This is a genomic window from Mycobacterium sp. (genome assembly GCF_035506235.1).
Classification (GTDB): domain Bacteria; phylum Actinomycetota; class Actinomycetes; order Mycobacteriales; family Mycobacteriaceae; genus Mycobacterium.
On the sequence record NZ_DATJPU010000216.1, the window covers coordinates 57525 to 108500 of the forward strand.

The 50976-nt window shown below is 68.8% G+C and carries 46 protein-coding genes (1 of these 46 cut by a window edge); 18 read left to right on the top strand and 28 right to left on the bottom strand.

Annotated elements, in window-relative coordinates; translation table 11 throughout:
* The 5 genes from VMD50_RS20075 to VMD50_RS20095 form a co-directional block, all read left to right on the top strand.
* Positions 1–275 carry the end of an HNH endonuclease signature motif containing protein gene (locus VMD50_RS20075; RefSeq protein WP_325429979.1) on the top strand. 1255 nt of this gene lie to the left of the window's left edge, so the window shows 275 of its 1530 coding nt (coding positions 1256–1530); its start codon lies beyond the left edge, outside the window; the stop codon is at positions 273–275.
* Between the two features lie 548 nt (positions 276–823).
* Positions 824–3466 carry a LuxR C-terminal-related transcriptional regulator gene (locus VMD50_RS20080; RefSeq protein WP_325429981.1) on the top strand — a complete coding sequence of 881 codons (2643 nt, stop codon included), beginning with the start codon at positions 824–826 and terminating at the stop codon, positions 3464–3466.
* A gap of 884 nt (positions 3467–4350) precedes the next feature.
* Complete coding sequence (gene stf0 / locus VMD50_RS20085) at positions 4351–5154, top strand: trehalose 2-sulfotransferase (protein ID WP_325429983.1); 804 nt, start codon at positions 4351–4353, stop codon at positions 5152–5154.
* A 166-nt stretch (positions 5155–5320) separates the two neighbouring features.
* On the top strand, positions 5321–6448 hold the full coding sequence (locus VMD50_RS20090) for a YeiH family protein (protein ID WP_325429985.1): 1128 nt from the start codon (positions 5321–5323) through the stop codon (positions 6446–6448).
* A gap of 33 nt (positions 6449–6481) precedes the next feature.
* Positions 6482–7132, top strand: a complete 651-nt coding sequence (locus tag VMD50_RS20095; RefSeq protein WP_325429987.1) for a GAP family protein — start codon at positions 6482–6484, stop codon at positions 7130–7132.
* Here VMD50_RS20095 and VMD50_RS20100 read toward each other — a convergent pair.
* The 4 genes from VMD50_RS20100 to fdxA are packed head-to-tail and all read right to left on the bottom strand — an operon-like array spanning position 7118 to position 12284.
* Positions 7118–8377 (bottom strand): alpha/beta hydrolase, encoded by a 1260-nt coding sequence (locus VMD50_RS20100; RefSeq protein ID WP_325429989.1) that lies wholly within the window; start codon positions 8375–8377, stop codon positions 7118–7120. The two genes, VMD50_RS20095 and VMD50_RS20100, sit on opposite strands and share 15 nt — an antisense overlap.
* Entirely contained in the window at positions 8374–10755 is a 2382-nt protein-coding gene (locus tag VMD50_RS20105) for an APC family permease (protein WP_325429990.1), read from the bottom strand. The genes VMD50_RS20100 and VMD50_RS20105 overlap by 4 nt, the downstream gene beginning before the upstream one ends.
* 57 nt (positions 10756–10812) lie before the next feature.
* Entirely contained in the window at positions 10813–11931 is a 1119-nt protein-coding gene (gene dapC, locus VMD50_RS20110; RefSeq protein ID WP_325430081.1) for a succinyldiaminopimelate transaminase, read from the bottom strand.
* A 26-nt stretch (positions 11932–11957) separates the two neighbouring features.
* Positions 11958–12284: a ferredoxin gene (fdxA, locus tag VMD50_RS20115; RefSeq protein WP_067315864.1), complete on the bottom strand. Its 327-nt coding sequence runs from the start codon at positions 12282–12284 to the stop codon at positions 11958–11960.
* Between the two features lie 436 nt (positions 12285–12720).
* On the opposite strand from fdxA, the gene VMD50_RS20120 reads away from it, so the two are divergent.
* Positions 12721–13053 carry a hemophore-related protein gene (locus VMD50_RS20120; RefSeq protein ID WP_067881329.1) on the top strand — a complete coding sequence of 111 codons (333 nt, stop codon included), beginning with the start codon at positions 12721–12723 and terminating at the stop codon, positions 13051–13053.
* A gap of 4 nt (positions 13054–13057) precedes the next feature.
* On the opposite strand, the gene VMD50_RS20125 is transcribed toward VMD50_RS20120, so the two are convergent.
* The gene (locus VMD50_RS20125) at positions 13058–13822 is read right to left on the bottom strand and encodes a maleylpyruvate isomerase N-terminal domain-containing protein (protein ID WP_325429994.1); all 765 of its coding nucleotides are present in this window, start codon (positions 13820–13822) and stop codon (positions 13058–13060) included.
* Between the two features lie 29 nt (positions 13823–13851).
* Entirely contained in the window at positions 13852–16440 is a 2589-nt protein-coding gene (locus tag VMD50_RS20130) for a bifunctional FO biosynthesis protein CofGH (protein ID WP_325430086.1), read from the bottom strand.
* Positions 16441–16672: 232 nt separating this feature from the next.
* Here VMD50_RS20130 and VMD50_RS20135 point away from each other — a divergent pair, with 232 nt between their 5' ends.
* On the top strand, positions 16673–17770 hold the full coding sequence (locus VMD50_RS20135) for a PE family protein (protein ID WP_325429996.1): 1098 nt from the start codon (positions 16673–16675) through the stop codon (positions 17768–17770).
* A gap of 9 nt (positions 17771–17779) precedes the next feature.
* On the opposite strand, the gene VMD50_RS20140 is transcribed toward VMD50_RS20135, so the two are convergent.
* Both VMD50_RS20140 and mshB read right to left on the bottom strand, forming a co-directional pair.
* Positions 17780–18241, bottom strand: coding sequence for a hypothetical protein (locus VMD50_RS20140; RefSeq protein WP_325429998.1), 462 nt, complete (start codon positions 18239–18241; stop codon positions 17780–17782).
* Between the two features lie 92 nt (positions 18242–18333).
* Positions 18334–19242 carry an N-acetyl-1-D-myo-inositol-2-amino-2-deoxy-alpha-D-glucopyranoside deacetylase gene (mshB, locus tag VMD50_RS20145; RefSeq protein ID WP_325430000.1) on the bottom strand — a complete coding sequence of 303 codons (909 nt, stop codon included), beginning with the start codon at positions 19240–19242 and terminating at the stop codon, positions 18334–18336.
* A 72-nt stretch (positions 19243–19314) separates the two neighbouring features.
* Between mshB and VMD50_RS20150 the strand changes: the two genes are divergently transcribed.
* A complete protein-coding gene (locus tag VMD50_RS20150) occupies positions 19315–19914 on the top strand; it encodes a TetR/AcrR family transcriptional regulator (protein ID WP_325430002.1) in 600 nt (199 codons plus the stop codon).
* 16 nt (positions 19915–19930) lie between these two features.
* On the opposite strand, the gene VMD50_RS20155 is transcribed toward VMD50_RS20150, so the two are convergent.
* The 8 genes from VMD50_RS20155 to VMD50_RS20190 form a co-directional block, all read right to left on the bottom strand.
* On the bottom strand, positions 19931–22180 hold the full coding sequence (locus VMD50_RS20155) for a PE family protein (RefSeq protein WP_325430004.1): 2250 nt from the start codon (positions 22178–22180) through the stop codon (positions 19931–19933).
* A gap of 241 nt (positions 22181–22421) precedes the next feature.
* Positions 22422–24320, bottom strand: a complete 1899-nt coding sequence (locus tag VMD50_RS20160) for an ABC transporter family substrate-binding protein (protein ID WP_325430006.1) — start codon at positions 24318–24320, stop codon at positions 22422–22424.
* 45 nt (positions 24321–24365) lie between these two features.
* Positions 24366–26255, bottom strand: a complete 1890-nt coding sequence (gene typA, locus VMD50_RS20165) for a translational GTPase TypA (protein ID WP_325430008.1) — start codon at positions 26253–26255, stop codon at positions 24366–24368.
* A gap of 157 nt (positions 26256–26412) precedes the next feature.
* Positions 26413–27153 (bottom strand): respiratory nitrate reductase subunit gamma, encoded by a 741-nt coding sequence (gene narI / locus VMD50_RS20170; protein ID WP_325430010.1) that lies wholly within the window; start codon positions 27151–27153, stop codon positions 26413–26415.
* A gap of 1 nt (position 27154) precedes the next feature.
* Entirely contained in the window at positions 27155–27820 is a 666-nt protein-coding gene (narJ, locus tag VMD50_RS20175; RefSeq protein WP_325430012.1) for a nitrate reductase molybdenum cofactor assembly chaperone, read from the bottom strand.
* The gene (narH, locus tag VMD50_RS20180; protein ID WP_325430014.1) at positions 27817–29469 is read right to left on the bottom strand and encodes a nitrate reductase subunit beta; all 1653 of its coding nucleotides are present in this window, start codon (positions 29467–29469) and stop codon (positions 27817–27819) included. The genes narJ and narH overlap by 4 nt, the downstream gene beginning before the upstream one ends.
* A complete protein-coding gene (locus tag VMD50_RS20185; RefSeq protein ID WP_325430016.1) occupies positions 29469–33158 on the bottom strand; it encodes a nitrate reductase subunit alpha in 3690 nt (1229 codons plus the stop codon). The genes narH and VMD50_RS20185 overlap by 1 nt, the downstream gene beginning before the upstream one ends.
* 319 nt (positions 33159–33477) lie before the next feature.
* Positions 33478–33870 (bottom strand): (deoxy)nucleoside triphosphate pyrophosphohydrolase, encoded by a 393-nt coding sequence (locus tag VMD50_RS20190; protein ID WP_325430018.1) that lies wholly within the window; start codon positions 33868–33870, stop codon positions 33478–33480.
* Between the two features lie 26 nt (positions 33871–33896).
* On the opposite strand from VMD50_RS20190, the gene VMD50_RS20195 reads away from it, so the two are divergent.
* Positions 33897–34181 (top strand): 4a-hydroxytetrahydrobiopterin dehydratase, encoded by a 285-nt coding sequence (locus VMD50_RS20195; protein WP_325430020.1) that lies wholly within the window; start codon positions 33897–33899, stop codon positions 34179–34181.
* Here the strand turns inward: VMD50_RS20195 and VMD50_RS20200 are convergent.
* The gene (locus tag VMD50_RS20200) at positions 34178–35485 is read right to left on the bottom strand and encodes a mannosyltransferase (protein ID WP_325430088.1); all 1308 of its coding nucleotides are present in this window, start codon (positions 35483–35485) and stop codon (positions 34178–34180) included. The two genes, VMD50_RS20195 and VMD50_RS20200, sit on opposite strands and share 4 nt — an antisense overlap.
* A gap of 158 nt (positions 35486–35643) precedes the next feature.
* Here VMD50_RS20200 and VMD50_RS20205 point away from each other — a divergent pair, with 158 nt between their 5' ends.
* Both VMD50_RS20205 and VMD50_RS20210 read left to right on the top strand, forming a co-directional pair.
* Positions 35644–36324, top strand: a complete 681-nt coding sequence (locus tag VMD50_RS20205) for a hypothetical protein (RefSeq protein ID WP_325430022.1) — start codon at positions 35644–35646, stop codon at positions 36322–36324.
* Between the two features lie 44 nt (positions 36325–36368).
* Entirely contained in the window at positions 36369–37343 is a 975-nt protein-coding gene (locus VMD50_RS20210) for an Rv1157c family protein (RefSeq protein WP_325430024.1), read from the top strand.
* Positions 37344–37360: 17 nt separating this feature from the next.
* Here the strand turns inward: VMD50_RS20210 and VMD50_RS20215 are convergent, their stop codons facing one another.
* Positions 37361–37975 carry a TIGR03086 family metal-binding protein gene (locus VMD50_RS20215; RefSeq protein ID WP_325430026.1) on the bottom strand — a complete coding sequence of 205 codons (615 nt, stop codon included), beginning with the start codon at positions 37973–37975 and terminating at the stop codon, positions 37361–37363.
* Between the two features lie 51 nt (positions 37976–38026).
* On the opposite strand from VMD50_RS20215, the gene VMD50_RS20220 reads away from it, so the two are divergent.
* A complete protein-coding gene (locus VMD50_RS20220) occupies positions 38027–38458 on the top strand; it encodes a MarR family winged helix-turn-helix transcriptional regulator (protein ID WP_325430028.1) in 432 nt (143 codons plus the stop codon).
* On the opposite strand, the gene VMD50_RS20225 is transcribed toward VMD50_RS20220, so the two are convergent.
* Both VMD50_RS20225 and VMD50_RS20230 read right to left on the bottom strand, forming a co-directional pair.
* On the bottom strand, positions 38455–38601 hold the full coding sequence (locus VMD50_RS20225) for a hypothetical protein (RefSeq protein ID WP_064952447.1): 147 nt from the start codon (positions 38599–38601) through the stop codon (positions 38455–38457). The two genes, VMD50_RS20220 and VMD50_RS20225, sit on opposite strands and share 4 nt — an antisense overlap.
* Entirely contained in the window at positions 38598–39176 is a 579-nt protein-coding gene (locus tag VMD50_RS20230) for an HhH-GPD-type base excision DNA repair protein (protein WP_325430043.1), read from the bottom strand. The genes VMD50_RS20225 and VMD50_RS20230 overlap by 4 nt, the downstream gene beginning before the upstream one ends.
* Positions 39177–39257: 81 nt before the next feature.
* On the opposite strand from VMD50_RS20230, the gene VMD50_RS20235 reads away from it, so the two are divergent.
* Positions 39258–39788: a nuclear transport factor 2 family protein gene (locus VMD50_RS20235; protein ID WP_325430045.1), complete on the top strand. Its 531-nt coding sequence runs from the start codon at positions 39258–39260 to the stop codon at positions 39786–39788.
* Between the two features lie 16 nt (positions 39789–39804).
* Here the strand turns inward: VMD50_RS20235 and VMD50_RS20240 are convergent, their stop codons facing one another.
* Complete coding sequence (locus VMD50_RS20240) at positions 39805–39981, bottom strand: DUF5302 domain-containing protein (RefSeq protein ID WP_325430047.1); 177 nt, start codon at positions 39979–39981, stop codon at positions 39805–39807.
* Positions 39982–40022: 41 nt separating this feature from the next.
* Positions 40023–40466 carry a PPOX class F420-dependent oxidoreductase gene (locus VMD50_RS20245; protein ID WP_325430049.1) on the bottom strand — a complete coding sequence of 148 codons (444 nt, stop codon included), beginning with the start codon at positions 40464–40466 and terminating at the stop codon, positions 40023–40025.
* A 32-nt stretch (positions 40467–40498) separates the two neighbouring features.
* Here VMD50_RS20245 and VMD50_RS20250 point away from each other — a divergent pair, with 32 nt between their 5' ends.
* Positions 40499–41014, top strand: coding sequence for a DUF1697 domain-containing protein (locus tag VMD50_RS20250; protein WP_325430051.1), 516 nt, complete (start codon positions 40499–40501; stop codon positions 41012–41014).
* A gap of 21 nt (positions 41015–41035) precedes the next feature.
* Here the strand turns inward: VMD50_RS20250 and VMD50_RS20255 are convergent, their stop codons facing one another.
* Entirely contained in the window at positions 41036–41401 is a 366-nt protein-coding gene (locus tag VMD50_RS20255; RefSeq protein ID WP_325430052.1) for an Rv1152 family transcriptional regulator, read from the bottom strand.
* A gap of 37 nt (positions 41402–41438) precedes the next feature.
* Between VMD50_RS20255 and VMD50_RS20260 the strand changes: the two genes are divergently transcribed.
* Positions 41439–42152, top strand: a complete 714-nt coding sequence (locus tag VMD50_RS20260) for an NAD-dependent deacylase (RefSeq protein ID WP_325430054.1) — start codon at positions 41439–41441, stop codon at positions 42150–42152.
* Between the two features lie 117 nt (positions 42153–42269).
* On the opposite strand, the gene VMD50_RS20265 is transcribed toward VMD50_RS20260, so the two are convergent.
* Together VMD50_RS20265 and VMD50_RS20270 are read right to left on the bottom strand one after the other, a co-directional pair.
* Positions 42270–42911: a class I SAM-dependent methyltransferase gene (locus VMD50_RS20265; protein ID WP_325430056.1), complete on the bottom strand. Its 642-nt coding sequence runs from the start codon at positions 42909–42911 to the stop codon at positions 42270–42272.
* 174 nt (positions 42912–43085) lie between these two features.
* Complete coding sequence (locus VMD50_RS20270; protein ID WP_325430058.1) at positions 43086–45410, bottom strand: MMPL family transporter; 2325 nt, start codon at positions 45408–45410, stop codon at positions 43086–43088.
* Positions 45411–45740: 330 nt separating this feature from the next.
* Here VMD50_RS20270 and VMD50_RS20275 point away from each other — a divergent pair, with 330 nt between their 5' ends.
* Positions 45741–45872: a hypothetical protein gene (locus VMD50_RS20275; protein ID WP_325430060.1), complete on the top strand. Its 132-nt coding sequence runs from the start codon at positions 45741–45743 to the stop codon at positions 45870–45872.
* A gap of 129 nt (positions 45873–46001) precedes the next feature.
* Here the strand turns inward: VMD50_RS20275 and VMD50_RS20280 are convergent, their stop codons facing one another.
* Together VMD50_RS20280 and VMD50_RS20285 are read right to left on the bottom strand one after the other, a co-directional pair.
* Complete coding sequence (locus VMD50_RS20280) at positions 46002–46754, bottom strand: 3-hydroxyacyl-CoA dehydrogenase (protein ID WP_325430062.1); 753 nt, start codon at positions 46752–46754, stop codon at positions 46002–46004.
* A gap of 42 nt (positions 46755–46796) precedes the next feature.
* The gene (locus VMD50_RS20285; protein ID WP_325430064.1) at positions 46797–47888 is read right to left on the bottom strand and encodes a CaiB/BaiF CoA transferase family protein; all 1092 of its coding nucleotides are present in this window, start codon (positions 47886–47888) and stop codon (positions 46797–46799) included.
* A 91-nt stretch (positions 47889–47979) separates the two neighbouring features.
* Here VMD50_RS20285 and VMD50_RS20290 point away from each other — a divergent pair, with 91 nt between their 5' ends.
* The gene (locus tag VMD50_RS20290) at positions 47980–48792 is read left to right on the top strand and encodes an enoyl-CoA hydratase (protein ID WP_325430066.1); all 813 of its coding nucleotides are present in this window, start codon (positions 47980–47982) and stop codon (positions 48790–48792) included.
* Between the two features lie 75 nt (positions 48793–48867).
* Positions 48868–50235 (top strand): DUF2867 domain-containing protein, encoded by a 1368-nt coding sequence (locus VMD50_RS20295; protein WP_325430068.1) that lies wholly within the window; start codon positions 48868–48870, stop codon positions 50233–50235.
* On the opposite strand, the gene VMD50_RS20300 is transcribed toward VMD50_RS20295, so the two are convergent.
* Positions 50198–50920 (bottom strand): CPBP family intramembrane glutamic endopeptidase, encoded by a 723-nt coding sequence (locus VMD50_RS20300; RefSeq protein WP_325430070.1) that lies wholly within the window; start codon positions 50918–50920, stop codon positions 50198–50200. The genes VMD50_RS20295 and VMD50_RS20300 overlap by 38 nt on opposite strands.
* Positions 50921–50976 lie beyond the last annotated feature (56 nt).

Consider the following 50976-nt stretch of genomic DNA (forward strand, 5'->3'; position numbering starts at 1 on the left):
AGCAACTGCCGGATGGCACCATCGTGTGGACCTCACCGAGCGGGCACAAGTACATCACCCGTCCGGGCAGTCGGCTGCTGTTTCCGGCGCTGTGCCTACCCACCGGCGAACTGCTCAGTGTTCCAAAGGATTACGGCGCACCTTCCGGCGATCGCGGCCTGATGATGCCCACGAGGCGACTAACCCGGCAACAAGACCGCGCCCATCGCATCGACGCTGAACGCGCGCTCAACGCCGACCGCGTCGCCGAACGCAATCAACCGCCGCCATTTTGAGACAGTGACGCCACTTCGCCGTCGCGATTTCCTGCCGCAACAGCTTCCGGTGCCTCGAAGCCCGCGCGCTACGAGCCGCTGGTCACGGTGTGCCTGAACACATGAAAGGAAACCCCTCCGGTGGCGGCGGATCAGTTCCCTCCCAGACGCCGGGCGAAACGTTCCCGTCCCCCAGACAACGCCGTACCGCTTGCGAGATGCTCGCGTTTGCTCGACCCGACCCGGGCTGCAAAGCCGTGAAGCCAACTCGGGCCGGATGGCCATCAGCAACGCCGTTGTCGGTGTTTTGAAAGCCCACAAAGTCGCGGCATACGTTTATACATCGTCTGAAAACAAGGCCGGATCTGGCACGCCGGAATGATTTGCGCCGAAGGCACTGCCTACGAGTACGACAAGTGCGGAAAAAACCCTTCAACAGGCATGATTTTGCGAAGGCCTGTCCGATTAACGCGGTACAAACATTTTGCTCCGAAGATGATAATTTTACTCGAACCATGCGCGGACTCAGTAGCCTCTGCGAAAACACCTGGTCATGGAGGTTTGGCGTCGTGCAAACGGAGAGCGCGTCGGAGTGGCCGATAGTAGCCCGCGACGACGAGCTGCGCCGAGCCTTGGCGGCGCTCGCGGATGACGCGGATTTTTGTGGCGTCGCGTTGGTTGGCGACAGCGGGGTGGGTAAATCGACGCTGGCTCGTTCGCTTGCCGACACACTCGAGTCGGGCGGGGCGACGGTGCGGTATGTGCTGGGCACCCAAACCGGCTCCACGGTGCCGTTGGGCGCGTTCTATCGATCGTTGACCGTGGAGGCGCCGCAGGAACCGGCCGCCATGCTCGCGGCCGCGATAGGAACCCTGGAGCGAGAGGAGAACCTCGTCGTCGTCGTCGACGACGCGCAGCTGCTCGATCCGTTGTCGTCGACGCTGGTGCAACAACTCGCGGCCGGCGGCGGTGCGCGATTGATCGTGACGATCCGGTCCGGCGAGCCGGTACCCGACGCAGTAACCACGCTTTTGAAGGAGCGGTTGTTGCTGGGTCTCCATATCGATGCGTTCACGCCGCAGCAGACCGAGGCGCTGGCCCGCGCAGTACTCGGCGGCGTCGTCGACACCGGGCTGATCACCGCATTGCACGGCCGGGCGGCGGGCAACCCGCTGCTACTGCGCAGCCTGCTGGGCGCGGGTCGCGAAAGTGGCGTGCTGGTGTGCACGCGCGCGGGCTGGCAACTCCACGGCGCGCTGCGTGCCGACCGCGAACTCTACGCTCTGCTCGAGTTTCGACTGCAATCCTTCGCACCGGAGGAGTTGGAGGCCGTAGAAATCCTGGCGGCCGCAGAGGTGCTCGACTGGGAGATCCTGCGTGAGCTCTGCGATCCCGACGTGGTGAGCCGCCTAGAGCGACGGGGACTAATCCAGGTGGTCGCCGACGGCTTCCACACCGTGGCGCGGTTGGGTCATCCCGTCTTGGGTGAGGTGGCGATGCAACGAGCCGGAGTGGTGCGGACGCGGCAGCTCACTACCCAACTGGCACAACAACTTCAGAAGCAGATGCAGACGCAGGAGGAGCGGTCGGGGTCGCCCGACGTGCGCACCCGGATACGGTTGGCGCAACTCATGACGCGAAGCGACATGCCGCCGGACCTCGACGTGATCGTCGGCGCCGCGGCGAGCGCGGTGACCATGTCGGACATCGCGTGCGGAGAGGACTTGGCCCGATTCGCGTTCGAGCGCGGCGGTGGCCTGCCGGCCGCGCTCGTGCTTGCCGAGGCGATCGGCTGGCAGGGAAGAGGCGCCGAGGTCGAGGCGATGCTCAATGACGTCGATCCCGACGGTGCCGATGAGCGGCTGGTCGTCCAGTGGGGTTGTCTGCGTGCCGCGAACCTCTTCTTCAGCTGCAGGCAGGTGGAGCCGGCAGGGCTGGCACTCGCTGAAGTGCGGGCGCGCGTCGGTTCTGACGCACTGCTCCCGCTCGTGAGGGCCATGGAAGCGGCGTTCGCATGCTTTTCCGGTGACGTCCGAACGGCACTCGACCTCGGGTTGGAAGTCTGCAAATCCAGTGTGCCACCGGCGATCAGGACGTGGGCTGCCACCTGGACGTGTTGGGCGTTGGCCCTCACCGGCCAGTTCCACGAAGTCCGGCGCGTAGCGGATGCCGGGCGGGCAGCCGTGCTCGATCAATCCGGGCCGTGCCGGTTTGCCATGGGCTTGGCCGAGGTCGTGGCGTTGACGTCCGCCGGCGATGACCTGGCGGCCGAGCGGGTGCGCGAGCGCTACGCTTCCACGACGAGGGTGTGGCCCGCTGCAGACGCCTTCGTGCACGCCATGCTCGGATCGGTGCAGCTTGCCCGGGGCGGGTTGACGCTCGCGTGTTCTGCCTTTCAGGATTCGATATCGACCATGGCGCGTGGTTTTCCGCCGGGCTGGTTGATGCTGATATCAGCCTGGTCCGCGCAGGCCCAAGGCGCTCGGGGAGACAGCGCGGCCGCCGCCGCCGCGCTGTGCAGGGCCGACGACGCTTACGGACCGCACGTCGCAGTGTTCCTGCCCGAACTCGAGCTGGCCCGGGCCTGGGAGCGAGCCTCCGCCGGCCAGACGACGACCGCGCAAGCACACGCGGTCCGCGCCGCGCAGATCGCGCGCCAACGCGGGATGTGGGCCGTCGAGATGCGCGCCCTGCACACCGCCGTGCGGTTCGATGACCGCTCCCAAGCCGGGCGGCTGGCGCAGCTGGCGACGACACTCAACACCCCGCTGGCAGACGCGATCGCCCAGCACGCCCGCGGCCTGGCCGACCACGACGGCGATCTTCTGGACGCCGCCGCCGACCGATTCGCTGACATGGGCGCGATGGCGCTCGCCGCCGACGCGGCGGCCCACGCCGCCCGCGAACACGCCAGCACCCGCCAGCGTGGCAAGGAGATATCGTCGTCGACCCACGCGCACAGGTTGGCTAAGCAGGGCGGAATACGAACGCCGGCGGTCGATGCAGCGGCCTCGCCGTTGCCCATCACGGCTCGTGAACGCGAGATCGCGAACTTGGTCACGGCCGGCTTGTCCAACCGGCAGATCGCCCAAAGGCTGGTCGTCTCGGTGCGGACGGTGGAGGGACACGTTTATCGCATCTTCGGCAAGCTCGGCATCGATGACCGCGAACAGCTGGTCCAGCTGATACGTCTCGCCTGCCACGAGAATTAAACAGGGCAACAAGTATTCGCTTGCACGCCTATCCGGGCGCCGCGGCGGGTTCTCGTTAGCGTTGATCGCGTCGCGTTGCCGCCATGCGTTTTCGCTGTCGGTGTATCGCGGCCCGGCCGTGTTGTTCGAGCTCTTGGATGTGTTGATCGCAGCCGCACAGTTGGTCACCCGTTTGGTAGGTAGCTTCTGTCGCGCGGCCGGCTTCGATGCACATGACGCAGAGCGGGACGATGGAACCGTGATCGAGCCGTGTGCTCGTGATCAGGCCGGCTGGGACATCGCAGGACGGCACGCTGTGACGAACCCTTCGCCTGCTGTAGGGCACAAGTCGCAACATTGGGCGAAGGCGCTCAATGGTGAGGGTGTTCATCATGCCGCCTCGACTGTTGATCTCGCCGCTCCACCGGTCCTAACCATCGTCTCAGCGAGTCCCCGGGCGGACATGAGTAGTTGACTACTCGACCACTACTCGACTTGTCACGCAATTAGTCGGCCCCGGTGCGCTCTGTGCCGATTTCCGGCCGGCACAATGGATTCAATCCGTACGGCAAGAACAGCCCGAAGGGCAGGTTCGGACATTGTCGGCGCAACAAATCGGCTAAGCAAGTCGGCGGTGTGGTCGTCGAAAAGCACCCGGCCCCCCAACCCATTCGAAGAGGCCCAAGGGTGTGTACGCATTGGTCGACCAGTTCTCCGGCAGGTGTTGACGAAAGCCGCCCACGCCCAACGGATTCGGCGGCACGAAGCGTCGACGCGGCTCGCCGCTGGTTTCCCCGGTCGGCGCCGGATCATCCGGCGGCCGTCCCGTATCGCGCAATAGCTATGTTCGGCGTGAAGCCAATCGAAGGACTTGCAGGGCGTTTTCCTCCGGTTAGGCTTCCTTGGTGACTGAAAGCCCGTCGTCATATCTGGTGCTGGCTTCTCAGCGCAGCGGCAGCACGCTGCTGGTCGAATCGCTGCGCGCCACCGGCGTGGCCGGCGAGCCCCAGGAGTTCTTTCAGTACCTGCCCGCCACGAGCCAGGCGCCGCAGCCGCGGCAGTGGTTCGCCGGCGTGGACGACGAGTCGATCCTGCGTTTGCTCGATCCCCTGGACGAAGGGACGCCCGACCTGGCGGCGCCCGAGATTTGGCGCGACTACATCCGCACCGTCGGGCGGACGCCGAACGGCGTGTGGGGCGGCAAGCTGATGTGGAACCAGACGCCGCTGCTGTTGAACCGCGCGAAGGACCTGCCGAATCGGTCCGGCGACGGCCTGCGGGCCGCGATCCGCGATGTCATCGGCGAGGAACCGTTGCTCATCCACGTGCACCGGCCCGATGTGGTGTCGCAGGCGGTGTCTTTCTGGCGCGCGGTGCAGACGCGGGTGTGGCGCGGCAGGCCCGATCCCGCGCGCGACGCGCGCGCCACCTACCACGCCGGCGCGATCGCGCACGTCGTCACCATGCTGCGGACCCAGGAGGAGGGCTGGCGGACCTGGTTCGCCGAGGAGGGCGTCGAGCCGCTGGAGGTTCCGTATCCGGTGTTGTGGCGCAACCTGACTCAGGTGGTGGCCACCATCCTCGAGGCATTGGGGCTGGACCCGCTGCTGGCACCCGAGCCGGCGCTGGAGCGCCAGGCCGACCAGCGCTCCGACGAATGGGTGGAGCGCTACCGCGCCGACGCCGAGCGCGACGGGCTACCGACCTGAGCGCGACCTAAATTCAGCGCGAGCCAATCGCTTGGCCCCCAACGCTGGCCACGCCACCATTGCGTCGTGCGACGGTTATCCGAAGATTGGTGGGCGACACTGCTGGCGGGCGTGATCGTCGCGTTGGCGGTCGCCGGCGCGCTCCCGAAGATTCCCTGGTGATGCCGTGAGCACGGTCAGCGTCGACTCCCGAGAATCTGAGGGAAAGCCGGCGGAAGCCGCCTTCACCAGCAGCCGCCCACTGGACTACGTGCCCGGCATCCTGCTGCTGATCTCCGTCGGCGTGCTCGGCAAATACGCCCAAATTTGGTGGAACACACTGGCCAAGCACCACCACTGGACCGTCCCCGACATCGAATATGTGTTGTGGGCCATCGTGATTGGATTGCTCATCACCAACACCGTCGGCCTGCATCGAGTATTTCGGCCCGGCGTGCTGACCTACCAGTTCTGGCTCAAGGTCGGGATCGTGGCGCTGGGTTCGCGATTCGTGCTGGGCGACATCGCCAAGCTCGGCGCCACCAGCCTGGTCCAGATCCTGGTGGACATGGCGGTCGCGGGAACCATCATTCTCATCGTGGCGCGCGCGTTCGGGCTGTCGGGCAAGCTGGGCTCGCTGCTGGCGATAGGCACCTCGATTTGCGGGGTGTCCGCTATCGTGGCCGCCAAGGGCGCGATCCGGGCCCGCAACGCCGACGTCAGCTACGCGATCGCGGCGATCTTGGCGCTGGGCGCGGTCGGGCTGTTCGCGTTGCCGCCGTTGGGGCACCTGATCGGCCTGACGAATTACGAGTTCGGCCTGTGGGCGGGCCTGGCGGTGGACAACACCGCCGAAACCACCGCCACCGGCTACCTGTTCTCCGATCACGCCGGCAAGATCGCCGTGCTGGTCAAGTCCACCCGCAACGCGCTGATCGGCTTCGTCGTCCTGGGATTCGCGCTGTACTGGGCCGCCCGAGGGCAGGCCGACGAGATCGCGCCCGGCGCCAAGGCCAAGGCAGCGTTCGTCTGGGAGAAGTTCCCGAAATTTGTGCTCGGCTTCCTCGCGGTCTCGGCGATCGCGACCGCGCACTGGCTGAGCAAGGGGCAGACCGCGAACCTGGCCAACGTGTCGAAATGGGCGTTCCTGCTGACCTTCGCCGGCGTCGGCCTGACCACCGACATCCCGCAAATCGCCCGCACCGGGTGGCGTCCGCTCGTCGTCGCGGTCATCGGGCTGACCGTCGTCGCGTCGGTCTCGCTGGGGCTCGTCCTGCTGACCTCCCGCGTGTTCCATTGGGGCTTAGGCACATAGGGGCACCTCGGGCGAGGCTGTAACCTGGCGGCCATGTTGATCACCATCCTGGTGATGGCGATCGCCGTGAGCCTCGAACCGTTCCGGGTCGGCATGACGGTGCTGATGCTCAACCGGCCCCGACCGATGCTGCAACTGCTGGCATTCCTGGGCGGCGGCTTCGCGATGGGCATGAGCGTGGGCCTGGTCGTCTTGTTCGTCTTGCGCCGCCGACTGCTGGGGTCGACGTACTTCACGTTGCCCAGGGTGCAAATCCTCATCGGCATGCTCGCGCTGTTGGTCGCCGCCGCGGTCGTCCTCAAACCGGACACGAGCCGCACCGCCGTGCCCCAGAAGGTGGCGACACACGCCCGGCGACTCCTGAATGGGCGTTCGTTGTGGGTCGCGGGAGTGGCGGGACTGGGGATCGCGCTGCCGTCGGTGGACTATCTGGCCGCGTTGGCCATCATCCTGGCCTCGGGCGCCGCGGCGGCGACGCAAGTCGGGGCACTGGTGATGTTCAACGTGGTGGCCTTCGCGCTGGTGGAGCTTCCCCTGCTCGCGTATCTGCTGGCGCCCCGGAGGACGCGGACGTCGATGAGCGCGCTGCACGACTGGATCCGCTCGCGGCGCCGCGTCGAGGTCGCCACCCTGCTGGCCGCGGTCGGGTGCGTCCTGCTCGTGGTCGGCCTAGCCGGTGCTTGAGGGCTGCGCGATGGCCCGGCCCGACGCGTACGTCTCGGCAAGGAATTGCTCGACGGCCACCGCGGCGTGTGCCGCGCGCGCCGACCCGAAGATGTCGAAAGCGTGCTGCGCGCAGGGCAACTCGGCGTATACGACGGGCTGGCGGCTGACCTCGCGCAGGCGCGCGGTGAAGGCGCGGGCCTGTTCGACCGGTATCAGCGAATCGTTGGTGCCGTGCAGCACGAAAAACGGTGGCGCGTCTTGACAGACGTGGGTGATCGGCGAGGCGACCCGGAACGGCTCACCGATCTCGGCCAGGCTCAGCTTGAATACGCGCTTGGCCACTATCGGCGCCATCAATGGATGCATCGCTTCCTCTGACCCGAAGTCGTACACCCCGTAGAACGGGACGGCCGCCTGCACGCGGGTGTCGGCGTCCTCGAAACCCGGCTGGAACAGGGAATCGTTCGGGGTCAGCGCGGCGAGCGACGACAAGTGCCCGCCGGCCGAGCCCCCGGTGATCGCGATCCAGTCGGGGTCACCGCCGTAATCGGCGATGTGCTCTTTCGTCCACGCGATCGCCCGCTTCACGTCGACGATGTGGTCGGGCCAGGTGGAGCGGGGGCTCAGCCGGTAGTTGATGGCGACGCAGATCCAGCCGAGCTCGGCCAGGTGGCTCATCAGCGGATGTGCCTGTCCGCGTTTGTTTCCCACCATCCAGGCGCCGCCGGGAACCTGCAGCAGCACCGGGGCCCGGCCGCCGCGATCCAGATCCGGCCGGCGCCAGATGTCCAGGTGGTTCCGCGAGCCGCACTCGCCGTAGCTGATGTCGCCGTCGTGCGCGTAGTCGCGGTAGATCCGCAGCATCCGTGCCGCGCCGGGCCTCTTCGCGGTCGCGCCGCCGGTCGGCGGTCGCCGCCAAAGGTCTCCGGACTCGGTGCGGCGGCCGGGGCCCAGCCCGGCGTCCAGCGCGGTGGTCAGCGGCTCGTTCGCCCTCTGTCCGACGCGGCGCAGGCCCAGCAATCCCAGCCACGACAACGCCGAGACCAGCCAGCTGAATCGGCGTGCACGCGGCGGCAGCCGGCGCGACACCGCCGCCACCGCCGCCAGCTGGACGGCAAGGGTTTGCATCGGAAGCTCGGACGCGAACACGCCGTGGGCGAACGCGATGCCCGACCCGTAGCGGTTCCTCGTCAACGGTCGGTAGCCGTTGGCGGTATACGCCAGACCCGAGAGGGGCACAACTGCGGCGGCCAGTCGCTTCACGCCTGAGCCCCGGTTTCGTCGGACTCCGCCGATTCCTCGGCCTTCGCCGGATCGTCGATCACCTGGTACGCCGGGTCGACCATCGACATGGGGCGATTGCCGGTCTGGCGCGGCTTCCCGGTGATCCGCAGCACCTGACCGGGCTGGATATCGGCGCCCCCGTGACCGGGCCGGAACGTGACCCTGATCTCGCCGCTGTCGTCGCCGACGACGATCCAGCGGAGCGTGCGGCGCCGCTTGGTGATGTCCTCCACCTGGCTGACCCGCCCCTCGAAGGTGGCGCGCTGGCCCGGGATGAGCCCGGCCACGGTGATCACCGACGGGCGTTCGGGGTGTTCATAGGCTTCGACGTCGCGCTCCTCGTCCCTGAAGACCCAGGCTTCGGCCCTGTCCAGCCATCGCGCGATGCGATGCTCGAAATCGTTGGGGTACGCCTCCTTGATCCGCGACTCCACGTCGTACGGGACGATCGTCGCCGCCGCGTCCGGCATCAGGCTGACCGCCCGCGCGATCTTGTCCGCCGTGCGGTCGTGGAGCAGCCGCCCCAGAAATGGTGAATAGGTGCGCCGCGGCAGCAACACCGTCACGTTGGTGTCGCGGTGTTCTTGCAGCGCCTTGGCGACCAGCACCTGCGCCGACCGGTTGATCTGCCGGTCCGGACAGTCCACGACCCGCAACCGGGTGTCGAGTTCGTAGTGATCCCAACGCTTTCGCAATTGAGCGGCATGGGCCGCGTCAACCATGAAGTGCACGGCGATGAGCTCGTCGGACCGCAACCCTCTGCCGTACCGCAACGCCTCGATCGTCGCGAGGTCGACCGAGTTCACGAACACGAACACCCGGTGCCTGGCGTACTTCACCAGCTCGGGCCGGTCGGTGCGGAACATCTCGAGAATGGCCGCCTCGGCCCGGTATTCGCGGTTGAGCCGGATCAGCAGGAAGACCAGCACCGGGAAGACGATGACGACCAGCCACGCGCCCTCGGTGAACTTCGCCACCGCGAAGATGACCACCACGATCGTCGACAGGATCCCCGCGGACAGGTTGATCGCCAGCCGGCGTCGCCACCCGGGCTCCCGGTGGGTCAGATGGTGTTTGGTCATCCCGTAACCCGCCATCGAGAAGCCGGTGAACACGCCGATCGCAAAAACCGGGATCAGCGCGTTGACCGAACCACCGGTCGCCACAAGCAACACCACAGACAGCGCCGTCAAAGTGAGGATCCCGTTCGAAAACACCAGGCGGTAACCGCGTTTCGTCAGCTGCCGGGGCAGGAAGCGGTCCTCGGCGACGAAGCTGGCCAGCGCCGGGAACCCGTTGAAGCTGGTGTTCGCGCCGACGTACAGGATGGCGGCGGTCGACGTCTGGACGAGGATGAAAAAGACGTTCCCGATCACGCCGTTGCCGAAGACGGCACGACCGACCTGTGACAAAACTGAGGGATATTCAGTGAGATACGGCGTCGAGTGGGTGACGTGTGCCAGATAAGCAACGCCCGCCAACAAGAACCCAAGAATGCAGGCCATCGCGGTGAGCACTCGACGTGCGTTCACGCCCTGCGGCTTTCGGAATACGTCGACCGTGTTGGAGATCGCTTCAACTCCCGTCAGCGACGAGCCTCCGTTGGCAAAGGCACGCAACAGGGTCAGTACCGTTGCTCCCATCACCAGACCGCCACCCTGTTGCACCGGCACCGTTCCGCTCAGCTGATACGGATCGTAAACGGGTAATTCCCAGAATATTTCGCGGATGACGCCGACAACGATCGTCAGGCCGATCATGACAACGAAGAAGTAGGTTGCCGCGGCGAACGGCCAGCCGGCTTCGCGCAATCCGCGCAGATTCAGATAGCAGATAACGAGCACCACACCGACGGTGATGTACAGGTCGTAGGGACCCAATGCCGGTATCGCCGACGCCACCGCGACCGTCCCCGCGGCCGCCTGCACCGCCACGGTGACCACGTAGTCGATCAACAGCGCCGCGGCGGCGATCTGCGCCACCCGGGGCCCGAAATTCTCCCGCGCGACGACGTACGAACCGCCGGCCCGGGTGTAGGCCATGACGACCTGCCGATACGACGCGGTCACGAACATCAGGATCAGCAGGATGACGCCGGTGACCGGAAGCAACAAGACGAACGCCGCCAGCCCCGCATGCGGCAGCAGTTCGATGAGGATCTGCTCGGGGCCGTACGCGGTCGACGAGATCGCGTCCGGCGACAGCGCGCCGAGGGCAACCGGATTCGAGAGCTTCTCGCTCGTCAGGTCCTCGGTGATCAGCGGCTTGCCCAGGAAAACCCGCTTGGCTATGTCCCCGATCGACGTCGGGATGTGCAGCTTGCCCGCCGGACCGCTCGCCGAACTAGTCACGACCAAGCATTCTGCCGGTCGCCCCGCCCGCGCGGCAGGCGACCGGGCCAAGTCGGCCCTGTGTCAGCCCTGGGACAGTCGCTGCACCGCGGCGGCGATGCGTTCGTCGGTGGCGGTCAGCGCGACCCGCACGTGCCGGGCGCCGCCGGGGCCGTAGAAATCGCCGGGCGCCACCAGGATGCCCCGGGTGGCCAGCCACGCGACGGTGTCGTGGCAGGGCTCGGCGCGGGTGGCCCACAGGTACAGGCCCGCCTCGGAATGGTCGACGACGAAACCGGCCCCGCGCAGCGCGGGCAACAGGGCCTCCCGCCGGCGTTCGTAGCGCCCGCGCTGTTGCTGCTCGTGGGCGTCGTCGTCGAGGGCGGCCACCATGGCGGCCTGCACCGGCGTCGGCACGATCATCCCGGCGTGTTTGCGGATGGCCAGCAGCTCGGCGACCAGCGCCGCATCCCCGGCGACGAAGCCGGCCCGGTAGCCGGCCAGCGAAGAGCTCTTCGACAGCGAATGGATCGCCAGCAGCCCGCCGTGATCACCGTCGCAGACCGACGGATGCAGCACCGACAACGGCTGGGCCTCCCAGCCCAGGCCCAGGTAGCACTCGTCGGAGGCGACGATGACGCCCCGCTCACGGGCCCACCCGACGACCTTGCGCAGGTGGTCGACGCCCAGCACCCGCCCGGTCGGATTGCTCGGCGAATTCAGGTAGAACAGCGCCGTGGATCGCGGGCCCACCTGGGTCAGCGAATCCGCGCGCAGCACCTCTGCCCCGGCCAGGCGGGCCCCGACCTCATACGTCGGGTAGGCCAGCTCCGGCACCACCACCACGTCCGCGGCTGTCAGGCCCAGCAGCGTGGGCAGCCACGCGATGAGTTCCTTGCTGCCGATCACCGGCAGCACGGCCGCCTCGCTCAGCCCGGTGATTCCGAAGCGGCGCGCCAGCGCGACGGTCGCCGATTCGCGCAGCCGCGCGGTGCCGGCGGTGGCCGGATATCCGGGCGCCGAACTCGCGGCGGCCAGCGCCTCGCGGATCAGGGGCGCGACCGGGTCGACCGGGGTGCCGACGGACAGGTCGACGATCCCGTCCGGGTGGGCCGCGGCCAGCGCCTTCGCGTCGGCCAGGGTATCCCAGGGAAACTCCGGCAGGGACGCCGAGACCTTCCCGTGAGGGGGCTGCGCCCGCACCCCGGGCCTATGCAGCACCGGCCGGCTCAGTCGCCTTCGCCCTGCGGGGGCAGGTCCTTGACCACTTGTGGGTCGTTCTCGGTCATGCCGACCTTCGCCGCGCCGCCCGGCGACCCCAACTCGACGAAGAAGTCGGCGTTGATCTGCGTGTACTGGCTCCACTGTTCCGGGACGTCGTCTTCGTAGTAGATCGCCTCGACGGGGCAGACCGGCTCGCACGCCCCGCAGTCCACGCATTCGTCGGGGTGGATGTACAGCATCCGGGTGCCCTCGTAGATGCAGTCGACCGGGCACTCCTCGATGCATGCCTTGTCTTTGATGTCGACGCAGGGTTCGGCGATCGTGTACGTCACAGACGTCTCCTCAAGCTCTGTCCATGTACTGCGTGTGGGCTGCTGTTCGGCTCGCCGCGGCGCTTCGGCCGCCCCGGCGAAAGCTTTCGGTTACTGATACTAGACGTTGCACATACACGTCAACCACTTGGCACGCAAGTCGGATGACCCACGCGCAATCGGCGGCGCCGAGCGGCCCGCCGGGAGGCCGACGCAAAGCGCGCGCCGGGCGCGCCGCCGTGCCCGGCGGCCCCGCCCCGGTCCGCGTTCACTCACGGCGAACATCCTCCGCAGGTCGCTGACCTGCGAATAGTTACGATTAGAGCTTCCTATGCGATTACGGTTGCGAGGATGAAAGCCCGCGGAGCCTGGTAGCCTCAACCGCAGACGGCAACCGTTGGGCAATGTCGTCGCCGTTTTCCGACGGTGCATTGAATGGGGAAGGTATCCACAAATGGTGAAGCTGTCGTTGACCAAATTGGCCGCTGCCGCTGGCGGCGTGGCGTTCGCGTTGACGGCCGGCTCCGGGATCGCATCCGCAGATCCCCTGGATCCGGTCATCAACACAACCTGCAACTACGGGCAGGTCATGGCCGCGCTCAACGCGACCGACCCGGGAGCTGCCGCGCAGATGAACGCATCGCCGATCGCGCAAAGTTACCTGCGCCAGTTCCTCGCCTCGCCGCCGCCGAAGCGCATGCAGATGGCGCAGCAGATCCAGGCCATGCCGCAAGCCGCGCCGTACTTCAACGACGTGTTGTCGGTGGCCGGCAGCTGCAACAACTACTGACCGTTCAGTAGCCGCTGAGCAAACGGCGAAGTTGGCCCAGGGTTTCGGGTCCCGCGCCGCTGCAGATCCGCGAAGGGTCCCCGGGTCGACGACCCCAGAGCAGTAGCACCCGCGCGGCCGCATCGGTTTCCAGGGTGGCCTCGCCTTCGGGGCCGGCCATTCCGATGTAGGTGCGCTCGGCGTCGGCGGTGACGACGACGTCGTCGGTGCCGGGCACCCGCAGCCGGGCTGCTATCCGCTCACCCCCGCGTAATCCCTTGGCGCCCTTGGCAAGCAACGGGCGCCCGACCGCCGTGACGCTGTGCGTGGTCATCCACGGCTCGGCCAGCCGCGCCTGGGCCGCCGGGTCATCCCCGGTGATGTCCCAACCGTGCAGGACGAGTTCCTCGCGCATGTGCTCGGCGAACCACGGCACCTTCATGGTGCGACCGGTCCAGGCGACGTCCGTGTCCGCCGGAACGCCGTCCGCCGCCGCCGCGACGTCGTTCAGGGTGGCCATCCGCTCGTGCAGCGCGTCCCACAGGTCGGCGTCGCCCAGGGCGCGCAGCGGGCCCTCCCGCTCCGCGAAGCCGCGCGTGCCGACGGGGTCCCCCTCCAGGTGCGCTTGCAGCACCCGGGCGAGTTCCTCGGCGTTTCCGGCCTGATGGATGACGACGTCGCGGACCGTCCAGGCTTCGCACCAGGTGCCCGCGTCGGGCCGGCGCTGTTGCACCGCGTCGAGGAACGGTCGCCACTCCGGGAATCGATCGTGGTCGATGTGTCGCTTCACGGCGGCGGTATACCCGCCTGGTGCGACGGCTACGCCGCCAGCGGGGCGTAAGTTGTGGTGCGCTGGCGCGCCGGGCGACCGATGCCCTCGGCGATCGCGGCCAGTTCCGCCACCGTCTTCGACGACCCGTGTTCGGAGCCGGCCATCCGCGAGATGGTCTCCTCCATCAGCGTGCCGCCCAGGTCGTTGGCGCCGCCGTTGAGCATCACCCGCGTGCGCTCGACGCCGAGCTTGACCCAGCTGGTCTGGATGTGGGAAATGCGGCCGTGCAACATGATTCGCGCCAGGGCGTGCACCGCCCGGTTGTCGCGGTGGGTGGGCCCGGGGCGCGCAGCGCCGGCCAGGTACAGCGGCGAGCTCTGGTGCACGAACGGCAGCGGCACGAACTCGGTGAAACCGCCCGTGCGGTCCTGAACTTCGCGCAGCACGTTGAGGTGGCCCACCCAGTGCCGGGGGCTGTCGACGTGCCCGTACATCATCGTCGACGACGACCGCAGGCCCACCTCGTGCGCGGTGGTCACGATCTCGATCCACATCGACGTCGGCAGCTTGCCCTTGGTGAGCACCCAGCGCACCTCGTCGTCCAGGATTTCGGCGGCGGTGCCGGGAATGGTGTCCAGACCGGCCTCGCGCAGGCTGATCAGCCATTCGCGAACGCTCAACCCGCTCTTGGTCACACCGTTGGCGATCTCCATCGGGGAGAACGCGTGCACGTGCATCGACGGCACGCGGGCCTTGACCGCGCGCACCAGCTCGGCATACCCGGTGACCGGTAGCTCGGGATCGATCCCGCCCTGCATGCACACCTCGGTGGCGCCCTCGACGTGCGCCTCCCAGGCGCGGTCGGCCACCTCCTCGGTGGACAGCGAATACGCGTCGGCGTCGCCCTTACGCTGCGCGAACGCGCAGAACCGGCAGCCGGTGTAACAGATGTTGGTGAAGTTGATGTTGCGGTTCACCACGAAGGTCACGTCATCCCCGACGGCGTCGCGCCGCAACGAATCCGCCAGCGCCGCAACCGCATTCAGCGCGGGGCCGTCGGCCGTCGCCAACGCCAGGTACTCCTGGTCCGTGCAGCCGGCGGGATCGCGCTCGGCCGACCGCAGCGCGGCCAGCACGTCGGTGTCTAGGCGTTCTGGCGCTTTGGCGCCCTGCGCGGCCAGCTCGTGCACGTGCGCACGGATCGATTCCCAATCGCCGAACGCGCTCTCGAGGTCGCTGCGGGCCTGGGTGTTGCGGCCCTGGGTGTCGATCGCCGCGTGCAGGTCGACCCGGCCGGCGGACTCGACGTCGTCGGGCTCCTGCCAGGGCCTGCCCACCGGGTTGACGTCGCGGGCCAGGCCGGTCTGCGGATCGGCCAGCGCCGCAACGTGTCCCCGCACCCGCGGGTCGATCCACGCCGCGCCGGCCTGCACGTATCTGGGCTGCGCGGTCAACCGCTGCACGAGGTCGTATCCGGCCTCCGCGGTGATCGCGGCCAGCTCATCCAGGGCGGGCCAGGGCCGCTCGGGGTTGACATGGTCGGGGGTCAGCGGTGAGACGCCGCCCCAGTCGTCGACGCCGGCGCCGAGCAGCGCCAGGCACTCGTCACGCGACACCAGATTGGGCGGCGCCTGGATGCGCATGCCGGGGCCGAGCACCAGCCGCGCGACCGCCACCGTCGCCAGATAGTCCTCGATTCCGGCGTCGGGGAACCCGGCCATCGCGGTGTGTTCCTTGGCCCGGAAGTTCTGCACGATCACTTCCTGGACGTGTCCGAATTCCTTGTGCGACTTGCGGATCGCCAGCAAGGTGTCCGCGCGTTCGGGCAGCGTCTCGCCGATGCCCACGAGCAGCCCGGTGGTGAACGGGATGGACAGCCGCCCGGCGTCGGTGAGGGCGCGCAGCCGCACCGCCGGGTCCTTATCCGGGCTGCCGTAGTGCGCAAGCCCTTTCGTCTCGAACAGCCGCCGCGACGTCGTCTCGAGCATCATGCCCATCGACGGCGCCACCGGCTTGAGCCTCGACATCTCCGACCAGCTCATCACGCCGGGGTTGAGGTGCGGCAATAGCCCGGTCTCCTCCAGCACCCGGATCGCCATCGCGCGGACGTACGACAAGGTCGAGTCGTAGCCCCGTTCGTCGAGCCAGTGACGCGCCTCCGGCCAGCGGTCCTCGGGCCGGTCGCCGAGGGTGAATAGCGCTTCCTTGCAACCCAGTTCGGCCCCGCGGCGGGCGACATCGAGGATCTCGTCGGGCTCCAGGTACATGCCCGCGCCCCGGGCCCGCAGCTTGCCCGGCACGGTGACGAAGGTGCAATAGTGGCAGGTGTCGCGGCACAGGTGGGTGACCGGGATGAACACCTTGCGCGAATAGCTGATCGGCAACCGGCCACCCGGCCCCCGTCGCCCGGCCGCCTCCAGGCCCGCGTCGCGCACCCGCGCCGCGCTCGCGCACAGGTCCGCGAGGTCCCCGCCGCGTGCCGTCATCGCGACGGCCGCCTCGTCGAGGTTCAGCGCGACCCCGTCCCGGGCCCGCCGCAGGACCCGCCGCAACGCGGACGCGCCGGCCTTGGAGGAAACCACAGCCGGAACGACAGGGCTCGGCAGGGCGATGGGCGCCGGAGGCTCCGGTGTCAGTGGCACGTTGGTGTAACTTCCCCACGATCGAATTTCATCCGCCCGGCCCAACCTATGAAACCTTGGGCAGCGGTGCCATATGCGCAACAGTAGCGCCAGGCCAGCGCCGGCCCGCGGTCGACATCCCGGCCCGCGCGACCGCGCGCCGGGCCCGTTGCTGTGTGTTTGGCGGACTTGGCCGCTAACCAGCCGCGACCGCGTTACCATCCGTCGTATCTCAGGGAGGAGTGAGATGTCGTTCCTGTTCGCGGACCCCGAAGCGCTTGCCGCAGCGGCTTCGGACCTGTCCGGCATCGGATCGACGCTCAGCACGGCCAACACGGCGGCAGCGGCCCCGACCAGCGCGGTGGCGGCGGCCGCCGCCGACGAGGTGTCGGCGCAGGTCGCCGCGTTCCTCTCCGAGCACGGGCTGGGATATCAGCAGATCAGCGCGCAAATCGCGACGTTTCACGAGCAGTTCGTCCAGACGTTGAGCGCCGGTGCCGGCGCCTATGCGGCGGCCGAGGCCGGCGCGGCCCAGAACCTCGCCGGTGCGGTGAACGCCCCCGCGGCGACGCTGCTCGCCGGTGGCGGCGGTGTCGCCGGTGTCGCCGGTGCGGTCGGCGGAGCCGTGTCAGGTGCGGTCAACCACGTCGAGAGCGTCGTGGCGGGCTCCGCCAATTTCCTGGGTGCGGGCACCGGGCTGCTCGGCGGCGGCGCCCAGGCAATCGCCAGTCAGGCCGGTGCGGCCGCCAGCGCCGTGTCCGGTGCAGCCGCCAGCGCCGTGTCCGGCGCGGCCGTCAGCGCCGTGTCCGGCGCGGTGAGCCAGGTCGAGAGCGTCGTGGCTGGTTCGGCCAATTTCCTGGGGGGCGGCCTGTTCGGCGGCGTCAGCCAGGCCGCCGCGCTGCTGCTGGGGCCCACCGGCGGGATAAGGGCCCTGACCGCGGCCAGCGCACTGCTCTCGCCGGCTGCCGTCACCAACGCCGCGGCGGTGTCGGCGGCGAACGCATTCGCGCCCATCGCCGATGCGATCGAGTCCGCCTACCTGCTGGTCGAGCCGTGGGTGCAGTACGGCTTCGAGCTGGCCTCCTACGCGGCGGGCTGGCTGCCCTGGATCGGCTGGATAGTGGCACCACAGATCATGTTCGTCTACAACCTCTTCGAGCCCATGGTGCAGAGCGGTCTGTTCAACATTTTGGACTGGCTGGGTGGTTCCATCACTTTCGTCCAGGGGCTGAACAACTTCCTTGCGGCCACCACGGCGTCGATCAACTACTTCATCCAGACCGAGATCAACTGGTTCCTGGGCTTCCTGCCGCCGCTCCCGCCGTTTCCGCCGTTCTTCCCGTAACCAGGCCGGTCAGCGATGGTGGCTGCGCCGCCAGAGCACCCACACCGGCGGCGCGACCCCCAGCGCGATCAGCAGCAGGGCCCCGTATGCCATCAGCCCCCGGCCGCCCAGGATGACGTCGTCGGCGGGGCCGCCCATGCTCATCACGGCCACCGTCAGGAGCCACGTCCACAGCGGCAAGGCGGCCACCCGCGCGGACCTGGTCCACAAGCCGGCGGCCCAGACCAGCGCCGCGTTAAGCAGTCCGCTGAGCAGCCCACTGATGGGAAACGGAATCGAGCCGATATACGAGGGCAGCAGCAGCGCGCCGGCCACCGCCGACAGGATCCCGTCGACGGCCAGCAGCGCCAGGACAACGAAACGAATCGCGGGATCTGTTGCGCCGCTGTCCTCAGCGGACGCGGCGTGTGGCTTGGTTTCGGTCAGGTCGGGACGCTGTCGATGTTGGAGAGGATCGAGCCGATGACCCACTGCAGGCTGTCGAGGCGGTCCTGCCAGTGCTGCAGGTTAGGGTCCAGGTCGGGGTCCATGCGAATTCCTTCCGTGGCTGCCTGTTTGGCAGCCTACCGCGTTGCGGCAGCGGCGAAACCGAGTCCCGCGAGCAGATCCGTTTCCCAGCCGCGCCCGTCGCGCTCCCCCGCGGAGCCGCCCACCAGCACATAGTGCTCCTCGGCGAGGATGGGCAGCGCCATGTTGTTCGACAGGGCGCACGCGCGGCCGGTCGGGCCGACGACGACCTGCGTGGCGTGGGCGGCCAGCGCGGCCGTCTTCGCGGCGAGCGCCTCGGGCGCCACCTCGACGACGGCGTCGATGTCGGAGTCGGCATAGCCGAAGTCGAACTCGTCGTGGGGCGGGATCGCCCAGTCGGGCAGCAGGTCTTCGCGATCCAGCGCCCGCCAACCGGCCTGGAATGCGCTCTCGGCCAAGACCGTCCAGTAGAACTTCGGCACCGCCCAGGGCTCCCCCGGATAGTCGCCGGCCTTGAAGCCGGCAGATGCGACGGCGGCCGTCGTGACTGTGTGGGCGTGGATGTGGTCGGGGTGCCCGTAGCCACCGTTCGGGTCGTAGGTCACGACGACGTGCGGGCGCTGCTCGCGGATGATGGCGACCAGCGCGCCGACGGCCTCCCGCTCGTCGGCGTCGATGAACCTCTCGCGCCGCCTTTTTGGGGTGCCCTGCATGCCCGAGTCGCGCCACCGCCCCGCACCGCCCAGATAGAGCGGTCCGCTGACGCCGAGCGCCCGCAATGCGGTGGTGAGCTCCCCGATTCGGTAGCCGCCGAGTTGGTCCGCGCGGTCGACGGCCAGCCCGGCCCACGGATCGCCGATGACCTCGCCCTCCTCGCCGAGGGTGCACGTGACGACGCGCACCTGCGCCCCGCGTGCGGCGTAGTGCGCAATGGTGGCGCCGTTGCTCAGGCTCTCGTCGTCGGGGTGCGCGTGGACGAACAGCAGCCGCGGACTCTCGGGCATGGACGCACCCTACCCCGGCGGCCGCGTCACCGACGGGCAGCGGATAGGAACGCGGACGGCTACTATCGAGAAATGCCCCAGCTAACAAAGGACCGGAGTAACACCCGGAGCCGCCGACGAGGCGAAGTGCTCGAACGTGCGCTGTACGAGGCCACGTTGGCGGAGTTGGCCGAAGTCGGATACGGCGGGCTGACGATGGAAGGGATCGCGGCGCGCGCCCAGACCGGCAAGGCCGCGCTGTACCGGCGCTGGTGCAGCAAGCACGATCTGGTGCACGCCGCCCTGGTGTACGCCCTGCCGCCGCTGCCCGAGCTGCGCACCGGCCGGTCGGCCAGGGAGAACTTGCTGACGATCTTCACCGCCCACCGCGACATGCTGGCCGGCAAGACCACCTTTCCCGGCCTCGACGTCGTTCATCAGCTGCTGCACGAGCCGGAAATGCGCGCCATCTTCGCCGACGCCGTGGTGTGCCCGCGCCTCAAGATCGTCGAATCGATCCTGCAGGCCGCCGTAGACGACGGCGACCTCGACCCGGCCACCGTCACACCGCTGACCGCGCGAGTCGGACCGGCGCTGATCAACCACCAGTTCATGCTCACCGGCGAACCGCCGAACCGGCGGGAGCTGGCGCTCATCGCCGACACCGTGATCCCGCCGCGGGCGCGGGCCTAGAAAACGCCTGGGGCAACTAGGCCACGAGGTCGGCGCCTGCGGCCAGGCTCTGGTCGAAGATGCCCTCGAGGCCGCCGATGTTGCCGCCGTTGAAGACCTGCGCCCCGGAACCGGTCAGGAGCGTGCCGATGGCCGGGAGCTGAACACCGCCCAGGAAGCTGTTCACGGTCTGCTCGCCGGTGCCCAGGATCAGGTTGCCGACGTTGAAGACACGGTTCAGCCCGCCGTTCAGGGCGGCGTTGGTCCCGAACATGCTTGTCTCCCAAGCTATTTCGCTGTTCAGCAGGTTGGTGTTGAAGCCGGTCTCGGCGGTGAGCAGGTTGTCCAGGAAGTTGATCTGGCCCGACGCCAGGCCCTGCAACCCCGCGGTCGGCGCCGCGACCAGCGCCACCCCGAGGTTGGGTAGCCCGGCGCCCAGCGACCCGTTGAGGGCCCCGTTCAACGACGCCTGCAAGCCCGCCGCGTTGATCCCCGCCGTCAACGCGGCCTGCAGCGACCCGTTGCCGGTCAGCGAGGTTGCCACCCCGCTGATGAGGTCGAGGTCCCACAGGAATTTGGTGTCCAGGGCGCCCAGGAAACCGCCGAGCGCGCCGCCGGCGATCAGGTTGGCCGGGCTGCCCATCGCCAGGCTGGCGACGATGGCGCCGGCGGTGGGAAGCTGCGCGCCCAACAGGCTGTCGAAGGTCACTTCGCCGGTGCCCAGCACCGTGTTCCAGAAGTTGAAGGCGCTGTCGAGCATGCCACCGAGCGCGCCGGTGCCGCCGAAGACGGCCGTCTCCAGCGCCGTCTCCTGGGCGACCAGGGCCGCGTTGAGGCCGAGCTCGTTGGTGATCAACGCGGTGTTGAAGCCCACCTCCATCGCCTGAAGCTGGGCGAGGAATGCGGGCACGTTCGGCGCCGTCACCAGGACCTGCCAGGGCGCCACCAAGTTGGCGAACAGGGTGGGCAGCCCGGCGAGCCCGAGGCTGAGCCCCCCGTTCAAAGCGGCGTTGAGCTGGGCGCTGAGCCCCGACAGGCCGAGGCTGATGCTGGCACCGAGGCTGGGACTGAAGCCGAAGACGCCGCCCAGCGCCGCGAGCGCGGCGTTCAGGTTGGCCGGCAGGGTAATGCCGCCCATCAGCGCCGGCAGGCCGGCACTCAGGTTGCCGACCAGTGATCCACCGGTTTGCAGGGCACCGGACAGGGCGGCGCCAAGGCCCGACAGGCTGCCACCGAAGCCGCCGGACAGCGCGGTGTTGATCGCGCCGCTCAGGCCCGGCAGCCCGGCGCCCAGGCTGCCCACCAGCGCCCCACCGGTCTGGGCCAAACCGGACAGCCCACTACCTATACCGGCCGCCAAGGTCGCACCGACCGGCCCCAGCCCCGACAGGCCGCCACCGAGGCCGCCCGACAACGCGGCATTGAGCGAGGCGTTCAGCCCGGAAAGCCCGCCGTTCAGGCTGGCCGCGAGTCCCGGGAACGCAAGGCTCAGGCCGCCGGCCAGGCCGGACAGCCCGGCGCCGAGGCTCGCCGCGAGCGAGGTACCGGTCTGGACCATTCCCGACAGCCCATTGGTGACGCCGGCGGCCAACGTCGCACCGAGCGGCCCCAACCCCGCAAGGCCGCCCAGGCTGCCCGACAGCGCGGCGTTGAGGGAGCCGTTCAGCCCGGAAAGCCCGCCGCTGAAGCTGGCCTGCAGCCCCGGCAGCGCAGCGTTGAAGCCGCCCGCCAGGCCGGAAAGGCTGGTGCCGATGTTGGTGGCCAGCACCCCGCCGGTCTGCGCCAGCGCCGTCAGCCCACCGTTCACGTCGGTCGCGATCGCCGCACCGAGCGGCGCCAGTCCCTCGAGATTGGCACCGAGGCTGCCGCCCAGGCTGCCCGACACCGCGGCGTTGAGCGAGACGCCGATCGCGTTGAGGTCGGCGCTCAGGCTGGCCCCCAGCCCGGCGAGCCCACCGCTCAAGTCGATGCCGAGCGCGGGGACCGCGCTCGCCAGCGTCTGCACGACATTTACCTCGGCTGCCGCGTAGCTTGCCGCACCGGCCGTCAAACTTCGCACGAACTGCTGGTGGAATAACGCCGCCTGCGCGCTGAGTTGCTGATAACCGGCAGCGTGCGAGGAAAAAAGCGCGGCAATTTCCGCCGAAACCTCATCCGCGGCCGCGGGCAGCACCCCCGTGGTCGCAACGGCGGCCGCGCTGTTGGCAGAGCCGATGATGGAGCCAAGATTTGCCAAATTGCTTGCGGCATCGGCGATTAGCTCCGGCGCTGCGATAAGAAACGACACTGACGACCTCCCCGGTTCAGCACACGATGTCCGTTATCCCCCCGTCGCCCAGATCGGGCGGATATCGCGATAGCCGCAGCGTATCGAAATGGTCCCGTGAAAACGGCTGTTTGCAGTAACTAACTGCGAGGATATCCCGTCCGAATTAATTTGTAATTAATTCGTTACTTTGGTTCCACGCGATTCGACGCTCGAACATTTATAGAAAATGGCCATTTTCAATTTGTCGAAAAGCGCGTCTTCACGGCCGGGTTTTGATCCATTGGCCGGCGTCGCCGACGATGCCGACCGGCACCGCGCCCGTGAGGCCGACGTTCTGCACGCTGGGCCCGGCCGCGACGATCGTGGTGTCCTGCAGGATCGGCAACACCGTCGACATGTTCCACAGCCGCGGTTCGACCGCGGTGATCACGTCGTTGATGTTCTTGGTGCCGCTGAGCGCGGCGTCGATGTTCGACTGGATGCTGCGATCGCAGATCCCGGTGAGGTTCGACGGCGCCTGCACCAGCGCGCCGGGCTCGGACGGGCGCGGGGGCGGGGGGGCCGGGGTCGGCGTCGCTGAAGACGTCGCAGCGCTGGTGCCCGGGCCCGCGGGCGGCGGGGCAGCGGCAGGGGTGGTGATCGGCGCGCTGGACGGCGACACCGTCGTAGTCTGCAGCGCGGGGCAACCGTAGCGCGAGGCCAGCAGAGTCGCGAGGTTTCCGCCGGCCCGGTGCCAGCCCACGATCGCATCCACCTGGTTGTTGGTCAGCGCGTCGCGATACAGCGTCACCGGGTCCAGCGCCAGCACGGTCGCGTCGATGCCGACGTTGCGCAATCGGTCGGCGGCCGTGTTGGCCACCGCGACCGAGGTCGGGTCATTCGCCGCCACCCCGATGGCCAGGGACAGCGGTTGGCCGTTCTTGCTGATCCGGCCGCGGATGACCTCCGGCGGCCCGGTGCTCGCCGGGGTGGGGGACGGGGACGCCGACGGGTTGCTGTCGATCTGATAGCCGGACGCCGACAGCAACGCCAGCGCCGCCGGCGTGGTCATCGCGGGCGGCGCCGTCGGCTCGTAGCCGGGGTCGCTCGGCGAGCGGATCTGGGCCTGGTCCAGCGTGACGGTGTTGTCGCTGCCCGCGCCCACGGCCGCCAGCAGATCGACATCAAGCAACCCCAGAAGCGCCTTGCGGACCTGCGAGTCGGACAGCTTGGGCTCGCTGGCGCGCAGCGTGAGCTGCATGACCCGTGGCGTCACGATCCGGGCGGTCCGCACATCCGGGATGGCCGAGAGTTGCGCGAAGGCCGCCGAGCCGCCGTGCACCTGGGCTACCTGGGTGTCGCCGTTGCGCACGGAATCGGCCAGCGCGGCCGGCGCGCCGGCACGACGGAAGAGGATCAGCGCGGGTTTGGCGGGCGGGCCCCAGTAGCGGTCGTTGCGGGCGAGCAGGATCTCGTCGCGCTGCGGATCGATGGTCTCCACCCGGAACTGCCCGCCCGTGACGGGCAGGGCGCGGGCCAGCCCGGCCAGGAAACCGCCCGGAACGTCCTTGATGATGTGCGCCGGCAGTATGTTGCTGAACAGCTCCTTCCAGGCCGGATACGGTTGCGCGAAGGTGACCACGGCCTGCTTGCCGCCGTCGAGCGATTGCACGCCGGTGATGGCGTCGTATCCGGCCGGGTCGACCACGCCGGGCTGGCTGACCATCTGCCGCCACAGGTACCAGAAGTCGTCGGCGGCGATCGGCGCGTTGTCGGTCCACTGCGCCTCGGGCCGGATCTTGTAGGTCACCGTGAACGGGTTCTGGTTGGTCACCTCCGCGGATACCAACAGGGTGGGGTCCATCTCCCAGCGCGAGCCCGTCGGCGTGGTCGCATCGGGCACCGGCCGGAACGCGCTGGGCAACACCAGCGCGCTGATCGCCGCGTTCACCGGCGACAGGTCGGAGAGCAGATGGGGGTTGAATCCGGCGCCGATCGAGTCGATGCCCATGATGATCTGGGTCGGCCGCTGCGGCGGCGGCGCCGAGTTGTGCGGCGTGTCGGTGCTCTGCGGCGCCGGCGGCGGATTGACCGTGCACGCCGCCAGCACCACCCCCAACAGCGAAACGACCGCGCCGACCGTCAGGAAGAGGCGGCGGGCTCGTCTCGGCACGCCCATCAGGGTATCGAGCAGGCGCCCGGCAGCCCGTCGAACCACGCGGGGCTAGCCCCGGGCCTTGGCCCGCGCCCGGCTGCGGGCCCGGGTGGTGGCGTCCAGCTCGACCTTGCGGACCCGCACGATCTCGGGGGTCACCTCGACGCACTCGTCGGGGGCGCAGAACTCCATGGCCTGTTCCAGGTCCAGCTCCAGCGGCTTGGCCAGCGTCTCCATCACGTCCGCGGTCGACGACCGCATGTTGGTCAACTTCTTCTCCCGGGTGACGTTGATGTCGAGGTCCTCCGGGCGCGGGTTGATCCCCACCACCATGCCCTCGTAGGTGTCCTGGCCCGGCTCGACGAAGAACTGCCCGCGATCGGCGAGCTGCAGCAAGGCGAACGGCGTGATGGTGCCCGACCGGTCCGACACCAGCGAGCCGGTGTGCCGGGCCCGGATCTCCCCCGCCCACGGGCGGTACCCGTCGAACACGGCGTTGGCGATGCCCGTGCCGCGGGTGAGGGTGAGGAAATCGGTGCGGAAGCCGATCAGGCCGCGGCTGGGGACGACGAAATCCATCCGGACCCAGCCGGCCGCGTGGTTGGTCATCTCCTCCATGCGGCCCTTGCGGGCGGCCATCAACTGCGTGATGGCGCCGACGAATTCCTCCGGGCAGTCGATCGTCATCGCCTCGAACGGCTCGTGCAGCTGACCGTCGATGGTCTTGGTGACCACCTGCGGCTTGCCCACCGTGAGTTCGAAGCCCTCCCGGCGCATCTGCTCGACCAGCACGGCCAGGGCGAGCTCGCCGCGGCCCTGCACCTCCCAGGCGTCGGGCGCGCCGATGTCGACGACGCGGATCGACACGTTGCCCACCAACTCGGTGTCCAGCCGGCTGCGGACCATCCGCGCGGTCAGCTTGTGACCGGGTACCTTGCCCGCCAGCGGCGAGGTGTTGGTGCCGATCGTCACGGAGATCGCGGGCTCGTCGACGGTGATGCGCGGCAGCGCGTGGGCGTGATCGGGATCGGCCAGCGTGTCGCCGATCATGATCTCGGGCAGCCCGGCCACGGCGACGATGTCGCCGGCGATCGCCTCGTCGGTCGGGTTGCGCTCGACGCCCTCGGTCGCGAGCAACTCGGTGATCTTGGCGCCGGTGATGACCGGCAAGCCGTCGACCTCGCGCATCCAGGCGACCTGCTGGCCCTTGCGCAGCTTGCCGTTGTAGATGCGGATCAGCGCGAGCCGCCCGAGGAATGCCGACGCGTCGAGGTTGGTCACCAATGCCTGCAGCGGCGCCGCCGGGTCCCCCGACGGTGGCGGGATGTGCTCCAGCAACACGTCGAACAGCGGGTCGAGGTTGGTGCCGTCGGGGACCTGGCCGTCGAGTGGTTGGGTGGTGCTGGCCACGCCTGCGCGCCCCGACGCGTACAGCGTCGGCAGCCCCAGCGCATGCTCGGCCGCGGCGGCCGCTTCGGCGTCTAGATCCGATGCCACGTCCAGCAACAGGTCGTGGCTGGCCTCCACCACCTCGGCGATGCGCGCGTCGGGCCGGTCGGTCTTGTTGACGACGAGGATGACGGGCAGGTGGGCGGCCAGCGCCTTGCGCAGCACGAACCGCGTCTGAGGCAAGGGCCCCTCGGAGGCGTCGACCAGCAGCAGCACCCCGTCCACCATCGACAGCCCGCGCTCCACCTCGCCGCCGAAGTCGGCGTGGCCGGGGGTGTCGATGACGTTGATGACCGTCACGGTGCCATCCGGGTTGTGCCGGTGCACGGCGGTGTTCTTGGCCAGGATGGTGATGCCCTTTTCTTTCTCGAGGTCACCACTGTCCATGATGCGTTCCTGGGTGTCGTCACCCCGGTGGTGCAGCGCCCCGGACTGCCGCAGCATCGCGTCGACCAGGGTGGTTTTCCCGTGGTCGACGTGGGCGACGATGGCGACGTTGCGGAATGGCACGTCGGTGATTCTGGCAGCGGGCGCCTCAGATAGCGAACTGGCTGATGCTCGACTGCTCGGCCGCGTTGAGTGTGCGGTGGCGGCGCGCCGCGTCGGCGTGTCGTCGCCGCAGCCGCACGACCGAAGCCCAGGACGCACCCTAAAGGGCGCGGTCGGGCTACCAGCCGCGGCGGCGCGGCGCCGACGCGATCAATTCGTGCGTCTCGGCCACGTCGCGGCTGCGGTAGACGATGTAGGGCCGGAACAGATAGGCGATCGGGGCGCTGAACGCGTGCACCAGCCGGGTGAACGGCCACAGGGCGAACAGCGCCAGGGCGATCACCACGTGTATCTGGTAGTAGAACGCCGCGTGCGCCATCAGGTCGCCGCGCGGGTCGAGGAGCCAGATCGACCGGAACCAGACCGACACCTTCTGCCGGTAGTCGTGCAGCTCGCCGAAGTGCGTGGCGCCCGCCAGGGTGCAGCACAGCCCCGCCACCAACGCGCACGCGAGCACCAGGTACATCAGCTTGTCGTTGCGGGTGGTGGCCAGGAAGACCGCGCCGTGTGTGCGCCGCCGGTAGATCAACAACCCGATGCCGATCAGGGTCGCGAAACCGGCGGGCACGCCGAGCAGCAGCGCCTGCAGATGATAGATGTGGTCGCTCATCCCGACGGCCCGCGTCCAGGATTCCGGGACGAACAGGCCCATGACGTGGCCCATGATCACCGCCAGGCTGCCGAAGTGGAAAAGCGGGCTGCCGATCGACAACAACTTCGACTCGTAGATCTGCGACGAACGGGTGGTCCAGCCGAACTTGTCGTAGCGGTAGCGCCACCAGGTGCCGACAGCCGCGGCCGCCAGGACGACGTAAGGCACGTCGTCCCAGAAGATTTCGATCAATTTCAGGTGTACCAAGTCAGGCTCCCTTGGTGCGCTTGGGCGGTACGGTCAAGGTAAAGGGTTGCAGCCCAACGGCTTCCGTTGGAGGGCCGGCCTTGGCCAGTCGTGCCGCCCGGCGCGCCTCCTGATCGGTCACGGGCGGCAGCGTCTCGCAGACGGCCGCGACCGCGTGCTGGTAGGGCGATCGGGCGTCCACCAGGGCGTCCCGTAACACGTCGATCGGAACGCGGTGCTCGACGAGCAGGCGGCGCCCCGCGTCGGGATCGACGGTGGCGGCGAACTCGAGCACGACGGGCAGGTGATCCGGCGCCTCGGCGCGGGGCGGTTCGACGCCCGCGGCGCGGTAGGCGGTGGCGAACGCCAGCATCTCGCGGCCGCGGTTGCGGGTGTCCCCGGCGGTCCAGTAGGTCAGGTACATGGTGGTGCGCCGGCGCATGTCGAAGGTCTCGACGTAGCCCGTCGCGGCGGCCATCGGATCGAGGGCACGCAGGGCCGCGACCGTCCTGCCGAGCGCCGCCGCCGCGGGGCCGTCGATGTGACCCGACAGCTCGTCGACGGTGTCGAGCCGATCGCTCAGGCGCGAGTCCGGGTACGCGAGCAGCAGCGACGCCGCCTGCCACACCACCCGGTCCTGCATCGTCCGGTTGACCGACCGGTCCCGGACCTGGGCCAGCAGCCTCATCGCTGCACCGGTTCCGACTGGGGGAACAGGCCCGCGGGTGCCCCGTTGCCGTCCCAGTTGAGCAGGTTGACCCGCTGGCGACTATGGGCGCGCTCGCCGTCCTCACCGCGCTGGCGTTGTTTGAGGGCGTGGAAGGTCTCCACGGCGACCGGCACCGGGGCGCCGCTGCCCTCGCCGAACGGGCCGGATTCGTACATCCCCGGGCCGCCGTCGCCCGACAACGAGCAGCCCATCTCCTCCAGGTCCCGGGCCTGCGGGCTGAAGGCGGTCGGAATGACATACCGCTCTTCGTATTTCGCGATCGCCAGCAGCCGGTACATGGCGTAGATCTCTTCTTCGGTCATGCCGACGGCGTGCGGAATGTGGGGCTGGGTCTCGCGTCCGAGGTTGATGTCGCGCATGTAGGAGCGCATCGCGGCCAGCCGGTGCAACACGCCCTCGACGACGTGCGTGTCGCCGGCGGTGAACAGTTCGGCCAGGTATTGCATCGGGATACGCAGCGCGTCCAGCGCGCCGAACAGGTTGCCCAGGTCCTCGCCGTCGTGTCCGTCGCGGCTGACCGCGTCGACCACCGGCGACAGCGGCGGGATGTACCAGACCATCGGCATGGTCCGGTACTCCGGGTGCAGCGGCAGCGCGACCCTGAACTTGTTGATCAGCGCATAAACCGGCGACCGCTGCGCGGCCTCGATCCACTCGGCGGCGATGCCCTCGGCGCGCGCCGCCGCGATGACGTCGGGATCGCATGGGTCCAACAGGATCCGGCGCTGCGCGTCGTAGAGGTCTTTGTCGTCTTCCACCGACGCCGCCTCCAGCACCCGGTCGGCGTCGTAGAGGACCAGCCCGAGATAGCGCAGCCGCCCCACGCACGTCTCCGAGCAGATCGTCGGCAGGCCGACCTCCATCCGCGGGTAGCACAGGGTGCACTTCTCGGCCTTGCCGGTCTTGTGGTTGAAATACACCTTCTTGTAGGGACATCCGGACACACACATCCGCCAGCCGCGGCAGCGGTCCTGGTCGACGAGCACAATGCCGTCCTCGGTGCGCTTGTACATCGCGCCCGACGGGCACGAGGCCACGCAGGAGGGGTTGAGGCAGTGCTCGCAGATCCGGGGCAGGTAGAACATGAAGGTCTCTTCGAGCTTGAGGGTGATCTCGTCACTGACCTTCTTCAAAATGGGGTCGCCGGAAAGGATTTCGGGTGAGCCCGCCAGGTTGTCGTCCCAGTTCGGCCCCCACGAGACCTTCATCGGCTGGCCGCTGATCAGGCTTCTCGGTGCGGCCGTGGGGAAGGTGTCACCCGCCGGCGCGGTGGTCAGGTTCTCGTAGTCGTAGGTCCACGGCTCGTAGTACTCGCCGATGGTGGGCAGCTTGGGGTTGGCGAAGATCCGCAGCAGCTTGCTGATGCGCCCGCCGTCGCGCAGCCGCAGCCTGCCCTTCTTGTCGCGGATCCAGCCGCCGCGCCAGCGTTCCTGGTCCTCGTAGGTGCGCGGATAGCCCTGCCCCGGGCGGGTTTCGACGTTGTTGAACCACACGTACTCGGTGCCGCCGCGGTTGGTCCAGGCCTGCTTGCAGGTGACCGAGCAGGTGTGACAGCCGATGCACTTGTCGAGGTTCATCACCATCGCCAGCTGCGCCATTACCTTCACTAGTACGTCACCTCCTGACTACGGCGCCGCACCACGGTCACCTCGTCACGCTGGTTGCCGGTGGGTCCCAGGTAGTTGAACGCGAAGGAATGCTGGCCGTAGCCCCCGGCGAGGTGGCTGGGCTTGATGCGCACCCGGGTCAGCGCGTTGTGGTTGCCGCCGCGCTTGTTGTTGGTCTCGGTGCGCGGGGTGTCCACGGTGCGTTCCTGGACGTGATAGACGTAGACCACGCCGTCGGGCATCCGGTGGCTGACGATCGCCCGGCATACGTAGATGCCGTTGACGTTGACCGCCTCCACCCAATCGTTGTCGCGCACTTGAATTTTCGCCGCGTCACCGGGGCTCATCCACATCGTCGGACCACCACGGGACAGCGACAGCATGTACAGGTTGTCCTGGTAGGTCGAGTGGAACGACCACTTCGAGTGCGGGGTCAGATACCTTACGGTGAGGCCGATTCCGCCTGCACCGTCCGGGGTCGGGCCCAGTTCCGGCTGGCCGAACAGGCGCGTCATGTCCAGCGGCGGGCGAAACACGGGCAGGTGCTCGCCGAGTTCCTCGACCCAGTCGTGCGCCAGATAGAAGTGCATCCGCCCGGTCAGCGTGTGAAACGGTTTGAGGTTCTCGATGTTGATGGTGAACGGGGCGTAGCGGCGGCCGCCGGTTTCGCTGCCCGACCACTCCGGGCTGGTGATCACCGGGACCGGGCGCGCCTGGGTGTCGGCGTAGGTGATGCGGCGCTCCTCGCTGCCCTCGGCCAGGTGCGCCAGTCGCTGGCCCGTGCGCTTCTCCAGCTCGCGGAACCCCTCGACTGCCAGCCGGCCGTTGGTCGTCCCCGACAGCAGCAACAGCACGTCGGCCATCCGGTTGGCGGTCGTGATGGCCGGACGGCCCGCCGCCACACCGGAGTTCATCACGCCGAACCGGGCGGCCAATTCCTCGACCTCCCGGAACGGATGCACCGTGACGCCCTTGGTGGTCACCCCGAACTGGTCGACGAGCGGCCCCAGGGTGAGCCACTTGTCGTAGACGGCGGCGTAATCGCGTTCCACCACGGTAACTTTGGCCATCGTGCGCCCCGGCGCCGGGGTGGTGCCGTTGTGCAACCAGTCCCGCTCGGTGCCGTCGGGATAGGCCATCGCGTCCGGGGTGTCGTGCTGCAGCGCCGTGAGCACCACGTCGCTGCGAGTGCCCAGATGGCTCTTGGCCATCGCGCTGAAGGCGCGGGCGATGGCGCCGAAAGCGTCGAAGTCCGAACGGGTTTCCCACGGCGGGTCGGTCGCGGCACTGAACGCGTGCACGTAGGGATGCATGTCGGTGCTGGACAGGTCCGCCTTCTCGTACCAAGTCGCCGCCGGCAGCACGACGTCGGACACCAAGGTCGTCGAGGTCATCCGGAAGTCGATCGACATCATCAAATCGAGCTTGCCCTCAGGGATCTCGCCGTCGCACGCGACGTCGACCGGCCGCACCCCGTCCTCCGGCGGCTGCGCCTGCGCATTGGAGTCGGTTCCCAGCAGATGACGCAGGAAGTACTCCCCGCCCTTGCCCGACGAGCCGATCAGGTTGGCCCGCCAGACGGTGAGTACCCGCGGCCAGTTGACCGGGTTGTCGGGATCGGTCACGGCGAGTTTGAGCTTGCGCTGACCGAGCTGCTCGGCGACGTAGTCGGCGACGTCGAGATCGGCGGCGCGGGCCTCGTCGGCGACCTCCAGGCTGGACCGGTCGAACTGCGGGTAGAACGGGCTCCAGCCCATCGCCACCGACGAGGCCAGCAGGTCTATCGTGTGCTTGCCCGCGAACCGGCCCCGGCCCACCGGGCTGGCCAGCTTGTCGGCCCCGTACCCGTCGTAGCGCCATTGGTCGGTGTGCGCGTACCAGTACGACGCGCCGGGGACCTGCCGCGGCGGGCGCGACCAGTCGGTGGCCATCGCCATGGTCTGGAATCCGGTGAGCGGACGCACCTTCTCCTGGCCGACGTAGTGCGCCCACCCGCCGCCGTTGCGGCCCATCGACCCGGTCAGCATCAGGAGCGCCAGCACCGCGCGGTAGATCGCGTCGCTGTGGAACCAGTGGCAGATGCCGCCCCCCATGATGATCATCGAACGGCCGCCGGATTCCTCTGCGCTGCGGGCGAATTCCTTCGCGACGCGGATGGCCTGCGCGGCCGACACGCCGGTGATGGGCTCCTGCCAGGCCGGTGTGTTCTGGTGCGTCGCGTCGTCGTAGCCGGTGGGCCAGTCGCCGGGCAGCCCGGGACGCGCCACCCCGTACTGGGCGAGCATCAGGTCGAACACGGTGCACACCAGGTGTTTACCGACGCGGCGCACCGGCACGCCGCGCGCCAGCGTGCCGCCCTCGCCGTTCACCGTGTCGAAGCTCGGCAGGTGGACCAGGGCGGTGTCCTGCCCGCCCGGGACACTCATCGCCGGTAGCAGGTCGCCGAGATCGAGGTTCCACTTTCCGACGCCGTCCTCGCCGTAGCGGAAGCCCAGCGAGCCATGGGGCACCACAACGGAATTCGTCGCTTCGTCGAACACCGCCGGCTTGAGCGCGGCATTCTCGACCGCCTCGCCGATGTCGGCCGCGGTGAGGTTCTTGCCGGGCACCAGCATGTCGCCGCGTTGTTCGAGCTTGATCAGGAACGGCAGGTCGGTGTAACGGCGCGCGAAGTCGACGAAGAACGGAACCTGTTTTTGCACATAGCATTCCGACAGGATCACGTGGCCCATCGCCATGGCCAGCGCCCCGTCGGTGCCGGCGGCGCACGGCATCCACTCGTCGGCGAACTTGGTGTTGTCGGCGTAGTCGGGGCTGACGGTCACCACCTTGGTGCCGCGGTAGCGGGCCTCCGCCATCCAGTGCGCGTCGGGGGTACGGGTGATCGGGACGTTGGAACCCCACATCATCAGATACGCCGCGTCCCACCAGTCCCCGGACTCCGGCACGTCGGTCTGGTCGCCGAACACCTGCGGCGAGGCCACCGGCAGATCGGCGTACCAGTCGTAGAACGACGTCATCGCGCCGCCGATCAGCTCGTAGAACCGCGAACCGGCCGTGTACGACACCATCGACATCGCCGGTATCGGGGAGAAGCCGGCGACCCGGTCGGGGCCGTAGGTCTTGATGGTGTGCACGTGGGCTGCCGCGATCAGTTCGGTGGCCTCGGCCCAACTGATCCGGATCAGCCCGCCCTTGCCGCGGGCCCGCTGGTAGCGGCGCCGGCGCTCGGGGTCGGCCTGGATGTCGGCCCACGCCAGCACGGGGTCGCCCAGCCGCGCCTTGGCCTTGCGGAACATCTCGACCAGCACGCCACGGGCGTACGGATAGCGCACCCGGGTGGGCGAGTAGCTGTACCACGAGAACGACGCCCCGCGCGGGCAGCCGCGCGGCTCGTATTCGGGCCGGTCCGGGCCAACCGACGGGTAGTCGGTCTGCTGGGTTTCCCAGGTGATGATCCCGTCCTTGACGTAGATCTTCCACGAGCACGACCCGGTGCAGTTCACCCCGTGCGTGGAGCGGACCACCTTGTCGTGGCTCCACCGGTCGCGATAGAAGACGTCGCCCTCACGGCCACCCTGCCGCGTGACGGTGCGCAGGTCGGGCGAGAATTCGCCCGGGGTGAAAAATCGCCCGCTGCGTTCCAGCAGCTCCTCGAGCGGTCCACCGACATGAGGTGTGACAGTCAAGCGCTAACCCTCCTAACTCGGTTGCTTCGCGCCGCGTGGTCGGGCCTTGAGTCGCTCGTCGATCCGCCCGCCGGGCCGCGCCAGCGCATCACGATAGGTCGCGGGCCATGGGCCCACCAGCCCCGCCGGGCGCGGCCTGTTAGCGAAAACCCGCGCCGTCAAACTGGGGTTTCTGCATCGACGAATGTTCGGAGGCGTTACCGGCATGCAAATCGAGGTTACGGTCTTTTGACGTTATTACCTTCCGATTTCACGCGTGTCAGCTGCGATGGCGCTGTACGTTCGCTGCAGGGAATCTGTGGGCTTGTTATGGGCCTGATCACAGCGCCCGGGTCAGATCCGCCAGCCAGCCCCGATCGGCGGGCACCCAGTCGACGTCGTCCAGTTCCGCCGCCGTCACCCAGCGCAGCGCGTGGTGGTCGCGCGGGTGCGGTTCCCCGCGCAGCAGCCGCACGCGATACGCCCGCAGCGTCGTCGTTTCGTTGAGCGCGATGTCGGCGCCGAGGCGGTCACCCACCGCGATGTCGCCGATCTCAATGCCCAGCTCCTCGGCGAGCTCCCGGGCGAGCGCGTCGCGCTCGGTTTCGCCGGGTGCGACCTTGCCGCCGGGCAGCTCCCACCTGCCGGCCAGCTCCGGCGGCCGGACGCGCTGCGCGACCAGAACCGTGGGGCCGGAGATGATCGCTGCGGCGACGACGATCTGGGTCGGCATGGCCAGTGACGGTATACGGTCGGGATATGGCTGTGTTATCGGATGAGCAAGTGGATGCCGCATTGCCCGAACTCAACGGGTGGGAGCGTTCCGGCGGCGCCCTGCGCCGGTCGATCAAATTTCCGACATTTCTCGACGGCATCGACGCGGTGCGCCGGGTGGCCGAGCACGCCGAGAGCAAGGACCATCACCCGGACATCGACATCCGCTGGCGGACAGTGACTTTCGCGTTGGTCACGCATTCGGCGGGCGGCATCACGCAGAACGACGTCGACATGGCGCGCGATATCGACGGGATCGTCGGGGGCTAATCCTTCGGCGCGGCGCCCTTCTCCCGCGCCGCCACGCTGGCGTGACGCTCGGACGCGGCCGTCACCCTGGCGTGACGCTCGGGACGGTTACCGGTGGCCGCGATCCAGGCCAGGGTGGCCACCGCCGCCACGATGTAAACCAGCCCGGCCCAGGCCAGGTACCACGGCCGGCTTATCTGCCAGATGGTCGGTTGCGCGAAGCTCAGCAACCAGGGCACCCCGACGATCGTGAGCGCCAGCCAGCCCCAACCCACCGCGCGGGCGCCGCGCCGCCCGCGCGGTGGCCCGTGAATCGCCCAGACCATCAGCGGCACCAGCCACACCCAGTGGTGGGTCCACGAGATAGGCGAAAGCAGCAACCCGAACAACTCGACCACAAGCAACTTGCCGAGCCGATCGGGCCCGTCGAGCGCCCGCCAGGCCAGGACGGCCAGCACCGCCGTCACGGCGATGGCGGCTAGCACCAGCGGACCGAAGCCGGCGTCGTGCCCGAGGATCCGCGAGATGCCGCCGCGCCAGGATTGATTGAACGACGTGGCGATCGGCCCGACCCGGTGCGCATCGCCCAGCAACTTGGTGAAGTAGTAGCCGGTCTGATCGCCCACGATCAGAACCGACACGCCGACCGTCGCCAGGAACACGACCGCCGAAAACGCCGCCGCGCCCCAGCGCCGGGCCCCGACCAGGTAGACGCCCGAGATCGCCGGCGTCAACTTGATCCCGGCCGCCACGCCGACCAGCAGCCCCGACAGCCACCACCGCGAGGTGTAGACCGCCCATAGCACCGCCAGCATGAGCAGCACGTTGACCTGCCCGTAGTCGAATGTGCTGCGCAGCGGTTCGATCCAGATGGTGATCGCCGTCCACGACATCGCCACGCGGTGGCCGGCGCCGGCGGGGACCCCCATGATGCGCTGGGTGGTCCGGATGGCGCCGTACAACGCGGCCATGGTGGCGACCTGCCACAGGAAAGCGACCGGGCCGAAGGGCAACAGGTGCAGCGGGTAGAAGACGACGGCCGCAAACGGCGGATACGTGAACGGCAGCGGGAAGTCGGGCGTCTGGTCGGCGTAGACGTAGCTGTACAGCGTGCCCGGATGGTCGATGGCCGCGGCGCCGCCGAGGTAGACGTGCAGGTCGACGAAGTTCGCGCCGTTGGGCACCAGGTACGACCACGCGAGTCGCGCCAAGACGCTCACGATCAGCAGCGCCGGCGCGGCGGCCTGCAGCGGATCGGCCAGCCGCCGGACGAGGGAAACCGCCGGGGCGGTCGAGGTGGTGTCTATCCGCCCGACTTTAGCGATCGCGGCGGTGGCCCGACTTTAGCGAGCTTGGCGGTGGCCCGGTCACCGCCGTCACTCGTATCGGTAACGATCAAATAAATGCCACACGTGTCACTTGAGTCACACCAGTATCAAAGTAACTTCGGCGCCGGACCAGTCGTCGACCACCAGGGAGAGTCATGCCAACCATCTGGACCTATTTGCGAGCGACCGCCGTCGTAGTCGGTTCGTCCGCCGCGCTCTTGACGGGCGGTATCGCCCACGCCGACCCCGTGCCGGCTCCGCCCGTCCCGAACATCCCGCAGCAGCTGATCAGTTCGGCGGCCAACGCGCCCCAAATCCTGCAAAACCTCGCGGCCGCCCTCGGCGCGACGCCCCCCGCGGCGCCGGCCGCCCCCGGCGTCACGTTCCCGGGGCTGCCCTCGGCGGCCTCGCCGGTGCAGCCTCCGGCGGCCGTCCCGTCGATCCCGGGGCTTACCCAGCCCGCGGCGCCCACGGCCCCGGCGGCGACGTCGGCGATCCCGGGCCTCGGCTCGATCCCCGGTTTGACGCAGCAGGCGCCGGCGGCACCCGCCGCACCGGCCGCTCCGTCGATTCCGGGCCTGCCGGCCATCCCGGGGCTGTCGGCACCGGCGGCCCCCGCGACACCGCCGGCGCCTCAGATCCCCCAGGCGAAGGTCGACATGCCGGCGCTGCCGTCCGGCCTGCCGGTCAACGTGCCCGCGCAGCTGACGCTTCCGCAGGATCTGACCGCGCTGGCCACCGGGCAGGCCCCGGCGGCCCCGGCCGCCCCGGCCGCACCGGCGCCCGCCGCGCCGGCGCTCAACCCGATGGCGCCGCTGCTTTCGGCCATTCCCTGAGCGACCCGTAGACAGCAAACCCACAACCTAGACCGGAGGGCATCGTGGTAAGCACTCGGAATCTGTCCAAAGGTGTGGCCGCTGTCGTCGCGGCGTCTGCCGCCGCGTTCGGGTTCTGCCCGAGCGCGGCGGCCGACCCGGCGGCGCCGCAGCCGGCACCGCAGGCGAACTCCAGCCAGCAATTACCGGGCCTGCCAGCGCTCTCGGAGCTGAGCCCGATCATCCAGCAGGCGGCCAGCAATCCCGGGCAGGCGACCCAGCTGCTCATGGCCGCCGCGCAAGCCTTCACCCACAGCCCGACGGCGCCCACGGAGTCCAAAAACGTTGCGGCGTCGGTGAATCAGTTCGTGCAGGAGCCGGGCTCGCCGGTTCCCGGTGCGCCGGCCCCCGCGCCGGGCGCGGCCACCCCGCCCGACACCGCGCCGGTGCAGCACGTGCCGGCGGCGGGCGTCGAGCCCGGTTTGCAGTCGCACCTGCCGCCGGGCATCGACCCGGCCCACGCCGCCGGTCCCGCGCCCGCCGCGGCGCCGGCACCCGCACCGGCCGCCGCGCCAGCACCTGCTCCCGCACCGGCGCCCGCGCCCGCCGCGAGCCCGGATTTCGGCCCGGACGCCCCGCCCACGCAGGACTTCATGTATCCCTCGATCGGCACCAATTGCCTTGCGGACGGCAGTAGTTCGATCGCGACCGCGCTGTCGGTGGCGGGGCCGGCCAAGATTCCGACGCCAGGGCCGGGACCCGGCCAGACCGCCTATGTGTTCACCGCGGTCGGCACGCCGGGACCCGCCGAGGTGCAAAAGCTGCCGTTGAACGTCACCTGGGTGAACCTGACCACCGGCAAGTCCGGAACGGTCACACTCAAGCCGCGCACCGACATCAATGGGGAGGGGCCGACAACGTTGACGGCGATCGTCGACACCGGCTCGGGCAGCATCATGTCGACGATCTTCGGCCAGGTCACCACCAAGGAAAAGCAGTGCCAGTTCATGCCCACCATCGGCTCGACGGTGGTGCCCTAGCGTATTCGCTTGTGCCGTCAGGGTTTCCAGCCGGGCGAGCGGCCGAGGTGGCTCAGAATGCGGTCGAGGTCGGTGGCGTCTGCAGACGCGGCCACGGCAGGGCCGAACGGCGCGCCCTCCACGGTGCGGTACTCACCATCCGGAACGACGAACACCAGCGGAAGCACGGCGGCCAGGACGTCTGCCGGGAGCGCAAACGGGGCTCCGACGCTCCGGGCCACATCCCAGCCGTGTACGACGTAATCCACGAAGTGGAAGCCGATCGCTATCGCGCCGGGGAAGGTGGCCCCGGGGCCGAATTCGGGCAACGAAAACGTCGCGTCGAGCACCCGGTCGGCGGCGAACGCATCGAGCACGTCGGCTGCGGCCGCGGCGTAGGTGCCGCCGGGGTCGGCCGCCACGTCGTCGGCCACAAGTTCTGGCGCCCAGATGGTCGGGCTGCCGCCGCCACCACGTGCGGCCGCGGCGAAGCCGCGATGCTGCGCGGTCATGTGGGAGAGCAGGTCGAGGAGGTTCCAGCCCGCGCAGGGCGTCGGCCGGCGCAGGTCGTCGCGGGTGACCGCGGCAACGACGTCGACGGACGCCTGCACGGCGGTGCGGTGGAATGGTCGGACATCAGAAATAGTATGCATTCGTAGACGGTAGGCATAAGCCTATTATCTGTCAACCGCTACGCTTCCGGCATGGCACCGAGGGCACGACGTCCCGATCTCGCGGCGATGATGGGGCCGCTCGTCCGCGAGATGATCGCCGCCGAGGTGCCCGTGCTGGAGGCGCATGGGTTGTCGATGTGGGGCTACATCGTGCTGAATGCGCTCGATCACTCGCCGGTACGCAGTCAGGCCGCGCTGGCCGACGCGATCGGGGCAGACAAGACGCGCATCATCCCCACCCTCGACGGCTTACAGAGCCGGGGCTATATCGAGCGCCATCCCGACCCGGAGGACCGGCGCGTGCGGCTGCTCGCGCTCACCGAGGCGGGTCGGGCCGCGAAAGATGCCGCGCAGGACGACATCCAGCGCGGCGAAGAGCGCTGGCTCGGGAAACTCTCGGCCGACGACCGTCGCCTGTTCCTGCGCGTCCTGCGCCGGCTGTCGGCAACGGACGCCGGCTAGTACGCCATGAACAGGATCGCGTCGCGGTCGTACTCGAGGCCCGGATGGGCGCTGGCGAGGTGGGCCTGGGTCAGCTCGACCAGTTCGTCCTCATCCTTACCGACGATGGCTTCGCCGCAGGGACACGTTATGTGCGTCTTCACGTTGCCGCCTTTCCCTTCGCTGCTGCTTTCATCTGCTTTTTATGCGACCGCACCTCTCCCAGCGAACGGGCGTCGACGATGTCGGCGACGGACAGGTGGGTGCCGGCTTTGCCGAAGTCTCCGGCCGCCTCCCGCCAGCCCGTCGGCGTCACGCCGTACTGCTTGCCGAGCAGCGCCAGGAAGATCTTCGCCTTCTGCTCGCCGAAGCCGGGCAGCCCCTTGAGCCGCCGCAGCAGCTCGTGCCCATCGGGAGCGCCGGCCGTCCACAACCCGGAGGCGTCGCCGTCGTAGCGGTCCACGATGATCTGCGCCAGGGCCTGGATGCGCTTGGCCATCGATCCCGGGAAGCGGTGCACCGCAGGCCTTTCCGCGCACAGCGCGGCGAACTTGTCCGGGTCGTAGTCGGCGATCTGGCCGGCGTCCAGGCCGCCCATCCGGTCCGCGATCTTCTTCGGTCCGGCGAACGCGGTCTCGAACGGCACCTGTTGATCGAGGAGCATGCCGATGAGCAACGCGAACGGGTCGTCGTCCAGCAGCGCGTCGGCGGCCGGATCTTGGGCGAGCCAAAGTTTCACTGTCAGCGACCTTCCTTCCGCTGAACACCCTACGACCGAGACCCGGTCGTTCGGCACCGACCACCGAGTTATCGTGGCGCGGTGGTCGATGAAGCCAAGTTGGCACTGCTGCTGGCCCGAGACGAACTGCATCAGCTCGTCACCGCCTATTGCCGGGCCGTCGACCGCGCCGATTACGAAGCGCTGCGGAACCTGTACCACCCCGACGCGACCGACTCGCACGGCTCGTTCTCGACGGGCGGCGTCGAACAGTTCATCGCACAACTACAGGCCGCCGAACCGTATGTGCTTGTCTCCCAACATAACATCACCACGACGAACTTTGTGATCGACGGCGACACGGCCCGCGGTGAGATCTACTGCCTGGTGTTTCACAGCTTCGCCGGTCCCGAACACGACTTGGACGTCATCATCGGCGGCCGGTACCTGGACAGGTACGCCAAACACGACGGCCGCTGGAAGTTCAGCCAACGCACCATCGTGGCGGACTGGGCATACCAAAACGACCCGTCCCGAGTGGACTTCGGGCACCCCAGCACCCGGGGAAGCCTGCGCGGCGAACCGGGCCAGGGCGACCCGTCGATCGGCCTGTTCGCCCCGCCCCGGGGCTGAAACGGCTTTCGCGGTCCTACCCGCTCTTGCGGCGGAATTCGCGGCGACTCTCGACCGGACCGTGCGCCCGCGTGTGCTTGTCGCCGCTGTCTTTGTGGTCTGATGCGCTCGCCGACCTGGCCTTCTTGCGATCGAGGGCTTCGCGGAACTTGCGCTTCGTATCGTCCCCTTGCTGGGAGTTCGATTCGGCCATACCGGCAGCCTAGCCTGCACGGCCCCGCCCGGCTCGCGCTTTTAGCGCTTGCCGGGCGGCATGCCGTATATGTGCGAAATCCGCAGGGTCATGAGGACCCGGCGGTCGGTGACCATCGCCTGCCGGAAGTCGTCCCAGTCCGGATGCTCGCCGGCGATGTTGCGATACAAGGCAATCAGCGCCTCGACGGTGTCATCGCCGGGGGCGGCCGCCGGGGGCGTCAGTTCTGCGGTGCCCTCCGCGACGGCATACGACCATCCGTCGTCGGCGTCCACCAGGATCGAGGCCCGCGGGTCGCGGCGCAGGTTGCGAGTCTTTGCCCGTGGCTCGGTGATGGACACCCGCACCACCATCTCCCGCGGGTCGAAGTGATAACTGACGTTCGACAGTTGGGGCCGCCCGTCACGCTTGATGGTGGCCAGCACACCGAGGGAGTTCCCACTGATCACGGCCAACAGCTTGTCGTCGAAGACTTGGCGTCCCATGCCGAAAGCCTACGTCGTGGTGAAATCGGGGCATGACCAGATTCGCGGCGTTCCTGCGCGGCGTCAACGTCGGCGGCGTCAACCTCAAAATGGCCGAGGTCGCGAGCGCGTTGACCGACGCCGGATTCGCCGACGTCCGCACGGTCCTGGCCAGCGGCAACGTGCTGCTGGAATCGTCGGCCGGGGCGGCCGCGGTGCGCAAGAAGGCCGAAGCCGCGCTGCGGGAGAGGTTCGGCTACGACGCGTGGGTGCTGGTGTACGGCATCGAGACGGTGCGCGCCGTCGTCGACGCCTACCCGTTCGAGCGCGAGGTCGACGGCTATCAGTCCTACGTCACGTTCGTCGCCGACGCCGCCGTGCTTGACGAGCTCGCGGGGCTGGGCGCGGGCGCCGACGAGAGGATCGCCCGCGGTGACGGCGTCGTCTATTGGCAGGTTCCCAAAGGCGCCACGCTGGACAGCACGATCGGCAAGACGATGGGCAAGCCGCGCTACAAGTCCTCGACCACGACCCGCAACCTGCGCACCCTGGCCAAGGTGTTGCGCTAAAGCCCGGCGCGCCAAGCGCGCTCAGTCGTCCGACACGTTGGTCAGGTAGCGCATCGCGTCGGACTTGGTCAGCCCCAGGGCCTTGGCCACATCGACGTACTCCTTGGCGGCGGCGGCCATCGCCGCGTCGGTCGGGTCGAAGCGGGAGATGAAAGTGCCGAAGCGCCCACGCGTTTCGACGATCGCCGCGGATTCCAGCTCGCGGTAGGCGCGGGCCACGGTGTTTGCCGCGACGCCGAGCTGACCCGCCAGGTCACGAACCGTCGGGAGCCGGGAACCGGGCGGCAACGCGCCGGCCCGGACTCCGTCGATCACCTGGGTTCTGAGCTGGTCGAACAGCGGTTTGCCCGTCTTGACATCGACCTTCAGCCAATCCCGCAGCTCCACGTCATCAGTATGTCCCAACCACGACTATCTTTGTGGGATGCGAGTAACTGTGCTCAGCGGCGCGGGGATCTCCGCGGAAAGCGGAGTGCCGACATTCCGTGACGACAAGAACGGACTGTGGGCCCGGTTCGATCCCTACGAGCTGTCCAGCACGCAAGGGTGGCGCAAGAACCCCGAGCGGGTCTGGGGCTGGTATCTGTGGCGCCACTACCTGGTCGCCGATGTCGAACCCAACGCCGGGCACCGCGCGATCGCCGCCTGGCAGGACCACGCCGAGGTCACCGTCGTTACCCAGAACGTCGACGACCTGCACGAGCGCGCCGGCAGCGCCCCCGTCCACCACCTGCACGGCAGCCTCTTCGAATTCCGTTGTGACCGTTGCGATATGGACTACACCGGGCCGCTTCCCCGGATGGCCGAGCCGACGCTGGAGGTCGAACCCCCGGTGTGCCACTGCGGCGGCCTGATCCGGCCCGACATCGTGTGGTTCGGTGAGCCGCTGCCCGACGAGCCGTGGCAGCGCGCGGTCGAGGCGACGCAGGCGGCCGACGTGATGGTCGTGGTGGGGACCTCGGCGATCGTCTACCCGGCTGCGGGCCTGCCGGACCTGGCGCTGTCCCGCGGCACCGTCGTCGTCGAGGTCAATCCCGAGCCGACGCCACTGACTTCGAGCGCCACCATCAGCATCCGTGAGGGCGCCAGCCAGGCGTTGCCCGAGCTGCTGCAGCGGCTGCCCGCGCTGCTGAAGTAGATCAGAGTCGCATCAACACCGTTCGAGCACCTCACCCGATCCGCGAACGTGATAGCGCATGTCATACCGCTTTTGAAAGTCGCCTATTGGTGCTCAGCCACCGGCGCAGGAGAAACCCTACGGTCGGCGCGCCCGGCCCAGCGCCAACTCCGACACCGGCAACGGCGCCCACAGGGGCAAGGTCCACGCCCGTCGGGACGCGTCCACCTCGAAGCCCGCGTCGACGATAGCCCGCTCGGTATCGCGATGGGTGTGGCAGTTGCCGAACAACCTGGGCCACAACGTCGCATCGGCGACTCGCTGCAGCCGGCCCCGCGCGCCGGCGCTGGCCACATGCTCGAGAAACCGCAGCTCCCCGCCGGGCCGCAGTGACGAATAGATCCGCTGCAGCACGCCGGCGGGATCGCGCACCGAGCACAGGACCAGCGAGCACACCACCATGTCGAACGGCTCCGCGTCGCTGAACGCCTCCGCGGTCTGCCCGACGACGACGACCGGTACGGGCGCCGCGGCGGCCGCGGCGCGGGCGTGGGTGACCAGCCGCGGCTCCGGCTCGAGCGCGATCACCTGTTCGACCGACGGCGGATAGTCGGCGAAGTTCGTCCCGGTGCCCGCGCCGATTTCCAGCACCCGGCCCGACAGGCCGGCCAGGTTCTCCCGGCGCATGGCCCCCACGGCCGGGGCCTCGTGGGCGGCGACGACGGGCCAGATGCGCGCGAAGAACGGATGGTCGATCGTGGACCGCACCACCTGCCTCATCTCCGAGCCCCATCCTGCGGGCGATGCGCCGTGACCCATGCCGCCAACGCCTCGGCATCGCCAAAAGGCAAGTGCGCCTTGGCGATCAGCATAGCCGCCACCAAGACCCCGTCGCGGAGCCGCTCGCCGGAACCAAGAGGGGTCCGGGCCCGACGCAGACCTTCAACCGACATGTCAACCAATATTGGTCACCGACTCCCTGACCGGGCGCCCATTGTGCTGCACCGGCTCCTCGCTCGCTTCGACATGGACGGCTGTCTCGGAGGGTCCCTCGCTGATGCCGAACCGCTCGTGCAGCCACACCAAAGGCTTTGGCGCCCACCAATTCCAGCGGCCCATCACATGCATGAACGCCGGGACCAGGACCATCCGCACCAGGGTCGCATCCGCGAACACGGCCAGGGTGAGACCGAGGCCGAACATGCGCATGAATGACACGTGCGCGGCGATCAGCGCGGCGAACGACATGGACATCACCAACGCCGCCGCGGTGATCACACGTCCGGTGCGGGCGACTCCGTGCGCCACCGCTTCGTCGTTGGCGGCGTGCGCCTCTTTTGCGGTTGGCTTCGCCGGTCGGTACTCCAGCCAGTACTCACGGATCCGGGAGATCAGGAACACCTCGTAATCCATCGACAACCCGAAGGCGATGCAGAACAGCAGCACCGGCATGTTGGCCACCAGCGTCCCGCTCGGCGTCGTCCACAGCGCGCCGAGATGGCCGTCCTGGAAGATCCACACCAGCGCCCCGAACGCAGCGCTCAGCGAGAGCACGTTGCACATCAGCGCCTTCAGCGGCAGCACCACGCTGCCGGTGAGCAGGAACAGCAGGACGAACGTCACGGCGGCCATCAGCCCCAGCACCAGCGGAAGCCGGTCCGTCACCGCGTCGACGCTGTCGCGGTTGACCTGGGCGACACCGCCCATCTCAACGGATCGACCCGCCGGCCCGGGCACCTCGTGCAACCGCGTGAGCTGCGCGTCATTGGCCTTCGAAAACAGCGGCGCAGTGCTGCTCACGGTCAGGAAGGCGCTCCCGTCGGCGAACCCGGTGGCCGCGGCGGGCGGTCCCACCCGGTTTCCGCCCACGAAGGTCCCGCCCGGCGCCGATACGCCCGATACGTCCGGGACCCGCGACAGGTTTGCGGCGTAGGCACCCAAAGCCGCCGGGCTCAGCCCGCGGACGTCGGGGACGACGACGGGAACCGCGGTCGCGGAGTCGTGCGCGAAACCGTTGCGCAGTTCGTCGCCGACCTGGTGCGACGACGCCGAACGCGGCAGCACCCGGTCGTCGGGAAAACCCCACTTGACCGAGAAGAACGGCAGCCCGAGCAGCAGCAGCAGCGCCATGACGCCCAGGCCGACCGGCGCCCAGCGGCGCATGACGAACTTGCTGGACCGGTACCAGAACCACTGCTCGACCGGCCTATGCAGCGGATCCGGGCGCCGCAGGGCATGTCGTATCAGCCGGCGCACGTCCAGGGCGTCCAGCCGCGAACCCAGGAGCACGATCGCGGCCGGGGTCACCACGATAGACGCCGTGGCGACAAAGGCCACGGTGGCCACACCGGCATAGGCGAACGACTTCAGGAAATACATCGGGAACGCCACCGTCGCCAACATCGACAACGCCACGGTGACCGCGGAGAACAGCACCGTGCGGCCGGAGGTGGCCATGGTCCGGATCAGGGCCTCATGAGGGTCGCTGCCCTCGGCCAACTCGTCGCGGTAGCGGCTGACGATGAGCAGCGTGTAGTCGATGGCGAGGGCCAGGCCCAGCGCGGTGCTCAGGTTCAGCGCGAAGATCGACACCTCGGTGGTAAACGTGATGAGCCGCAACACCGTCATCGAGCCGACGACGGCCAGCGCCCCCAGGGCCATCGGCAGTGCCGCCGCCAGCAGCCCACCGAACACCCAGATCAGCACCAGGAAGCTGAGCGGGAGCGCGATCATCTCCATGACCACCAGGTCGTCCTGGTTCTGCTTGTTGATCTGCGCGTACTGCATGGCCGGGCCGCCGGCGCGGACGGTGACGCCGTCGCGGTCGTGGACGAATTCGTCCGCCAGGGTTTGCGCGTTGTTCTGCGCGTAGTTTTCGCCGCCCTTGAGGTTGACCACGATCAGCCCCGACTTACCGTCCTTGCTGACCAGGTCGGCGGCGGGCTGCGGCGGCGCGGTCCAGGCCGATGTCACGTTGTACACCAGCGCCGATCCCTGCACCTCGCGGGCGAGATCGGTGCCCACCTTGCGCACCTGTTCGCTGTTGACGCCCGCGGGCGACGTCACCATGATCAGCATTTGCTGACCGCTCTGCCCGAATTTGTTGGTCAGGATCCCGATGGCGTGGGCCGATTCGGAGTTCGGGTCCTGAAAGCCCCCGGGAGACAGGCTCTTGGCGACGGGTATGCCGAAGACCGCGGCGCCGATGAAGACGAGGACCGCGATCGCGATGATTCGTCGTGGCGCCGCTATGGCCAATCGAGCGATCGCTTGCAGCATGTTCCCCGGCCCTCCCGCCGCCGTGCCGGCCAAGCTGGCCCGCCCCCTATCCGCGGCAACTCATCAGCGATAACTGACAGGTGTAAAACAACCTTACCGATTAGTACGGTTCGGCGCGGCCGGTGGTTCAAAGCGGTTCGGAAGCGGTTCCAAACCCGCGCCGCCCTAAGAGTCCGGCAAGAAAAGTTGCCCACATCCAAGCCGCTCAGGGCGATTCCGGGGCCCGGCGACCCGCACCTACCGGCCGGAAACCTACCCGCCGGTAAATTGCCATCATTTTCCGAATCGCGACTCAAAGAATCCTTAGAGGCGGCCCATACGCTCAGTGTCATGTGGATCGACGAATCGAGCGCGGACGTCATCAAGGCTGACTTCGACGCCCTCTACCACGGCGACATGCTGGTGGAAGGCGAGACCTCGGAGCAGCTCGAGGACTGGCACCCCCTGCAGACGGCGAGCTGACCGCCATGAGCGTGTTAGCGCGGCTCCTAATGGCCGAACCCGCCGTCAGTCGATGGTTCCGTCGATAGCCTTTGATCTTGCCTACGGCGAAAGCCCCCCGCTCACCGCGGGGGGTTTTCGTTTGCCCGATTAGCGGGGCGCCATACGGATGGCGCCGTCGAGCCGGATGACCTCACCGTTGAGCATCGGGTTCTCGATGATGTGGACCGCCAGCGCCCCATACTCGTCGGGGTTGCCCAGCCGCGACGGGTGCGGCACCTGCTTGCCCAGCGACTCCCTGGCCGGTTCCGGCAGGCCCGCCAGCAGCGGGGTGTCGAAGAGCCCCGGCGCGATCGTCACCACCCGGATGGCTTTGCTGGCCAGGTCGCGGGCGATGGGCAACGTCATGCCGACCACGCCCCCCTTGGACGCCGAGTAGGCGGCCTGGCCGATCTGGCCGTCGAACGCCGCGACCGACGCCGTGTTGACGATGACGCCGCGCTCCTCCCCGACCAATTCGGTCTTGGCGATCCGCTCGGCGGCCAGCCGCAGCACGTTGAAGGTGCCGACCAGGTTGATCTCGACGATCTTGCGGAACGCGTCGAGCGGGAAGACGCCGTCCTTGCTCAGCACCCGGATGGCGTTGCCGGTGCCGGCGCAGTTGACCACGATGCGCAACGGGCCCATCGACTCCGCGGTGTCCAAGGCCTTCGCGACGGCGGCCTCGTCGGTGACGTCGGCCTGCGCGAAGCGGGCCCGGTCGCCGAGTTCGCGCACGGCCTCCTCGCCCCGCAGGTCCAGCACCACCACCTGCGCGCCGGCGTCGAGCAGCCGCTTGGTGGTGGCCAGGCCCAGGCCCGAGGCTCCACCGGTGACGACCGCTACGGCGTCCTTGATCTGCATGCGCGTCCTTCCCTCTTGTCCAGCCAACCAGTTGGTTGGGGATTATAGCCAGTCCTTCAGCACCGCTTCGATGTCGGTCGCCGGCGCCGCCGCACGGGGCGTGTCCGGCGCGGTGCGGGAGAACCGCGGCGCCGGCCGCGGCTGCAGCGCCCCGTTCACCTCGTAGAAGGTGTTGCGCTCGGTGACGTGCGGCTCGGTCTGCACCTCGCCGAAGGCCAGCACCGGCGTCACGCAAGCGTCCGAGTCGGCGAACACCTTCGCCCAGTGGTCACGATCGTGGCCGGCGAACTTCTCCGTCAGGACCGCCCGCAGCTCGGGCCAGCGGCCGACGTCGTTCTGCGCCGGCAGGTCGGCGGTGTCCAGACCCAACCCGGTCAGCATAGCCGCGTAGAACTGCGGCTCGATGGCGCCGACGGCGACGTAGCGGCCGTCGGCGCACTCGTAGGTGTCGTAGTAGGGCGCGCCGCCGTCGAGCATGTTGGTGCCCCGCACGTCGGACCACATCCCCGAGGCGCGCATCTGCCACATCATCTGGACCAGCACGCTGGAACCGTCGACCATCGCGGCGTCGATGACCTGACCCTTGCCGGAGCTCTGCCGCTCCCACAGCGCGGACAGGATGCCGACCAGCAGGAACATCGAGCCGCCGCCGAAGTCACCGACCAGGTTCAGCGGCGGCACCGGCCGCTCGTTCACCCGGCCGATGGCGTGCAGGATCCCGTTCAGCGAGATGTAGTTGATGTCGTGGCCCGCCTGCTGGCTGCGCGGGCCGCTCTGCCCCCAGCCGGTCATCCGAGCGTAGACCAGTCGGTCGTTGACCTTCGCGCAGTCCTCGGGGCCCAGGCCCAGGCGCTCGGTGACACCGGGACGGTAGCCCTCGATCAACACGTCGGCCTTCGCGACGAGCTTGAGCACGAGTTCGCGGCCTGCGTCGGACTTGAGGTCGGCGGTCACGATGCGCCGGTTGCGACTCATGGCGTCCTTCGCGACGCCGCCGGAGGTTGACCCATCTTTTGGAGGGCGATCGATCCGGACCACGTCGGCGCCCAGATCACCCAGGATCATCGCGGCATGTGGGCCCGGCCCGATGCCGGCCAGCTCGACGACTCGCAGTCCTTGCAGCGGTCCCGCCATGATGTTCTGACCTTTCGTCCGCTTTGACGTCGTTGGCATCTTCTCAGCCGGCCTCGGCGGCCGCGCAGCCCGGTCACCTAGTCTGAGGCCCATGCCGGATTCTGGAATCGCCACGCTCGCACCCGTTGCGGGTCTCGACGTCACACTGACCGAGGGCGTGCTGTCGGTGACCATCGACCGCCCCGACAGCCTGAACGCGTTGACCCTCCCGGTGATCACCGGGATCGCTGACGCGCTGCAACGCGCGGCCACCGACCCCGCGGTCAGGGTGGTGCGGCTCGGCGGCGCGGGCCGCGGCTTCAGTTCCGGGGCGGGCATCAGCGCCGACGACATGGCCGGCAGCGGCGGCGTCCCGCCCGACGAAATCGTGTTGGAGATCAACCGGCTGATACGGGCCATCGCCGCGGTGCCGCACCCGGTGGTCGCCGTGGTTCAGGGGCCCGCGGCCGGCGTGGGGGTTTCCATCGCCCTGGCCTGCGACGTCGTATTGGCTTCTGACGCAGCGTTTTTCATGCTCGCCTTCACCAAGATCGGCCTGATGCCCGACGGCGGCGCGTCGGCGTTGATCGCGGCCGCGGTCGGCCGGATCCGGGCGATGCAGATGGCGCTGCTGCCCGAACGATTGCCGGCCACCGAGGCGCTCTCATGGGGGTTGGTCAGCGCGGTCTATCCGGCCGACGACTTCGAGGCCGAGGTGGACAAGGTGATCGACAGGCTGCTGGCCGGCCCCGCCGTGGCGTTCGCCAAGACCAAGCGGGCGATCAACGCGGCCACGCTCACCGAGTTGGACGCCGCCCTGGACCGTGAATACGAAGGGCAGTCGCGGCTGCTCGTGTCGCACGACTTCAAGGAGGGCACAACGGCTTTCCAGGAGCGCCGCGGCCCCAACTTCACCGACCGCTGACAGGCTTACTCCCGCCAGAACCGGCAATCCTTCCTTGCGTTGGTTCCGAATAAACCTGGGAGGAATGGAGGGTCGATGGTGCGCTGCCTGGTCACCGGGGCGACCGGCTACATCGGTGCCCGGCTGGTGCCGCGATTGCTCGACGAGGGCCACGATGTTCGCGCCCTGGCCCGCGACCCGGGAAAGCTGGCGAACGTGCCGTGGCGCGACCGGGTGGAGGTGGCCCGCGGCGATCTCGGTGATGTCGAGTCGCTGATCGCGGCGTTCGACGGGATGGACGTCGTCTACTACCTGGTGCACTCGATGGGCGGCGCCAAGGACTTCGCCGCCGAGGAGGACCGCGCCGTGCGCAACGTGGTGACCGCCGCGCGCCGTACCGGCGTGCGAAGGCTGGTGTATCTGAGCGGGCTGCACCCCGAGGGCCGCAAGCTGTCCGAGCACCTCGAATCGCGCACGGCCGTCGGCGAGGCCCTCATCGACTCCGGCATCGAGACGGTGGTGCTGCAGGCCGGGGTGGTCGTCGGGTCGGGTTCGGCGTCGTTCGAGCTGATCCGCCACCTCACCGACCGGTTACCCGTGATGACCACGCCGAAGTGGGTGCACAACCGGATTCAGCCGATCGCGGTGCGCGACGTGCTGCATTACCTCGCGGCCGCCGCAACGGCGGCGGTGCCGTCCTCGCGGACATGGGACATCGGCGGACCCGACGTCCTGGAGTACGGCGACATGATGCGCGGCTACGCCGAGGTCGCGGGGTTGGGGAGGCGCTATCTGATCGTGCTGCCATTCCTGACTCCGACGATCGCCAGCCTCTGGATCGGGGCCGTCACGCCGATCCCGCCCGGGCTGGCGCGCCCGCTGATCGAATCGCTGGAATGCGATGCGGTGATGCGCAATTCGGACATCGACTCCATCATCGCGCCGCCGGCGGGCGGCCTGACGGGCTACCGCCGCGCCGTCGAGCTCGCGCTCGACCGCGGAACGCGCGGCCTGACCAAGGCCACCTGGGCCTCCCTCGGCTCGGACCCCGCCGAGCCGCTGCCCAGCGACCCGCTCTGGGCCGGCGAGATCATCCACTCCGACGTGCGCACCGCCGAGACCGCCGCGGAACCCGGCGAGGTGTGGCGGGCGGCCGAGGACGGGGTCGGCCGAAGCCGCGTCTTCAAGGGCTGGGTCGTCGACGAGCGCGAACCCGGCAGCGCGCTGCGACTGCACTCCCGGCCGAGCTCGGTGGGTCAGGGGTGGCTCGAGATCGGCGTCGCGCCGCGGGACGGCGGCGGCGCCCGATACACGCAGCGCACGACCTTTGTGCCGCGCGGCCTCCCGGGGCGGCTGTACTGGGTTGCGTCGCGGCCCTTGCGCACCGCCGCGCTGCGCACCCTGACGCGCGACGCCGCGGGACCGGTCAGACGCCGAACAACGGGGGCAGGGCGAGCACCATGATCAGGCCCCACACGAGGTGGGTCAGGACCGGCGCCAGGACCCCGCCGCTGGCCCGGCGTTCCAGCGCGCACACCGTCCCGAGGATGATCGCGGCGAACCCCAGCATCGGGTTGCCGCTGGCCAGCGTGGCGCAGGTATACAAGACGGTCGAGATGAGCACCGGGTGGTACCGCCCGAGCGCCGTGTAGAGCGCGCCGCGGAAGAAGACCTCCTCGGCGATGCCGTTGATGAGCGTGATCGCCACGATCACCGGATACCAACCATGGTGGGCGTACAGCAGCACCCGGGTGATCAGCTCCGCTACGGGCGTTATCTCCCGGGCGATCAGTCCGCCCACGATGAATACGCCGCCGAGCAGCAGCCCGACGGTCGTGCCGGTGATCACGGGTCGCTGGTTGCGGCCGCGCCAACAGATGCCGCCCAGGTGCAACGGGCCCGAGATGAACCCCCCGGCGACCCACACCGCCGCCAGCAGCAGGGTCAGCCAATAGAAGCTCGACTCGCCCGGATGGCGGCGCAACGAAAACCCGAGCACCACGGCACCGATCACCAGCGTGATGGCGACGATGACGCGGCGGCGCCGCACGACGCCCGGCGACTCATTGTGGGGCACAGCGACATTGGTGATCGCGCGGCGCAACTCCGAGAAGACGCCGGTGCGGTACGGGGCGGTCGACTGGCTCATGCCGGGCGCACCTTCGCGTTCAGCGCCAACAAGATGTCGAGGCCGGTGCGCAGCGC

Coding starts and splice junctions, on each gene's coding strand:
- VMD50_RS20260 (WP_325430054.1), top strand. CDS start 41,439: ATGCGAGTAACTGTGCTCAGCGGCGCGGGGATCTCCGCGGAAAGCGGA.
- VMD50_RS20300 (WP_325430070.1), bottom strand. CDS start 50,920: ATGAGCCAGTCGACCGCCCCGTACCGCACCGGCGTCTTCTCGGAGTTG.
- VMD50_RS20295 (WP_325430068.1), top strand. CDS start 48,868: ATGGTGCGCTGCCTGGTCACCGGGGCGACCGGCTACATCGGTGCCCGG.
- VMD50_RS20250 (WP_325430051.1), top strand. CDS start 40,499: ATGACCAGATTCGCGGCGTTCCTGCGCGGCGTCAACGTCGGCGGCGTC.
- VMD50_RS20240 (WP_325430047.1), bottom strand. CDS start 39,981: ATGGCCGAATCGAACTCCCAGCAAGGGGACGATACGAAGCGCAAGTTC.
- VMD50_RS20265 (WP_325430056.1), bottom strand. CDS start 42,911: ATGAGGCAGGTGGTGCGGTCCACGATCGACCATCCGTTCTTCGCGCGC.
- VMD50_RS20205 (WP_325430022.1), top strand. CDS start 35,644: ATGCCAACCATCTGGACCTATTTGCGAGCGACCGCCGTCGTAGTCGGT.
- VMD50_RS20215 (WP_325430026.1), bottom strand. CDS start 37,975: ATGCATACTATTTCTGATGTCCGACCATTCCACCGCACCGCCGTGCAG.
- VMD50_RS20160 (WP_325430006.1), bottom strand. CDS start 24,320: ATGGGCGTGCCGAGACGAGCCCGCCGCCTCTTCCTGACGGTCGGCGCG.
- VMD50_RS20195 (WP_325430020.1), top strand. CDS start 33,897: ATGGCTGTGTTATCGGATGAGCAAGTGGATGCCGCATTGCCCGAACTC.
- VMD50_RS20280 (WP_325430062.1), bottom strand. CDS start 46,754: ATGCAGATCAAGGACGCCGTAGCGGTCGTCACCGGTGGAGCCTCGGGC.
- VMD50_RS20135 (WP_325429996.1), top strand. CDS start 16,673: ATGTCGTTCCTGTTCGCGGACCCCGAAGCGCTTGCCGCAGCGGCTTCG.
- VMD50_RS20270 (WP_325430058.1), bottom strand. CDS start 45,410: ATGCTGCAAGCGATCGCTCGATTGGCCATAGCGGCGCCACGACGAATC.
- VMD50_RS20190 (WP_325430018.1), bottom strand. CDS start 33,870: ATGCCGACCCAGATCGTCGTCGCCGCAGCGATCATCTCCGGCCCCACG.
- VMD50_RS20275 (WP_325430060.1), top strand. CDS start 45,741: ATGTGGATCGACGAATCGAGCGCGGACGTCATCAAGGCTGACTTCGAC.
- VMD50_RS20285 (WP_325430064.1), bottom strand. CDS start 47,888: ATGGCGGGACCGCTGCAAGGACTGCGAGTCGTCGAGCTGGCCGGCATC.
- mshB (WP_325430000.1), bottom strand. CDS start 19,242: ATGCCCGAGAGTCCGCGGCTGCTGTTCGTCCACGCGCACCCCGACGAC.
- narJ (WP_325430012.1), bottom strand. CDS start 27,820: ATGAGGCTGCTGGCCCAGGTCCGGGACCGGTCGGTCAACCGGACGATG.
- VMD50_RS20150 (WP_325430002.1), top strand. CDS start 19,315: ATGCCCCAGCTAACAAAGGACCGGAGTAACACCCGGAGCCGCCGACGA.
- VMD50_RS20290 (WP_325430066.1), top strand. CDS start 47,980: ATGCCGGATTCTGGAATCGCCACGCTCGCACCCGTTGCGGGTCTCGAC.
- VMD50_RS20095 (WP_325429987.1), top strand. CDS start 6,482: ATGTTGATCACCATCCTGGTGATGGCGATCGCCGTGAGCCTCGAACCG.
- VMD50_RS20220 (WP_325430028.1), top strand. CDS start 38,027: ATGGCACCGAGGGCACGACGTCCCGATCTCGCGGCGATGATGGGGCCG.
- VMD50_RS20245 (WP_325430049.1), bottom strand. CDS start 40,466: ATGGGACGCCAAGTCTTCGACGACAAGCTGTTGGCCGTGATCAGTGGG.